The organism is Aeromicrobium massiliense JC14, from assembly GCF_000312105.1.
Classification (GTDB): Bacteria; Actinomycetota; Actinomycetes; order Propionibacteriales; family Nocardioidaceae; genus Aeromicrobium; species Aeromicrobium massiliense.
The window spans coordinates 146093-201622 of record NZ_HE978636.1; the positions used below are offsets into that span (position 1 = coordinate 146093).

General features: G+C 73.7%; 59 protein-coding genes (1 of these 59 running past the window's edge). 19 read left to right on the forward strand and 40 right to left on the reverse strand.

Annotated elements, in window-relative coordinates:
- Window positions 1-177: 177 nt before the first annotated feature.
- Window positions 178-816: a response regulator gene (locus HGAM_RS00715; protein ID WP_019143550.1), complete on the reverse strand. Its 639-nt coding sequence runs from the start codon at window positions 814-816 to the stop codon at window positions 178-180.
- Window positions 813-2060, reverse strand: coding sequence for an ATP-binding protein (locus HGAM_RS00720; protein WP_019143551.1), 1248 nt, complete (start codon window positions 2058-2060; stop codon window positions 813-815). Before HGAM_RS00720 ends, HGAM_RS00715 begins: the two co-directional genes overlap by 4 nt.
- 130 nt (window positions 2061-2190) lie before the next feature.
- Here HGAM_RS00720 and HGAM_RS00725 point away from each other — a divergent pair, with 130 nt between their 5' ends.
- Genes HGAM_RS00725 through HGAM_RS00735 form a run of 3 tightly spaced genes read left to right on the forward strand, consistent with a single transcriptional unit; the run spans window position 2191 to window position 4041 of the window.
- The gene (locus HGAM_RS00725) at window positions 2191-3483 is read left to right on the forward strand and encodes a PspC domain-containing protein (protein WP_019143552.1); all 1293 of its coding nucleotides are present in this window, start codon (window positions 2191-2193) and stop codon (window positions 3481-3483) included.
- A complete protein-coding gene (locus HGAM_RS20195) occupies window positions 3480-3848 on the forward strand; it encodes a hypothetical protein (protein ID WP_019143553.1) in 369 nt (122 codons plus the stop codon). The genes HGAM_RS00725 and HGAM_RS20195 overlap by 4 nt, the downstream gene beginning before the upstream one ends.
- A complete protein-coding gene (locus HGAM_RS00735) occupies window positions 3820-4041 on the forward strand; it encodes a PspC domain-containing protein (RefSeq protein WP_019143554.1) in 222 nt (73 codons plus the stop codon). The genes HGAM_RS20195 and HGAM_RS00735 overlap by 29 nt, the downstream gene beginning before the upstream one ends.
- Here the strand turns inward: HGAM_RS00735 and HGAM_RS17065 are convergent.
- Genes HGAM_RS17065 through HGAM_RS00750 form a run of 3 tightly spaced genes read right to left on the reverse strand, consistent with a single transcriptional unit; the run spans window position 3989 to window position 6965 of the window.
- Window positions 3989-5062: a glycerophosphodiester phosphodiesterase family protein gene (locus tag HGAM_RS17065; protein WP_019143555.1), complete on the reverse strand. Its 1074-nt coding sequence runs from the start codon at window positions 5060-5062 to the stop codon at window positions 3989-3991. The two genes, HGAM_RS00735 and HGAM_RS17065, sit on opposite strands and share 53 nt — an antisense overlap.
- Before the next feature lie 4 nt (window positions 5063-5066).
- Window positions 5067-6548: a gamma-glutamyltransferase gene (locus HGAM_RS00745; protein WP_019143556.1), complete on the reverse strand. Its 1482-nt coding sequence runs from the start codon at window positions 6546-6548 to the stop codon at window positions 5067-5069.
- Window positions 6549-6581: 33 nt separating this feature from the next.
- Window positions 6582-6965 carry a YchJ family protein gene (locus HGAM_RS00750; protein ID WP_019143557.1) on the reverse strand — a complete coding sequence of 128 codons (384 nt, stop codon included), beginning with the start codon at window positions 6963-6965 and terminating at the stop codon, window positions 6582-6584.
- A gap of 92 nt (window positions 6966-7057) precedes the next feature.
- Here HGAM_RS00750 and nhaA point away from each other — a divergent pair, with 92 nt between their 5' ends.
- Together nhaA and HGAM_RS00760 are read left to right on the forward strand one after the other, a co-directional pair.
- Complete coding sequence (nhaA, locus tag HGAM_RS00755; RefSeq protein ID WP_019143558.1) at window positions 7058-8335, forward strand: Na+/H+ antiporter NhaA; 1278 nt, start codon at window positions 7058-7060, stop codon at window positions 8333-8335.
- A gap of 19 nt (window positions 8336-8354) precedes the next feature.
- The gene (locus HGAM_RS00760; protein ID WP_019143559.1) at window positions 8355-8918 is read left to right on the forward strand and encodes a hypothetical protein; all 564 of its coding nucleotides are present in this window, start codon (window positions 8355-8357) and stop codon (window positions 8916-8918) included.
- Window positions 8919-8925: 7 nt separating this feature from the next.
- Here the strand turns inward: HGAM_RS00760 and guaA are convergent, their stop codons facing one another.
- The gene (guaA, locus tag HGAM_RS00765; protein WP_019143560.1) at window positions 8926-10491 is read right to left on the reverse strand and encodes a glutamine-hydrolyzing GMP synthase; all 1566 of its coding nucleotides are present in this window, start codon (window positions 10489-10491) and stop codon (window positions 8926-8928) included.
- A gap of 239 nt (window positions 10492-10730) precedes the next feature.
- Here guaA and HGAM_RS00770 point away from each other — a divergent pair, with 239 nt between their 5' ends.
- Window positions 10731-11825: a type IV toxin-antitoxin system AbiEi family antitoxin domain-containing protein gene (locus HGAM_RS00770; protein WP_172636409.1), complete on the forward strand. Its 1095-nt coding sequence runs from the start codon at window positions 10731-10733 to the stop codon at window positions 11823-11825.
- 87 nt (window positions 11826-11912) lie between these two features.
- Here HGAM_RS00770 and HGAM_RS00775 read toward each other — a convergent pair whose 3' ends face one another.
- Window positions 11913-13613 carry a GMC oxidoreductase gene (locus tag HGAM_RS00775; RefSeq protein ID WP_019143562.1) on the reverse strand — a complete coding sequence of 567 codons (1701 nt, stop codon included), beginning with the start codon at window positions 13611-13613 and terminating at the stop codon, window positions 11913-11915.
- Window positions 13614-13731: 118 nt separating this feature from the next.
- Between HGAM_RS00775 and HGAM_RS17070 the strand changes: the two genes are divergently transcribed.
- Both HGAM_RS17070 and HGAM_RS00785 read left to right on the forward strand, forming a co-directional pair.
- Window positions 13732-15768, forward strand: a complete 2037-nt coding sequence (locus HGAM_RS17070; RefSeq protein ID WP_019143563.1) for a SpoIIE family protein phosphatase — start codon at window positions 13732-13734, stop codon at window positions 15766-15768.
- A 34-nt stretch (window positions 15769-15802) separates the two neighbouring features.
- Window positions 15803-16219, forward strand: coding sequence for a VOC family protein (locus tag HGAM_RS00785; protein ID WP_019143564.1), 417 nt, complete (start codon window positions 15803-15805; stop codon window positions 16217-16219).
- 10 nt (window positions 16220-16229) lie between these two features.
- Here HGAM_RS00785 and HGAM_RS00790 read toward each other — a convergent pair whose 3' ends face one another.
- Genes HGAM_RS00790 through HGAM_RS00800 form a run of 3 tightly spaced genes read right to left on the reverse strand, consistent with a single transcriptional unit; the run spans window position 16230 to window position 19803 of the window.
- A complete protein-coding gene (locus HGAM_RS00790) occupies window positions 16230-18311 on the reverse strand; it encodes a xanthine dehydrogenase family protein molybdopterin-binding subunit (RefSeq protein ID WP_019143565.1) in 2082 nt (693 codons plus the stop codon).
- Window positions 18308-19291 (reverse strand): FAD binding domain-containing protein, encoded by a 984-nt coding sequence (locus HGAM_RS00795; RefSeq protein ID WP_019143566.1) that lies wholly within the window; start codon window positions 19289-19291, stop codon window positions 18308-18310. Before HGAM_RS00795 ends, HGAM_RS00790 begins: the two co-directional genes overlap by 4 nt.
- Window positions 19288-19803, reverse strand: coding sequence for a 2Fe-2S iron-sulfur cluster-binding protein (locus tag HGAM_RS00800; RefSeq protein ID WP_019143567.1), 516 nt, complete (start codon window positions 19801-19803; stop codon window positions 19288-19290). Before HGAM_RS00800 ends, HGAM_RS00795 begins: the two co-directional genes overlap by 4 nt.
- A gap of 176 nt (window positions 19804-19979) precedes the next feature.
- Here HGAM_RS00800 and HGAM_RS00805 point away from each other — a divergent pair, with 176 nt between their 5' ends.
- Window positions 19980-20423, forward strand: coding sequence for a GNAT family N-acetyltransferase (locus tag HGAM_RS00805; RefSeq protein WP_019143568.1), 444 nt, complete (start codon window positions 19980-19982; stop codon window positions 20421-20423).
- A gap of 31 nt (window positions 20424-20454) precedes the next feature.
- On the opposite strand, the gene HGAM_RS00810 is transcribed toward HGAM_RS00805, so the two are convergent.
- The 13 genes from HGAM_RS00810 to groES all read right to left on the reverse strand — a co-directional run bounded on the left by HGAM_RS00810 (window position 20455) and on the right by groES (window position 33173).
- Window positions 20455-21243: a carbon-nitrogen hydrolase family protein gene (locus HGAM_RS00810; protein ID WP_019143569.1), complete on the reverse strand. Its 789-nt coding sequence runs from the start codon at window positions 21241-21243 to the stop codon at window positions 20455-20457.
- 13 nt (window positions 21244-21256) lie between these two features.
- On the reverse strand, window positions 21257-21736 hold the full coding sequence (locus HGAM_RS00815; RefSeq protein ID WP_019143570.1) for a GNAT family N-acetyltransferase: 480 nt from the start codon (window positions 21734-21736) through the stop codon (window positions 21257-21259).
- 10 nt (window positions 21737-21746) lie between these two features.
- The gene (locus tag HGAM_RS00820; RefSeq protein ID WP_019143571.1) at window positions 21747-22853 is read right to left on the reverse strand and encodes a GuaB3 family IMP dehydrogenase-related protein; all 1107 of its coding nucleotides are present in this window, start codon (window positions 22851-22853) and stop codon (window positions 21747-21749) included.
- A gap of 9 nt (window positions 22854-22862) precedes the next feature.
- Window positions 22863-24371 (reverse strand): IMP dehydrogenase, encoded by a 1509-nt coding sequence (gene guaB, locus HGAM_RS00825; RefSeq protein WP_019143572.1) that lies wholly within the window; start codon window positions 24369-24371, stop codon window positions 22863-22865.
- Between the two features lie 31 nt (window positions 24372-24402).
- Window positions 24403-24915, reverse strand: coding sequence for a hypothetical protein (locus HGAM_RS00830; protein WP_019143573.1), 513 nt, complete (start codon window positions 24913-24915; stop codon window positions 24403-24405).
- Between the two features lie 66 nt (window positions 24916-24981).
- Complete coding sequence (locus HGAM_RS17075; protein WP_019143574.1) at window positions 24982-26184, reverse strand: MFS transporter; 1203 nt, start codon at window positions 26182-26184, stop codon at window positions 24982-24984.
- A gap of 91 nt (window positions 26185-26275) precedes the next feature.
- The gene (locus HGAM_RS17080) at window positions 26276-27265 is read right to left on the reverse strand and encodes an ABC transporter substrate-binding protein (RefSeq protein WP_019143575.1); all 990 of its coding nucleotides are present in this window, start codon (window positions 27263-27265) and stop codon (window positions 26276-26278) included.
- A gap of 59 nt (window positions 27266-27324) precedes the next feature.
- Window positions 27325-27966: a hypothetical protein gene (locus HGAM_RS17085; protein WP_019143576.1), complete on the reverse strand. Its 642-nt coding sequence runs from the start codon at window positions 27964-27966 to the stop codon at window positions 27325-27327.
- Between the two features lie 8 nt (window positions 27967-27974).
- Window positions 27975-28475: a SigE family RNA polymerase sigma factor gene (locus tag HGAM_RS00850; protein WP_172636426.1), complete on the reverse strand. Its 501-nt coding sequence runs from the start codon at window positions 28473-28475 to the stop codon at window positions 27975-27977.
- Window positions 28476-28605: 130 nt separating this feature from the next.
- Entirely contained in the window at window positions 28606-30138 is a 1533-nt protein-coding gene (locus tag HGAM_RS17090) for a 4Fe-4S binding protein (protein WP_019143578.1), read from the reverse strand.
- Between the two features lies 1 nt (window position 30139).
- The gene (locus HGAM_RS00860; protein WP_019143579.1) at window positions 30140-31054 is read right to left on the reverse strand and encodes an AurF N-oxygenase family protein; all 915 of its coding nucleotides are present in this window, start codon (window positions 31052-31054) and stop codon (window positions 30140-30142) included.
- 137 nt (window positions 31055-31191) lie between these two features.
- The gene (gene groL, locus HGAM_RS00865; RefSeq protein WP_019143580.1) at window positions 31192-32790 is read right to left on the reverse strand and encodes a chaperonin GroEL; all 1599 of its coding nucleotides are present in this window, start codon (window positions 32788-32790) and stop codon (window positions 31192-31194) included.
- Window positions 32791-32879: 89 nt separating this feature from the next.
- Window positions 32880-33173 (reverse strand): co-chaperone GroES, encoded by a 294-nt coding sequence (groES, locus tag HGAM_RS00870; protein WP_019143581.1) that lies wholly within the window; start codon window positions 33171-33173, stop codon window positions 32880-32882.
- Between the two features lie 175 nt (window positions 33174-33348).
- Between groES and HGAM_RS00875 the strand changes: the two genes are divergently transcribed.
- Window positions 33349-34503 carry a class I SAM-dependent methyltransferase gene (locus tag HGAM_RS00875; protein WP_019143582.1) on the forward strand — a complete coding sequence of 385 codons (1155 nt, stop codon included), beginning with the start codon at window positions 33349-33351 and terminating at the stop codon, window positions 34501-34503.
- A 116-nt stretch (window positions 34504-34619) separates the two neighbouring features.
- On the forward strand, window positions 34620-35291 hold the full coding sequence (locus HGAM_RS00880) for a hypothetical protein (protein ID WP_019143583.1): 672 nt from the start codon (window positions 34620-34622) through the stop codon (window positions 35289-35291).
- 105 nt (window positions 35292-35396) lie between these two features.
- On the opposite strand, the gene tsaD is transcribed toward HGAM_RS00880, so the two are convergent.
- The 12 genes from tsaD to glmS form a co-directional block, all read right to left on the reverse strand.
- The gene (tsaD, locus tag HGAM_RS00885) at window positions 35397-36443 is read right to left on the reverse strand and encodes a tRNA (adenosine(37)-N6)-threonylcarbamoyltransferase complex transferase subunit TsaD (RefSeq protein ID WP_019143584.1); all 1047 of its coding nucleotides are present in this window, start codon (window positions 36441-36443) and stop codon (window positions 35397-35399) included.
- A gap of 30 nt (window positions 36444-36473) precedes the next feature.
- The gene (locus HGAM_RS00890) at window positions 36474-37226 is read right to left on the reverse strand and encodes a lysophospholipid acyltransferase family protein (protein ID WP_019143585.1); all 753 of its coding nucleotides are present in this window, start codon (window positions 37224-37226) and stop codon (window positions 36474-36476) included.
- Window positions 37227-37264: 38 nt separating this feature from the next.
- Complete coding sequence (locus HGAM_RS00895) at window positions 37265-37717, reverse strand: DUF5709 domain-containing protein (RefSeq protein ID WP_019143586.1); 453 nt, start codon at window positions 37715-37717, stop codon at window positions 37265-37267.
- A 38-nt stretch (window positions 37718-37755) separates the two neighbouring features.
- Window positions 37756-38211 carry a DedA family protein gene (locus HGAM_RS00900; RefSeq protein ID WP_038951449.1) on the reverse strand — a complete coding sequence of 152 codons (456 nt, stop codon included), beginning with the start codon at window positions 38209-38211 and terminating at the stop codon, window positions 37756-37758.
- Between the two features lie 8 nt (window positions 38212-38219).
- Window positions 38220-38648 carry a ribosomal protein S18-alanine N-acetyltransferase gene (rimI, locus tag HGAM_RS17095; RefSeq protein ID WP_019143588.1) on the reverse strand — a complete coding sequence of 143 codons (429 nt, stop codon included), beginning with the start codon at window positions 38646-38648 and terminating at the stop codon, window positions 38220-38222.
- 7 nt (window positions 38649-38655) lie between these two features.
- Entirely contained in the window at window positions 38656-39285 is a 630-nt protein-coding gene (gene tsaB, locus HGAM_RS00910; RefSeq protein WP_019143589.1) for a tRNA (adenosine(37)-N6)-threonylcarbamoyltransferase complex dimerization subunit type 1 TsaB, read from the reverse strand.
- 61 nt (window positions 39286-39346) lie between these two features.
- The gene (tsaE, locus tag HGAM_RS19940) at window positions 39347-40312 is read right to left on the reverse strand and encodes a tRNA (adenosine(37)-N6)-threonylcarbamoyltransferase complex ATPase subunit type 1 TsaE (RefSeq protein WP_019143590.1); all 966 of its coding nucleotides are present in this window, start codon (window positions 40310-40312) and stop codon (window positions 39347-39349) included.
- Window positions 40309-41313 carry an alpha/beta fold hydrolase gene (locus tag HGAM_RS17105; RefSeq protein ID WP_019143591.1) on the reverse strand — a complete coding sequence of 335 codons (1005 nt, stop codon included), beginning with the start codon at window positions 41311-41313 and terminating at the stop codon, window positions 40309-40311. Before HGAM_RS17105 ends, tsaE begins: the two co-directional genes overlap by 4 nt.
- Complete coding sequence (gene alr / locus HGAM_RS00925; protein ID WP_019143592.1) at window positions 41310-42452, reverse strand: alanine racemase; 1143 nt, start codon at window positions 42450-42452, stop codon at window positions 41310-41312. The genes HGAM_RS17105 and alr overlap by 4 nt, the downstream gene beginning before the upstream one ends.
- Window positions 42446-43864, reverse strand: coding sequence for an NAD(P)H-hydrate epimerase (locus HGAM_RS00930; protein ID WP_019143593.1), 1419 nt, complete (start codon window positions 43862-43864; stop codon window positions 42446-42448). Before HGAM_RS00930 ends, alr begins: the two co-directional genes overlap by 7 nt.
- Window positions 43858-44217, reverse strand: coding sequence for a holo-ACP synthase (locus HGAM_RS00935; RefSeq protein ID WP_019143594.1), 360 nt, complete (start codon window positions 44215-44217; stop codon window positions 43858-43860). The genes HGAM_RS00930 and HGAM_RS00935 overlap by 7 nt, the downstream gene beginning before the upstream one ends.
- Window positions 44214-46058, reverse strand: coding sequence for a glutamine--fructose-6-phosphate transaminase (isomerizing) (gene glmS / locus HGAM_RS00940; RefSeq protein WP_020691507.1), 1845 nt, complete (start codon window positions 46056-46058; stop codon window positions 44214-44216). The genes HGAM_RS00935 and glmS overlap by 4 nt, the downstream gene beginning before the upstream one ends.
- A gap of 47 nt (window positions 46059-46105) precedes the next feature.
- On the opposite strand from glmS, the gene coaA reads away from it, so the two are divergent.
- Both coaA and HGAM_RS00950 read left to right on the forward strand, forming a co-directional pair.
- Window positions 46106-47056, forward strand: a complete 951-nt coding sequence (coaA, locus tag HGAM_RS00945; RefSeq protein WP_020691506.1) for a type I pantothenate kinase — start codon at window positions 46106-46108, stop codon at window positions 47054-47056.
- Window positions 47057-47089: 33 nt separating this feature from the next.
- On the forward strand, window positions 47090-47536 hold the full coding sequence (locus HGAM_RS00950; protein ID WP_019143597.1) for a hypothetical protein: 447 nt from the start codon (window positions 47090-47092) through the stop codon (window positions 47534-47536).
- Between the two features lie 12 nt (window positions 47537-47548).
- Here the strand turns inward: HGAM_RS00950 and HGAM_RS17110 are convergent, their stop codons facing one another.
- From HGAM_RS17110 to rplM, 5 genes are read right to left on the reverse strand one after another with little or no spacing between them, the layout of a single operon-like run.
- A complete protein-coding gene (locus HGAM_RS17110; RefSeq protein ID WP_218915223.1) occupies window positions 47549-48193 on the reverse strand; it encodes a maleylpyruvate isomerase family mycothiol-dependent enzyme in 645 nt (214 codons plus the stop codon).
- A 35-nt stretch (window positions 48194-48228) separates the two neighbouring features.
- Window positions 48229-49194 (reverse strand): GNAT family N-acetyltransferase, encoded by a 966-nt coding sequence (locus HGAM_RS17115; protein WP_019143599.1) that lies wholly within the window; start codon window positions 49192-49194, stop codon window positions 48229-48231.
- A 45-nt stretch (window positions 49195-49239) separates the two neighbouring features.
- On the reverse strand, window positions 49240-50586 hold the full coding sequence (gene glmM, locus HGAM_RS00965) for a phosphoglucosamine mutase (protein ID WP_019143600.1): 1347 nt from the start codon (window positions 50584-50586) through the stop codon (window positions 49240-49242).
- Window positions 50587-50593: 7 nt separating this feature from the next.
- Entirely contained in the window at window positions 50594-51082 is a 489-nt protein-coding gene (gene rpsI, locus HGAM_RS00970; RefSeq protein ID WP_019143601.1) for a 30S ribosomal protein S9, read from the reverse strand.
- 18 nt (window positions 51083-51100) lie between these two features.
- Entirely contained in the window at window positions 51101-51544 is a 444-nt protein-coding gene (rplM, locus tag HGAM_RS00975; protein WP_019143602.1) for a 50S ribosomal protein L13, read from the reverse strand.
- 231 nt (window positions 51545-51775) lie between these two features.
- Here rplM and HGAM_RS00980 point away from each other — a divergent pair, with 231 nt between their 5' ends.
- The 6 genes from HGAM_RS00980 to HGAM_RS17120 all read left to right on the forward strand — a co-directional run.
- Entirely contained in the window at window positions 51776-53071 is a 1296-nt protein-coding gene (locus HGAM_RS00980) for a citrate synthase (RefSeq protein WP_019143603.1), read from the forward strand.
- Window positions 53072-53157: 86 nt separating this feature from the next.
- Window positions 53158-53955: a tRNA pseudouridine(38-40) synthase TruA gene (gene truA / locus HGAM_RS00985; protein WP_019143604.1), complete on the forward strand. Its 798-nt coding sequence runs from the start codon at window positions 53158-53160 to the stop codon at window positions 53953-53955.
- Complete coding sequence (locus tag HGAM_RS00990; RefSeq protein ID WP_020691503.1) at window positions 53948-54445, forward strand: GNAT family N-acetyltransferase; 498 nt, start codon at window positions 53948-53950, stop codon at window positions 54443-54445. Before truA ends, HGAM_RS00990 begins: the two co-directional genes overlap by 8 nt.
- A gap of 1 nt (window position 54446) precedes the next feature.
- Complete coding sequence (locus HGAM_RS00995; RefSeq protein WP_019143606.1) at window positions 54447-54914, forward strand: NUDIX hydrolase; 468 nt, start codon at window positions 54447-54449, stop codon at window positions 54912-54914.
- A gap of 11 nt (window positions 54915-54925) precedes the next feature.
- A complete protein-coding gene (locus HGAM_RS01000; RefSeq protein WP_019143607.1) occupies window positions 54926-55267 on the forward strand; it encodes an MmcQ/YjbR family DNA-binding protein in 342 nt (113 codons plus the stop codon).
- A gap of 18 nt (window positions 55268-55285) precedes the next feature.
- Window positions 55286-55530, forward strand: partial view of an endo alpha-1,4 polygalactosaminidase gene (locus tag HGAM_RS17120; protein ID WP_019143608.1) — the start only. It continues 511 nt past the right edge of the window; only the first 245 of its 756 coding nucleotides appear in the window; the start codon lies at window positions 55286-55288; the stop codon falls past the right edge of the window.

Genomic DNA, 55530 nt, shown 5'->3' on the forward strand with positions numbered 1-55530 from the left:
CCGCAACACCACGAAGGTCGGGCTGGTCGACCAGGACCCGTCGCTGTACCGCCCGCGCTTCCTGCGCGTGCGCCTGCCCGTCCCCGCTCCCTGAGCTGCGACCCCCGCTCCCTGAGCCTGTCGAAGGGGCTCCGACAAGCTCAGCCAGCGGGGAGCGGCTCGGCCGGCGGACGGCGGCTAGATCAGGCGGCGCTCGTTGGCCCAGCGGGTGAGCTCGTGGCGGCTGGAGAGCTGCAGCTTGCGCAAGACGCTGGAGACGTGGGTCTCGACCGTCTTCACCGAGATGAACAGCTCCTTGGCCACCTCCTTGTAGGCGTAGCCGCGGGCGATGAGGCGCATCACCTCGCGCTCGCGCTCGGTGAGCCGGTCCAGGTCCTCGTCGACCTGGGCGACCTCGATGGTGCCGGCGAACGCGTCCAGCACGAACCCGGCCAGGCGGGGGCTGAACACCGCGTCGCCGGACGCCACCCGCCGGATGGCGTCGACGAGCTCGGGGCCGGAGATGTTCTTGGTGACGTAGCCGCGCGCCCCGGCGCGAATGATGCCGATGACGTCCTCGGCGGCGTCGCTCACCGACAGCGCGAGGAACTTGACCTCGAGATGACGGGGGTGGACGCGGCGGATGACCTCCAGGCCGCCGCCGCCGGGCATGTGGACGTCCAGCAGCACCACGTCGGGCAGGGTGCGGATGATCGCCTCGACCGCGGTGTCGACGTCCTCGGCCTCGGCCACCACCTCGACGTCGTGGTCCACCTCCGCCCGGACGCCGGTGCGGAACATCGCGTGGTCGTCGACGATCGCGACGCGCAGGCTCATGACGGGTTCCCTTCCTCGGACCGGTGCAGCGGCAGGCACAGCCGCACCTCGGTGCCCTCCCCGGGGGCGGAGCGGACGTCCGCGGTGCCTCCGTGACGTTCCATCCTCCCGCGGATCGAGCCGCGCAGGCCCATCCGGTCGGCCGCGACCGACGCGGGGTCGAACCCGACGCCGCGGTCGCGCACGAAGACCTCGGCCGCCTTGGCCGACACCTCGACGTAGACGTCGACGCGATCGACCTGAGCGTGCTTGGCGGCGTTCACCATGGCCTCACGGGCGGCGCGCACCAGCGCGGCCACGTCCGCGTCGGCGGGGGCGTCGCCGACGGCGATGACGTCGACCCGCACGTGGTGCGCGGTCTCGACCTCGGCGGCGGCCGCCCGGATGCCGGCGGCGAGCGAGACGCCGTGCTCGGCCTGCTCGCCGTACAGCCACGAGCGGAGCTCGCGCTCCTGCTGGCGGGCGAGCGTGGCGACGGCGGCCGGGTCGGACGCGTTCTTCTGCAGCAGGGCGAGCGTCTGCAGCACCGAGTCGTGCAGGTGGGCGGCGACGTCGGCCCGCTCCTGGGTGCGTACGCGCTCGCGCCGCTCGCTGGCCAGCTCCGACGAGAGTCGGGCGATCCAAGGGCCGAGCACCAGCCCGAGCCCGACGAGCGCGATGAGCGTGGCGGCGGCGACGTCGATGAGCGACCCCAGGCCGCCCTCGTTGAGCAGGAAGACCCCGGCGAGCACGACCAGCAGCAGGCCGACCGCGGTGCGCAGGATGGCGGCGGGGCCGCGGTCGCGCCACAGCGTCCGGTCCTGGGAGGACTCGTCGAGCTGGCGCCAGACCACGACGACGCCCACGCCGGCGAGCAGGATCGGGGCCAGGTAGCGCGGCTCCACGCCGCCGCGGAGGTGCCCGAGGATGATGAGCACGCCCAGGCCGACGGCGCACAGCGCGAGCGTCTGGACGACCTCTCGGACCGGGCGGCCGCGCGACCCGTCGGTGCGGGCGCCGCGGCGCGTGGCAGCGGCCAGCCCGGGCGACAGCTCGCGCTCGCGCACGGGCAGGAACCACCACAGCAGCAGGTAGGCCAGGACGCCGGCCCCGTTGAACCAGGTGGCGACGACGAACCCGGCGCGCACCCACACGACCGGCACGCCGAGGTGCTCGGCCAGCCCGGCCGCGACGCCGCCGAGCAGGCGTCCCTCGGCCGGCCGGAAGGCACGCCGGTGGGCGGTCGGGGTGTCGTGGATCGTCACGTCCCGAGCATCACACGCAGGCACCCGACGGCGCCACGGGGTGGGCCCCCGACGACCCCCGAGCATCCCCGGGACGGTTCCAGGGTCGTGCCCGATGTCCGGACGGCCTCGCCCGGCCAGGATGGTGACCATGACCGACACGACTCCCCCGCCGCAGCAGCCGGCGCCCGACACCGGCTTCGAGCCCGGGCGCCTGCGCACGATCGCCGACATGCGACGCAGCAGCGACGACCGCATGGTCGCCGGCGCCTGCGCCGGCGTCGCCCGCCACCTGGGCATCGACCCCGTCGTCGTCCGCGTGGCCGTCGCCGTGCTGACGATCGTCGGCGGCGCGGGACTCATCCTCTACGTCGCCGCCTGGATCTTCGTCCCGTCCGACGACGCCGAGCGCAGCGTGGCCGCGGACTGGTTCAACCTGGGCCGCAACGAGCTGCAGGTGCGGACGATCGCCCTGACCGTCGCCGCCGTCGTGGCCGCGTTGTCGGCGCTCGGCGACGCCGCCTGGGACGGCTGGGGCAACAACGGAGGCTGGCCGGTGCTGCCGGTCCTGGTGGTCGTGCTGGTGATCCTGGCTGTCCGGTCGCGGCGCCAGGACCGTCGCACCGCCGCAGGCTGGGCACCCCCTCCGGGCACCCCCGGCGCGGGCCCCGTGCCCCCCGGCACCCCGGGCACCGCCTACGGTCCTGCCGCCGCTCCGTTCGCCACCACGACCTACGGCCCCCAGCCGGGCGCACCGGCCGGCCACGTGCCACCGACGCCCGGCGCCCCGACCGCGGTGCAGCCGCCCGTCCCGCCGCGGCCGCCCCTGCCTCCCCGCGAGCGCCGGTCGAAGGCCCTGCCGGTCCTGACGCTGTCGATCGGCGCCATCGCGCTCGCCGTGGCGTACCTCGCCGGAGCCGACGCGTGGACGACCTACGTCGCCGTCGCCCTCGGCGTCGTCACCGTCGCCCTGCTGGTGGGCACGGTCGCCGGCCACGCCGGCCTCCTCGTGCCGCTCGGGCTGGTGCTCGGCCTGGTGCTCATCGCGGGGACGGTCGCCCCCGACGCACGCTGGGGCGCGCAGGAGCTCCGCCCGGTCCTGGCCTCGGGGGTCGACGCCGAGTACGAGCACGGCATGGGCGCGTTCGAGCTCGACCTGACCCAGGTGCGCGACCCGCAGGCGCTGCTCGGTCGCACCGTCAGCATCGACACCGGCTTCGGCGAGACCCGCGTCGTGGTGCCGGCGGGCCTGCCCGTCCGGGTCGAGTCGTCCGTTCAGGCCGGTCAGCTGGACGTCCTGCAGCGCTCGGCCGACGGCACGGAGGTCGACCTCGTGGTCGACACCCGCGAGCGAGCCGTCGCCCCGGTGGGCACGCCCGGCGGGCCCGTCCTGACCCTCGACGTCGAGCACGACCTCGGCCGCATCCTCGTGGAGACCCGATGAACATCCACCCGCCCCGCTGGGGCACCTTCACCGTCGCGCTGCTGCTGGCGCTCGTCCTGCTCGGCTGGGCGCGCTGGGAGCACGACCTGCTGGACTCCGACCAGGCCGGCCTGGCCGTCGCGATCACCCTGATCGTGCTCGGCATCGTCGGCATCGCGGCCACCGCCTGGCGCTCGTGGCCCGGCCGAGGCCCGGAGACGACCGGCCCGGTGACGGATGCCGATCGCCCCGGCGACGCGCTCGACGAGCCCGCGCCGCAGGACGTCACGGACGTCGAGCCCGGCGACGGCCACGAGCCCACCCGCACGTTCCCCACCACCCCCGAAGGAGACCGCGATGAGCAAGAAGCTCACCCGCAGCAGTGACGACAAGTGGCTCGCCGGCGTGTGCGGCGGCCTGGCCGAGTACACCGGCATCGACGCCAACCTGGTGCGCCTGGTCGTGGCGGTGACCACGGTGCTTGGCGCCGGGTCCGTCGCGATCGCCTACCTGGTGGCGTGGGCGATCATGCCCAAGCCGGCTCCGTCCACGTGGAGCGGCTACCCTCCCGCTGCGTAGTGCGCCAGGCCTGACGGGCCCGCACCGCGGTCGGCGTGAAGTCGGAGAAGACGCCGTCGACGCCCGCGTCGAAGAACCGCAGGTACTCGGCCACCGCGTCGCCGTGCGCCGCCTTGTCGCGGCCGAGCCGGTGGTCGCGCGGCAGGAAGTTGTTCTCGTCGCGCATCGTCCACACGTGCACGAGCAGGCCGGCGGCGTGGGCCCGGGCGACGAGCCCGGTCTCCTGCGTCAGGCGCTGCTTGGCGTCACGGGCCACCACCTGGGACTTGTTCGGTCCGATGCCGTCGGCGTAGTCGGCGATGCGGGCCAGCTCGCGGGCCGACTCCAGGTCGGCGTAGGTGCGCGGGTCGCCGGCCGCCACCAGGTCGTACGGGGCGCCCTGGCGGTCCATGAGCTGGATCAGCGGCAGCGGGGTGCGTCCGCGCAGACTGCGCAGGTTGGCCGTCTCCATCGACTGCACCACCACGTGGTGGCCCGGCACGTTGACGCCGCGACGCTCCAGGACCTCGACCAGCAGGTCGTCCAGGTCGAGCCCGAGCCGGGCGAAGTACGTCGGGTGCTTGGTCTCGACATAGACCCCGATCGGACGTCCGAGCGACGCGGTGGCCTGCTCGGCGACGTCCAGCACCTCGTCGAAGGTGAGGATCCGCTGCTGCCCGGCCAGCGACACGTTCTGCGGGCGCAGGTGCGGCAGCCGTTCACGGACGGTGAGCGTCTTGAGCTCGGCGAGCGTGAAGTCCTCGGTGAACCAGCCCGACATCGGCAGGCCGTCGACCCACTTCGTGGTTCGCCGCGCGGCGAACTCGGGGTGCGCGGCGACGTCCGTGGAGATGCTGATCTCGTTCTCGTGGCGCACCACCAGGTGTCCGTCGCGCGTGGCGACGACGTCGGGCTCGATGTAGTCGCAGCCCTCGGCGATCGCGAGCTCGTAGGACGGCCGGGTGTGCTCGAGCCGGAAGCCGGGGATGCCCCGGTGGGCGATGACCACGGGGGCCGCTCCCAGGGAGTCGCGGGTGCTCACGTCCCTAGTGAACACGCTCCACCACGCGGACGGCACCTTCTCGGCGCGGGTCGGCGGCGGCGTTCATCGACCCGTCACCGGCTCGTTGGGCGGCGATCACCCCGCCGAAGTACATCGACGCGAAGCCCTCGTGCTTGACGTCCTCCTCCGGACGCCCGGCCCGGTGGACGTGCACGCGCGGGTGGCCGATGGCCGCGGGCAGGTCCAGGCCGCCGTTGGCGAACCCGGCCAGCACCTGCACGATCGCGGTGGTGATGCGGTCCGCACCGGGTGAGCCGATGGCCAGGACGCCGCCATCGGCGTGCCGGCCGACCGTCGGGGCCATGTTCGACAGCAGCCGTGTGCCCGGCTCCAGGCCGTGCAGGCCGCGCGGGTTCAGCTCCTGCTCGCCCAGGCAGTTGTTCAGCCAGATGCCCGTGCCGCGGGCGACCATGCCCGACCCGTAGCCTGACGAGACGGTCAGCGAGCAGGCGCCACCCTGGTCGTCCACCGCCGAGAACTGGGCGGTGGATCCCGACTCCAGCAGCGCGGTGCCCGCGACGTCGACCTGCTCCAGGTAGGCCCGGGCGGCCTCGGCGAGGTCGGGCGCGTGCTCCAGCACGTCCAGCCGGTGGCCCAGCACGGCCCGCTGCACGCGGACGATGTGCGCGACGTCGTCCGGCGTCCAGGCGCCGTGCGGACGTCCGTCGAGCAGCGCGAGCATGGCCGCGACGCAGACGCCGCCGACCGACGGCGGCGGGTTGGTGGCCAGCACCCAGTCGCCGACGCGGGTGCGCAGCGCCTCGCGGACGACCGGACGGTAGGCGGCGAGGTCCTCGACGGTCAGCAGGCCGCCGCGCTCCATCACGTCCGCGCTGATCGCCCGACCGGTGTCGCCGGTGGTGAGCTCGTCGGGCCCGTTCGCGGCGACCCGCTCGAGCGCGTCGGCCAGGTCGGGCATGCGGATGTCGTCGGCCACGAGCCCGCCACCGGCGCCGGCCAGCAGGCCCGCGCTGGTCTCGTCCCAGCCGTAGACGTCGTGCTGGACGTGCTCGAGGTAGAAGCGCGACGCGGCGCCGAGCCGGAAGCCGCGCCGGGCGACGTCGACGGCGGGCGTGACCAGCTCGGCCCACGGCACGCGCCCCCAGCGGGCGTGCGCCTCGCCGAACGCGGCCAGCGCGCCGTGGGTGGCCACCGAGCCGGCCCCGACGGTGATGGTGACTCCGCCGCCGTAGTCGGTGGTGATGTCCCACGTGCCGGAGCCGCGCCGGTCGGTGCCGCGGCCGGGCATGTCCATCCAGCCGTCGACGGTGACGGCCGGCGAGCCGTCGGGCGGCTGGACGGTCAGGAACGCGCCGGCGCTCGGCGAGACGAGACCGACCTCGTTGACCATGGCGACGAGGGCGGCGGCGATGGCGGCGTCGACGGACGAGCCGCCGGCGCGGGCGACCTGCTCGCCGGCGTCGGCCGCGGCCGCGTTGGGGGCGCCGAGCGCGAGGACGGGCATGGGGTCATTCGACCACGCGCGCGGCCCCTCGGCTCAGGACACCTGACCGTCGAGGTAGAACCAGCGGCCGCCGCGGCGCTCGAACCGGCTCACCTCGTGCATCGTGCCCGGACCGTCCGGCGCCGCGAAGGACGCGGTGAACTCGACCATGCCGGTGTCGTCGTCCGGCCCACCCGTGGCGGCGTGGACGACCAGGCCGGTCCAGCGCAGGGCCGGGTCAGGAGCGGCGTCGGCCGGACGCGTGCGCGGGTGCCAGGTCGCGAGCAGGTGGTCCTCGTGGCCCAGCGCGAACGCCGAGTAGCGCGAGCGCATGAGCTCCTCGGGCGTCGCGGCCAGGCGCGTCCGGGCGTGCAGCGGCCCGCAGCAGTCGCCGTACGCGCGGCCGGAGCCGCAGGGGCAAGGGTCGTCGGGAGGCACCCGTGCAGGCTAGCGGCGGCTCGATAGGGTGGACCCCGGTGAGCCGGGAAGTCTGGTCGGCATCTCGTCGCCGACCCCTGAAGGAGCCACCCGTGGCCCGCACCCCCCAGATCTTCTCCCCCGGCACCTGGCCCGAGGCCCGTCGCATCGCCGACGTCCTGCGCACCGAGACCGTCGGCGGGTTCCTGCTGATCGGCGCCGGCCTGCTCGGCCTGGTCTGCGCGAACGTCCTCGGCGACGCGTACGAGTCCCTGCGCGACACCGTCGTCGGACCGCACGCCCTGCACCTCGACCTCACCCTCGGCACCTGGGCGGCGGACGGCCTGCTGGCGGTGTTCTTCTTCGTCGCCGGGCTGGAGCTCAAGCGCGAGTTCGTCGCCGGCGACCTGCGCGACCCGGGCCGGGCCGTGCTGCCGGTCGTGGCCGCGGTCGGTGGCATGGTCGTGCCGGCGCTCGTGTTCGTGGCGCTCAACTGGGGCGGCGCGACGGAGGGCTGGGCGATCCCCACGGCGACCGACATCGCGTTCGCGCTCGCCGTCCTCGCGGTCGTGGGCAGCCACCTGCCGACCGCGCTGCGCACCTTCCTGCTCACGCTGGCCGTCGTGGACGACCTGCTGGCCATCTGCGTCATCGCCGTCTTCTACACGTCCGAGCTGCACCTGCAGTGGCTGGCGCTGGCGCTCGTGCCGCTCGCGATCTACGGCGTGCTCGTGCAGCGTCGCGTGCACAACCTGTGGCTGCTGCTGCCGCTCGGCGCCCTCACCTGGGCGCTCGTGCACGCGTCCGGCGTCCACGCCACCGTCGCCGGCGTGCTGCTCGCGTTCACCGTGCCGGTGCTGCGCCGCGACGGCGGCGACGGGCCCGGCATGGCCGAGCACCTCGAGCACCTCGCGCGTCCGTTCTCGTCCGGCTTCGCCGTGCCGGTGTTCGCGTTCTTCGCCGCCGGCGTGGCCGTCGGGTCGCCGTCGGACGCGCTCGACGCGCTCAGCACCCCGGTCGCGCTCGGCGTCATGCTCGGCCTGCTCGTCGGCAAGACGATCGGCATCACCCTCACCACGTGGCTGCTGGCGACGTTCACCCGCGCGAAGCTCGGCGACGGCCTGGCCTGGATCGACGTCGTGGGCCTGGCGATGCTCGGCGGCATCGGCTTCACCGTGTCGCTGCTCATCGGCGAGCTCGCCTACGGGCCGGGGACGCTGCTGGGCGAGGAGGCCAAGCTCGGCGTGCTGGCCGGCACCCTGCTGTCGGTCATCGGGGCGACGCTGCTGCTGCGCGTCCGCGACAAGCACTACGCCCGGATCGCCGCCGAGGAGGCCCGCGACGACGACGCCGACGGCATCCCGGACGTCTACCAGCGCGGCGACGACTGACGCTGCCAGACTGGCGCACGTGAAGACGTCGCGCCGCCGGGTCCTGGACCGTCTGCAGATCGCGCTCGAGGACGGCCACGTCGTCCGGATCGAGCGCGACGACCTCGACGACGGCGACCTGTACGGGCTGGTCGTCGGCCTGTCCTCGCGGTGGGTCGCGGTCGAGCAGCTGGCCGACCGCATCTACCCCGACGGGGTGGCGCTCGTCCGCACCAAGCACGTCACCCAGGTGCGCAAGGACCGCGACACCGACTACGTGCTGCGGGCGCTGTCCGCGATGGGCCACGCGCCCCGTCGGATCGACCTGCGCGCCGAGACCCGCACCCGCGACGCGCTCGAGCAGGCGTCCCACCTGGCCCCCATCGTGGGCTTCTACGACGAGCACGACGACTCGGCCATGTGGGTCGGGCACCTCGGCGAGCTCGGCGCCACGGACTTCACGCTGCACTTCGTCAGCACCGACGGGCGGTGGGACGAGCGGACGGACCGCTTCCCGTACTCGACCGTCACGCTCGTGGAGTCCGGGACTCGCTACCTGGACGGCATCGCCCGGTTCGCGGCCCCGGCGCCCGAGGGCGCCTAGGCCGCGCTCACTCCCACTCGATGGTTCCCGGCGGCTTGCTGGTCACGTCGAGCACGACGCGGTTGACCTCGTCGACCTCGTTGGTGATGCGGGTGGAGATCCGCTCCAGCACCTCGTAGGGCAGGCGGCTCCAGTCGGCCGTCATCGCGTCCTCGCTGGAGACCGGGCGCAGCACGACCGGGTGGCCGTAGGTGCGGCCGTCGCCCTGGACGCCGACCGAGCGGACGTCCGCGAGCAGCACGACCGGGAACTGCCAGATCTCGCCGTCGAGGCCGGCCTTCGTGGTCTCCTCGCGGACGATCGCGTCGGCCTCGCGCAGGATGCGCAGCCGCTCGGCGTCCACGGCGCCGACGATGCGGATGGCCAGGCCCGGGCCCGGGAACGGGTGCCGGCCGACGATCGCCTCGGGGATGCCGAGCTGGCGGCCGACCTCGCGCACCTCGTCCTTGAACAGGGTGCGCAGCGGCTCGATGAGGCTGAACTGCAGGTCGTCCGGCAGGCCGCCGACGTTGTGGTGGCTCTTGATGTTGGCCGCGCCCTCGCCGCCGCCGGACTCCACGACGTCCGGGTAGAGCGTGCCCTGGACCAGGAACTTCACCGGCGCGCCGGGGGTGGCGAGCACCTCGCGCTCCGCCTGCTCGAACACGCGGATGAACTCGCGGCCGATGATCTTGCGCTTCTGCTCGGGGTCGCTGACGCCCTCCAGGAAGCCGAGGAACTGGTCGGCGGCATCGACGACCTTGAGGTCGACGCCGGTGGCCGCGACGTAGTCCTGCTCGACCTGCTCGGCCTCGCCCTTGCGCAGCAGGCCGTGGTCGACGAAGACGGCGGTCAGCTGGTCGCCGATCGCCCGCTGCACGAGCGCGGTCGAGACGGCCGAGTCGACGCCGCCGGACAGGGCCGAGATGACCCGGGCGTCGCCGACCTGCTCGCGGATGCGCTCGACCTGCTCCTCGACGATGTTGGCGCTCGTCCAGGTCTGGCGGCAGCCGGCGATGTCGACCAGGAAGTGCTCGAGGATCTTCTGGCCGTGCTCGGAGTGCATGACCTCGGGATGCCACTGGACGCCGGCGATCTTGCGGCCGAGGTGCTCGAACGCGGCGACCGTGGCGCGCGGCGAGCGGGCGTTGACGGTGAAGCCCTCGGGCGCGGCGACGACCTCGTCACCGTGCGACATCCACGACGTCAGCGCGGTGGGCACGGCACCGAGCAGGACGCCGGGCTCGATGACCTCGACCGGCGTGCGGCCGAACTCGCGCTGGCCGCTGTGCGCGACCGTGCCGCCGAGCGCCTGGGCCATGGCCTGGAAGCCGTAGCAGATGCCGAACGCGGGGACGGTGCCGTCGACCAGGCGCGCGTCCAGCTGCGGGGCGCCCGGCTCGTAGACCGACGACGGGCCGCCGGACAGGATGATCGCCGCGGGCTTCCGGGCGAGCATCTCGTCGGCCGACATGGTGTGCGGGACGATCTCGGAGTACACGTTCGCCTCGCGCACGCGGCGCGCGATCAGCTGGGCGTACTGGGCACCGAAGTCGACGACGAGGACGAGGTCGTGGTCTGTCTGCGCGGTCACCGGGGCAGTCTATCGGGGCCGAACTTCTCCGACGGCGGCCGTAACCGCGCCGCGAGCCCGGTCGTTGGACGAAGTGATCTGACAACCTCTCCCTCCCGTTGGATCAGGCACCCGGCCCCGTCCGGATGCCCTGCAGAGCCCGGTCCGAGACCTCCCTCCCGGCCGGGCTCTGCTGCGCGGTGGGGGGGGTCCTGTGGACCTGTCGGTTTCCCTGGGCCCCAGGGAAACCGACAAACCCCGTGGAAGTTTCCAGGGGATCTGCAGGTTTCCCCGGGTTCTGCTGTTTCCATCCCCAGCACAGGACGTCATCCGGCCGCTCCACAGCTCCGCGGCGGGGCACAAACGGCTCCGGTCGCTCCCGCCAGAGTCACGGCATGGACGATCTGTTCGACCTGCTGGGGCACCAGGGCTACGTCCTGCGTCGCGAGGCGCTCGCGCTCGGATGGCACGACCGCTCGCTGCGACAGGCGGTCCGTGCAGGGCAGCTGGTCCGCGCCCGGCACGGGACGTACGTCGGCGCGCCGAGGTGGCGCGCGGCCTCGCCAGCCGACCGTCTCGCGATGCTCTCGGTGGCCACGCTCGCCCGACTAGGTCCTGGCTACGTGCTCAGCCACGCCTCGGCGGCCGCCGTGCACGGTCTCGACCTGTTCGGCACCGACCTCACGACGGTGCACGTGACGTCCACCGGGCAACCGCACGGACGCGTCGAGGCCGGTGTGGTCCACCACGAGGGAGTCCTCGACGAGGCGGACATCGTCGTCGTTCGCGGGGTCCCGGTGGTCAGAGCCCCGCGTGCCGTCGTCGAGACGGCCTGCGCGGCGACGGTCGAGGGGACAGTCGTGACTGCCTCAGCAGCGCTGCGCCGGGGGCTGACGGACGATGCCCTGCTGAGCGCGGTCGAACGGCTCGCGCGACACAAGGGCATCCGAGGAGCGCGGCTCGGTCTCAGCCTGGCCGACGCGGGCTGCCACAGTGCGGGCGAGGCCCGGAGCCTGTACCTCTGCTGGCGTCATCGGCTGCCGCGCCCGCAGTGCCAGCACGAGGTCCGGGACTCTCGTGGCCTGGCGGGGATCGTGGACATGGCGTGGCTCGACTGGCATCACGTCGGCGAGTTCGACGGGCTGGTGAAGTACGGCCGTCGTGCCCCGTGGTCGTCGGACCCGGTGACGACGCTCGTCGCCGAGAAGTCCCGGGAGGACCGGATCCGCGAGACCGGGCTGGGAATGACGCGATGGACGTGGCACGACCTCGAGCCCACTCGCGCCGGCGCGACGGCCGAACGCATCCGGCTGGCGCTCGAACGATCTCGCGCCTGGTACTCGACGCCGGCCTAGATCCCGGACATCCCTCCAGAACCCGGCGATGCATCCCACGGGTTTGTCGGTTTCCCTGGGGCCCCAGGGAAACCGACAACGAAACCCCTACGTGACGTCGACGATGGGGAGGCGGAGGGCGGCGGGGGCGTCGACGGGGACGACGGGGTTCTTGGGCGCCACGGGCTCGACGCGGCGGTAGGCCGAGCCGAGCGGGGGGCGGGTGTCGGGCTCGCCGCGGTTCGGCCACATCGCCAACGCCCGCTCGGCCTGGGCGGTGATCGTCAGCGACGGGTTGACGCCCAGGTTGGCGGTGACCGTCGAGCCGTCCACGACGTGCAGGCCCGGGTGGCCGTAGAGCCGCTGGTACGGGTCGACGACGCCGGTCTCGGGCGAGTCGCCGATCGTGCAGCCGCCCATGAAGTGCGCCGTCATCGGGACGTCGAACGGCTCGCCGATCGTGCCGCCGGCGGTGCCACCCATGTGGTGCGCCATGCGCTGCACCGCCTCGTGGCCCTCGGCGATGAACGACGGGTTGGGCGCCCCGTGGCCCTGCTTGGACGTCAGCCGGCGCCGGCCGAGCAGACCCCGCTTCGTGTAGGTCGTGATCGAGTTGTCGTGCGTCTGCATGACCAGCGCGATGATCGTGCGCTCACTCCAGTGCTTGAAGTCGTACAGCCGGCGGATGTTGCGACGCTGGCTCCACAGCTCGCGCAGCCACACCCGCCAGCGCGCCACCGGGCCGCTGCCGTCGGTCAGCACGGTCTGCAGCAGCGACATCGCGTTCGAGCCGCGGCCGTACCGCACCGGCTCCACGTGGGTGTGCTCGTCGGGATGGATGGACGACGTGATCGCGACGCCCTCGGTGTAGTCGACGTCGGCCTCGTGCGCGATCGCGCCGAGCAGCGCCTCGGAGTTGGTGCGCGTCAGCATGCCCAGCCGCGGCGAGACGTGGGGCAGGCGGCCGTCGTCCTTCATCCGGTGCAGCAGGCGCTGGGTGCCCAGGCTGGACGCGGCCAGGACGACCTGCTCGGCGGTGATCCGCTGCTCGCCGGCCCACGGACGTCCGGTGCGCCTGGTGACGATCTCGTAGCCGCCGCCGGGCAGCGGGGTCACCGACGTCACCTTGGTCATCGCGTGCACCTGCGCACCGGCCTGCTCGGCCAGGAACAGGTAGTTCTTCACCAGCGTGTTCTTGGCGTTGTGCCGGCAGCCGGTCATGCACTCGCCGCAGTGCAGGCAGGCGTTGCGCTGCGGGCCCACCCCGCCGAAGTACGGGTCGTCCACGGACGCGCCGGGGTCGCCGAACGTCACGCCGACCGGGGCGAAGTGGAAGCTGTCGGCGACCCCCATGTCCTTCGCGACCTTCTGCATGACGACGTCGGCCGGGGACGTGCGCGGGTACACCGAGACGCCGAGCATCCGCTTGGCCTGGTCGTAGTAGGGAGCCAGCTCCTCGCGCCAGTCGGTGATGTGGCCCCACGCCGGGTCGCGGTAGAACGCCTCGAGCGGCTCGTAGAGCGTGTTGGCGTAGACGAGCGAACCGCCGCCGACGCCCGCACCGGACAGGATGAGGACGTCGCGGAGCCGGTCGATGCGCTGGATGCCGAAGCAGCCGACGGCCGGCGCCCACAGGAAGTCGCGCAGGCTCCACGAGCTCTTGGCGAAGTCCTCGTCGCGGAACCGGCGGCCGGCCTCGAGCACCGCGACCGAGTACCCCTTCTCGACCAGGCGCAGCGCCGCGACGCTGCCACCGAACCCTGAACCGATGACGACCACGTCGTGGTCGAAGCTGTGCGTGCCGCTCATGCGCCCATCATGACATCGACGGTGTCACATGGCATGGGTGACCGGCAGGTGGCCGTGCGACAGAATGGCACTGCGCGGGCCCCTGCCCGTCCTTTCTCCCCTGGGAAGCAGGTGGCAGGTGGTCGACGACAGTGCGGTGGTGGGCTCCCCCGCGGACGTCCGTCGCCGGGTCGACCAGCTCGCCGTGGAGTCCGCCGGCATCGGCACCTTCGACTGGGAGCTGGCCACCGGACGGCTCACCTGGGACGCCACGCTGCGCGAGATCTTCGGCTTCGGCGACGTCGCCGAGGCGACCATGGACGCCTTCTACGCCTTCGTCCACCCCGAGGACCGCGACCGCCTGGCCCGCGCGGTCGACGCGGCCGTCGAGTCCCTCGCGCCGTTCGAGGCCGAGTACCGCGTCGACGCGCCCGGCCGGGGCGTCCGCTGGATCTCGGCCCGCGGCCAGGTCGCGGTCGGCCCCGACGGTCGCCCCGCGCACTTCCTCGGCGCGGCGCTGGACTTCACCGAGCGCCAGCAGGAGCGGGCCCAGCTGAGCCGGATGCTCGAGACGCTGCCGACCGCGTTCTTCTCGCTCGACGACGACTGGCGGTTCACGTACGTCAACCTCGAGGCCGAACGGGTGCTGGGCCGGTGCCGCGAGGAGCTGCTCGGTGCCGTGGTGTGGGACCTGTTCCCCGCCGCCGTCGACTCGCCGTTCGAGCAGCACTACCGCCGCGCGGTCGAGACCGGCGAGCCGGTGAGCTTCGACGCGTACTACCCCGCTCCCCTGGACGCCTGGTACGACGTCCGCGCCAGCCCGTCGCCCGGCTCGCTCGCCGTCTACTTCCTGGACGTCACGACGCGCCGCCGGGCGGAGGCGGACGTGCTGGAGGCCGCCCGCCGCGCCGAGCTGCTCGCCGACGTCACCGCCGCCCTCAACGGCACGCTGGACGGCGAGGAGTCGGTGGCGCTGCTCGCGCGGCTGACCGTCCCGGTGCTGGCCGACTGGTCGTTGGTCACGGTCGTCGACGACGTGCCGTCCGACCGGCCGGGCTGGCGACGCCACCTGCGCGACGTGGGCACGTGGCACCACGACCCGGCGGCGCGCGAGGTGCTGCAGCGCTACGCCACGACCCGCATCCCGGCGCTGGACGACCGCTCCCCGCTGGCCCAGGCCTACCTGCTCGAGCAGCGCCAGCTGATCCCCGTCGGCGCCACCGAGCACGTGCAGCGCCACCTCGCGCCGGGCGAGGCGCACGAGCTGGTCGGGGCGCTGGGCGCCGAGTCGATGGCGGTCCTGCCGCTCGTGGCCCGTGAGCGCGTCGTCGGCATGCTGACCCTGGCCAACGGCCCGGGACGCGAGCCGCTGCAGGGCTCGGCGCTGCAGATCGCCGAGGAGATCGCCGCGCACGCCGCCGTGGCGCTGGAGAACTCCCGGCTGTACCGCGAGCAGCGCGGACTCGCCGAGGAGCTGCAGCGCTCGCTGCTCACCGCCCCACCGCCGTTGCCAGGGCTCGACGTGGCCGTCCGCTACGTGCCCGCGGCCCGCGTCGCCCAGGTCGGCGGCGACTGGTACGACGGCTTCCGCCAGGACGAGGAGACGCTCACCCTGGTCATCGGCGACGTGGTGGGCCACGACATCGCCGCCGCCGCGGCGATGGGCAAGGTCCGCACGCTCGTCCGTGCGATGGGCGCGGACGGCGTCGACGGGCCGGCCGACGTGCTGCGCCGCACCGACCGGGTCATGCAGAAGCTCGGCCTCACCACGACCGCGACGGTCGTCGTGGCCCGGCTCGAGGACGGCCCGGACGGCGACCTGCTGCTGCGCTGGTCGAACGCCGGCCACCCGCCGCCGCTCGTGGTGACCTCCGACGGGCAGGTCGACGTGCTGGGCGAGGCGCACCCGGACGTCCTGCTGGGCATCGACGCCGACGCCCGGCGCACGGAGCGCACGACGCCGGTCCCGCCCGGCAGCACGCTCGTCATGTACACCGACGGGCTCGTGGAGCGCCGCGGCCAGGACATCGACGAGGGCATCGCGCTGCTCGGCCACGTGCTGGGCGAGCACCAGCACCTCTCGGTCGACGCGCTGGCGAACGTCCTGCTGACCGAGCTGCTGCCGAGCGCGAACGACGACGACGTCGCGCTCATGGTCGTCCGCCACAGCGGCTGAGCGGCCTGTCACCGGCTCCCGCCATGCTGCGGGGATGCAGATCCTCTTCGTCGCCGGCTTCAGCGTCATCACGTCCGAGCCCGCGGCCGACCGCACCCTCTTCACCGAGGCCCTCGGCCTCCCGCTGACGCCGGCCGCGGAGGACTCGGCCTACGTGTACTCCCAGGAGGTCCCGGGCGCCAAGCACCTCGGCGTGTGGCCCCTGGCCGACGCGGCCCGGTCGTGCTTCGGGTCGCCGACGTGGCCGGACTCGCATCCGGTGCCGCAGGCCACGCTCGAGCTGGAGGTCGACGACGTCTCCGCCGCGGCGGCCGAGCTCGAGGCCGCCGGGCACCGTCTCGTCCACGGCGCGCGGGTCGAGCCGTGGGGTCAGGAGGTGGCCCGGCTCCAGGCGGCCGACGGCCTGCTCGTCGGGCTGACCTCGACCCCGTGGCTGCGCGAGGACGGCTGACGACGACCCGTCAGCCGGGCAGGCGGTCGAGCAGCTTGTCGGGCTGGATCGGCAGGCTGCGCACCCGCACGCCGGTCGCGTGCCACACCGCGTTGGCGACCGCCGCGGCCGCACCGACGATGCCGATCTCACCGATGCCCTTCGCCTTGAGCGGGCCGAGCTCGCCGTCGTCCTCGGGCAGCCACTCGATCGTCACGTCGCCGACGTCTGCGTTGGCCGCCACGTGGTACGTGGCCAGGTCGTGGTTGGCCCAGCCGCCGAAGCGCTCGTCGAGCAGGCCCTCCTCGTGCAGCGCCATCGACAGGCCCATGGTCATGCCGCCGAGGAGCTGCGACCGGGCGGTGCGCGGGTTCAGGATGCGTCCCGCGGCGAAGACGCCCACCGAGCGCGGCACGACGACCTCGCCGGTGCGGACGTCCACGCGGGCCTCGACCATCTGCGCGCCGTAGGCGAACCGGGCCAGCTGGGCCCGGCCCTGCAGGTCCTCGCTGGTGTCGACGACGACCTCGAGGCCGTCGTCGGGGACGCGCTCGGTCGCCATCCGCGAGCGCAGGGCACGGCAGGCCTTCGCCACCGCCCAGCCCCACGACGCCGAGCCGGACGAGCCGCCGGCCACCGCGCCGTGCGGCAGGTCGCTGTCGGCGATGTGCACGTGGACCCGCTCGGGCTCGACCTTCAGCTCCTCGGCGGCCACCTGCAGCATCACGGTGCGGGCGCCGGTGCCGATGTCGGTGGCGTTGACCCCCACCCGGAACGTGCCGTCGGGCCGCGCCGTGACCCGGGCGCCGGAGGGAGCGGCCATGGCCGGGTACGAGCTGGACGCCACGCCGGTGCCGACCAGCCAGTGGCCGTCACGGCGCACGCCCGGGCGCGGGTCGCGTCCGGCCCAGCCGAACAGCTCGGCGGCGCGGTCGTGGCACTCCATCAGCTGGCGGCTCGAGTAGGGCGCCCCGGTCTCGGGGTCGACCTCGGGCTCGTTGCGGCGGCGCAGCTCGACCGGGTCGACGCCCGCGGCGTGCGCGAGCTCGTCCAGCGCGGACTCGATCGCGTACGCGCCGGGGCACTCCCCCGGCGCCCGCATCCAGCTCGGGGTGTGGACGTCCAGCTGGGTGACCCGGTGCGTGGTCAGCGCCGTGCGCGAGCCGTACATGTGCCGCACGTACTCCGCGGTCTGCTCGGTGAACTCCTTCAGCCGGGACGTCTGCGAGAACGCCTCGTGCGAGATCGCCTCCAGCCGGCCGTCGGCGTCCGCGCCGAGCCGGACCCGCGAGATCGTCGGCGTGCGGTAGCCGGCCAGGCCGAACATCATCTGCCGCGTCCAGGCCAGGGCGACCGGCCGGCCGACCGCCTTCGCGGCCAGCGCGGCGAGCACGGGGTTGGCCTTCGGCTCGCCCTTGGACCCGAAGCCGCCGCCGACGTGCTCGGCCGTCACGCGCACCTGCGGCTCGTCGAGGCCGAACAGGGTGGCCATGGTCTGCGCCGTCGGGGTGGTGCCCTGCGTCGAGTCGACCATGCGGAGCGCGCCGTCCTCCCACCACGCGACGGTGGCGTGCGGCTCCATCGGGTTGTTGAACAGCGCCGGGGTCTCGTACACGGCCTCCACGACGTGCGCCGACGACGCGAGCCCTTCCTCGACGTCGCCGCGGGCGCTGTCGGTGTCGGCCCCGGCGTTGGCCTGCTCGGGCGCGTACAGCCCGGGGTGGTCGATGGTCAGACCGACGTCGTGCGGCTCGGTCTCGTACCGGACGTCGAGGGTCGCGGCCGTCTCGCGGGCGACCTCGAGGGTCTCGGCCACGACGAGCGCGACGACCTGGCCGCGGTAGGCCACCCGGTCGTCCTGCAGCACCTGCAGCTCGTCGTCGCCGGCGTCCTGCAGCCGCGGGGCGTTGCGCCAGGTGAGCACCTCGACGACGCCGGGGACGGCCAGCGCCGACTCGGCGTCCACCGACACCACGCGTCCGCGTGGCACGGTCGCGCGCACCGCCCACGCGTGCAGGGCGTCGTCGGGACGCTTCTCGACGGCGTAGCGGGCGACGCCGGTGACCTTGTCGCGTCCGTCGACCCGGACGTGGTCGTGGCCCAGCACGCTCATGCCTGTCCTCCCGCCAGCTCGTGCAGCGTGGCGACCGACAGCCGCCGGGCGAGCTCCACCTTGAACGCGTTCTGGTCCGTGGGCCGCGCGGCGGCGAGCTCGGCCCGCACGGCGTCGTCGAAGACCGAGCCGGACGCCGTCCGGCCGCGGATCGCGTCCTCGGCGACGGTCGCCCGCCACGGCTTGTGGGCCACCGAGCCGAGCACGAGCCGGACGTCGTCGACGACCCCGTCCTCGACGGTCAGGGCTGCGGCCACGGTCACGAGCCCGAAGGCGAACGAGCGGCGGTCGCGCGCCTTGCGGTAGGTCGACCGCTCGGCCAGCGGGGTCAGCGGCACCTCGACCGCGGTGACCAGCGCGCCGGGCGGCAGCTTGGTGTCGCGGTGCGGCTCGTCGCCGGGCAGCCGGTGGAAGTCGGCCGCGGGAATCGCCAGCTCACCGTCGGCGGTGCGTACGTGGACGACCGCGTCCAGCGCCACCAGCGCGACCGACATGTCGCCGGGGTGGGTGGCGATGCAGTGCTCGGAGTGACCGAGCACGGCCAGGTCGCGCGAGAGGCCCTCGACCGCGGGGCACCCGGTGCCGGGCTCGCGCTTGTTGCACGGCTTGGTCGGGTCCATGAAGTAGACGCACCGGGTGCGCTGCAGCAGGTTGCCGCCGGTGCTGGCCCGGTTGCGCAGCTGGCCGGACGCCGCCGCGAGCAGCGCCCGCGACAGCGCGGGGAGCCGCTCCCGGACGACCGGGTGGGCGGCCAGGTCGCTGTTGCGCACCCCGGCCCCGAGCCACAGCGAGCCGTCGCGCTCCACGACCTCGGTCGAGCCCAGGCGGTCGACGTCCACGACCCGCTCGGGCCGCGCGACGCCCAGCCGCATGAGGTCGACCAGGTTCGTGCCGCCGGCCAACGCGGACGTCCCCGGCTCGGCCAGGAGCGCGAGCGCCTCGTCAGCGGACTCGGGCCGGACGTAGTCGAAGGCCCTCATCGCGCCGCCTCCTGCACCGCGGTGACGATGTGCGCGTAGGCACCGCAGCGGCACAGGTTGCCGCTCATGCGCTCGCGCACCTCCTCGGCCGAGGGCTCCACCTCGCCGGTCAGGTCCTCGGTGACGTGGCTCGGCCAGCCCTGCGCCAGCTCGTCCAGCGCCCCGACGGCCGAGCAGATCTGCCCGGGCGTGCAGTAGCCGCACTGGAACGCGTCGTGGTCGAGGAAGGCCTGCTGCACGGGGTGCAGGTCGTCGCCGTCGGCGAGACCCTCCACCGTCGTGACCTCACGGCCGTCGAGGGTGACGGCCAGGGTCAGGCAGGCGTTGGTGCGGCGGCCGTCCACGAGCACCGTGCAGGCGCCGCACTGGCCGTGGTCGCACCCCTTCTTGGTGCCGGTCAGCCGCAGCCGCTCGCGCAGCAGGTCGAGCAGGGACGTGCGGTTGTCGACGGTCAGCGCGTGCGGGGTGCCGTTCACGGTGACGTCGAACGTCGAGGCGGGAGGCTGGGTCACCCTCGCGACGCTACGGGCGAGGTCGGGCGCCCGCACGACGAGACGGCGCGCTGGCGCGCGGGTCGGGCACGCTACCTTCGGGGCCACCGAGCACCCGGGAGAGCCATGGGATCCATCACCACCGACCACGCCGCCGCGACCGCGCACCCCACCGCCGGTCGCCAGGCGGTGGCCTCGTGAGCGCGGTCCGGGTCCGTGCGGCCCGGTCGGACGACGAGCAGGCGTGGCGCGCGCTCTACGCCGGCTATGCCGCCTTCTACGAGCAGGACGGGGTCGACCTCGCTCGGGTGTGGGAGTGGATCACCGACCCCGCGCACGAGGTCGAGGCGCTCGTGGCCGAGCGGGACGGCGAGCTGGTCGGACTGGCCCACGTGCGCGCCTTCGCGCGTCCGCTCGACGGCTCGATCGGCGGGTGGCTGGACGACCTGTTCGTCCACCCGGAGGCTCGCGGCACCGGCGTGGTCGACGCCCTGCTGGACGGGGTCCGGTCCCTGGCCGATCGGCGAGGCTGGTCGGTCGTGCGGTGGATCACCGCCGACGACAACCACCGCGCGCAGGCCGTCTACGACCGGGTGGCGTCCCGGACCGCGTGGGTCACCTACGACATGACGGTCCGCTGAGCCGCTGACACCGGGAGCCGGACCGGACGACTCAGCCCGCGGCGAGCCGCACCACGTCGCCGAGGTCGCGGACGTCCGCGAGCATGGGGTGCGCCGCTCGAGTCGACTCGACGACTCGTCGGTCGAGCTCGGCCACGACCACCGCCTCCGACCCGGCGGGCGCGGAGACGATCGTGCGTCCCTCGGGGTCGTGCACCGCGGCGCCGCCGTTGAACTCGGCGTCGCCGCAGCGGCCGACCAGGCCGGCGGTGAGCACGTACATGCCGTTGTCGAGGGCGCGGGAGCGGTAGTAGAGGTCGCGGCGGTGCTCGCTTCCGGCGAAGAACGCCATCGCGTTGACGTACAGCAGCGCCCCGGCCTGGGCGGCGGCGCGGGCGTGCTCGGGGAACGAGCCGTCGTAGCAGACGCTCAGCCCGACCGGCCAGCCGTCGACGTCCAGGGCGACGCCGTGGTCGCCGGGGACGAAGTGCGGCTGCTCACCCTCGACCAGGTGCTGCTTGTCGTAGACCCGGCGCACTCCTCCGCCGAACGACAGCAGGCTGAGCCGCCGCCCCTCCGGCGTCGGCACGGCCGCGCCCGCGAGCACCAGCAGCCCGGCGGCCGTGGCGGCGTCGTCGAGCGGCACCAGCGCGGAATCGTCCGGCTCGACGATGGGCGGCGGCATGACGTAGCCGGTCAGGAACAGCTCGGGCAGCACGAGCAGCCGGGCGTCGTCGGCCGCGGCCTGCTCGACGGCCCGCACGGCGGACGCGACGTTGGTCGCCACGTCGCCGGGCACCGAGACGAGCTGGGCCGCCGCGACGCGGAGCCGCTCGCTCACTCGGTCCGCTCGCTCACAGCCGCTTCTCGAAGCACAGCGAGTAGGTGACGTCCTGGTAGGGCCAGTAGACGTCGATGGGCGTGTAGCCGTGCCGCTCGTAGAACCGGAGCGCGGCGACCTGCCGGTCACCGGTGTGGATGACCACGCGCGGCGCGCCGGTGGCCCGCGCCGCCTGCTCGACGTCGTCCAGGAGCGCGTCGGCGATGCCGGCGCCACGGTGCCCCTCGCGGACGAACATCCGCTTGAGCTCCAGCTCGCCGTCCATCGGGCCGTCCATGCGGCGCAGGCAGACGTGGCCGACCGGCTCGTCGCCCAGGTAGGCCACGACGGTGTGCACGATGCTCGCCGGGTCCATGCCCTCCGAGCCCGACCGGTTGGCCGAGGCCGGGTGGTCGGCGTAGAGCGCGTTGCCGAACGCGTACTGCTCCGCGCGGAGCAGCACCGCGTCGGGGTGCTCGTAGTCGACGTGCTCCAGGCGCACGGGCTCGCTCATGGTCGGCCGCTCAGGCGACGACGACCTCGACCCGCTGGAACTCCTTGAGCTCCGTGTAGCCGGTCGTGGCCATGGCCCGGCGCAGCGCGCCCATGAGGTTCATCGTGCCGTCGGGCACGGACGAGGGACCGAACAGCACCGACTCCAGCGGGCCGACGGTGCCGATCTCGACCCGCTCACCGCGCGGCAGGTCCGAGTGCCAGGCCTCGGCGCCCCAGTGGAAGCCGCGGCCGGGCGCCTCGGTGGCGCGGGCGAACGGCGAGCCGATCATGACCGCGTCGGCACCGCAGGCGATCGCCTTGGCGATGTCGCCGCTGCGGCCGATCGAGCCGTCGGCGATGACGTGCACGTAGCGGCCGCCGGACTCGTCGAGGTAGTCGCGACGGGCCGCGGCGACGTCGGCCAGCGCGGTGGCCATGGGCACCGCGACGCCCAGCACCGAGCGGGTGGTGTGCGCCGCGCCGCCGCCGAAGCCGACGAGCACGCCCGCGGCACCGGTGCGCATGAGGTGCAGCGCTGCCTGGTGCGTGGCGCAGCCGCCGACGATGACCGGGACGTCCAGCTCGTAGATGAACTGCTTGAGGTTCAGCGGCTCGCTGCGGCCCGAGACGTGCTCGGCCGAGACCGTGGTGCCGCGGATGACGAACAGGTCGACACCGGCGGCGACGACGACGTCGGCGAACTCCTTGGTGCGCTGCGGCGACAGCGCGCCGGCGACGGTGACACCGGCCTCGCGCACCTCGCGCAGCCGCTCGGTGATGAGCTCGGGCTTGATCGGCTCGGTGTAGATCTCCTGCAGCCGGCGCGTGGCGGTGACCGGGTCGGCCGCGGCGATCTCCTCGAGCAGCTTCTCGGGGTTCTCGTAGCGGGTCCACAGGCCCTCGAGGTCGAGCACGCCCAGGCCGCCGTGGCGGCCCAGCTCGATCGCCGTGGCCGGGCTCATGACCGAGTCCATCGGCGCGGCCAGCACCGGCAGCTCGAAGCGGTAGGCGTCGATCTGCCAGGCCGTCGACACGTCCTGCGGGTCGCGGGTGCGGCGGCTCGGGACGATCGCGATGTCGTCCAGGGAGTACGCGTGGCGGCTGCGCTTGGCGGCGCCGATCTCGATGTCAGCCATGCTGCGACCCTATCGGCTGTAGTTGGGAGCCTCGACGGTCATCTGGATGTCGTGCGGGTGGCTCTCCTTGAGACCGGCCGCCGTGATCCGGACGAACCGGCCGCGCTCCTTGAGCTCGGGCAGCGTGCGCGAGCCGACGTAGAACATCGACTGGTGCAGGCCGCCGACGAGCTGGTGGGCCACCGCGCTGAGCGGGCCGCGGTAGGCGACCTGGCCCTCGATGCCCTCGGGGACGATCTTGTCGTCGCTGACGACGTCGGCCTGGAAGTAGCGGTCCTTGGAGTAGGACTTCTTGCCGCGCGAGCTCATCGCGGCGATGGAGCCCATGCCGCGGTAGCTCTTGAACTGCTTGCCGTTGACGAAGATCAGCTCGCCGGGGCTCTCCTCGCAGCCGGCCAGCAATGAGCCGACCATGACCGTGTCGGCGCCCGCGACCAGGGCCTTGGCGATGTCGCCGGAGTGCTGCAGGCCGCCGTCGGCGATGACCGGGACGCCCGCGGGCTCGCAGGCCAGCGACGCCTCGTAGACGGCCGAGACCTGCGGGACGCCGACGCCGGCGACCACGCGGGTGGTGCAGATGGAGCCGGGTCCGACGCCGACCTTGACCGCGTCGACGCCCGCGTCCACGAGCGCCTGGGCGCCGGCGCGGGTGGCGACGTTGCCGCCGATGATCTGGACGCCGTCGAAGGCGGAGTCGGCCTTGAGCTTGCGGATCATGTCGAGCAGGAGCGCGGCGTGGCCGTGCGCGGTGTCGACGACGAGCACGTCGACACCGGCCTCGCGCAGCGCGTTGGCCCGCTCGTAGGAGTCGCCGAAGTAGCCGACGGCGGCACCGACGAGCAGACGGCCCTGGGCGTCCTTGCTGGCGTTGGGGTACTGCTCGGACTTCACGAAGTCCTTGACCGTGATGAGGCCGGCGAGGCGGCCCTCCTCGTCGACGATCGGCAGGCGCTCGCGCTTGTGCTGGCGCAGCAGCGCCGAGGCGTCCTCGCGGCTGATGCCGACCGGGCCGGTGATGAGCGGCATCGGCGTCATGATCTCGCCGACGGTGCGGGTGGCCCACTCGGCGACCGGGACGAAGCGCAGGTCGCGGTTGGTGATGATGCCGAGCAGGTGGTCCTCGGCGTCCACGACGGGCAGGCCGGAGACCCGGTACTCGCCGCAGCGCTGGTCGAGCTGCTCGAGCGTGGCGTCCGGGCCGATGGTGACGGGGTTCGGCACCATGCCGGTCTGCGTGCGCTTGACGAGCTCGACCTGGTACGCCTGGTCCTCGATCGAGAGGTTGCGGTGCAGCACGCCCATGCCGCCCTCGCGGGCCATGGCGATGGCCATGCGCGCCTCGGTGACGGTGTCCATGGCGGCGGACAGCAGCGGCACGCGCAGGCTGATCTCGCGCGTCAGGCGCGCCGTGGTGTCGACCTCGCTCGGGATCACGTCCGTCTCGCCCGGCAGCAGCAGGACGTCGTCGTAGGTGAGCCCGAGGCTCTGGAACTTCTCCGGGATGCCAGCCTCGCTCATGGACCAAGTCTACGGGCCCGCCCGAGGGCCCTCACCGGGGTCGGGACGTGGCCTCGGGCACGCTCTCGCGGCGGGTCGTCGTGCGCGCGAACGCCGGCGTCAGCAACGGACGCCACCACGCGAGCAGCCGGGTCCCGCGCCACGCCCCCACCACGGCCAGGACACCGGCCGCCACGACCACGACGCCGACCGCACCGACCATCGCGTCGATCCACACGAGGTCGTCGAGGCGGATCGTCCGCGTCGACACGACCACCTCGAGCGTCGCGTACGCCAGCAGCGTCCCGACGACCTGCAGGTCGAAGGCTCGCGCCACACGCGCCCGGACCCGGACGTCGCGTCGCACGAGCAGCGTCAGCACCAGGGGCACCACCACGGGCAGCGTCAGCAGCGGAGCGAGGTGGGCGACGGCCACGAGCACCAGCCTGCCCCCGCGCAGCGGCTCCCCCACCGGGTCGGCCGAGCGGCGCCGCGCCAGGACGGCGAGGACGAGCAGGACCAGCACCAGGCCCCCCATCACGACCTGCACGTCGACCTCCACCATGCGCCCGCCTCCTCTGCTCACGTCCGCGGCATCGTCGCACGCGAGGCCCCGAGACGCGGCAGGACGTCAGGCGGCGGGGCGCTCGCCGGACGCCCGCACCACCACGACGCAGACGGCGGTCGCGAGCACGGTCGCGCCCACGGCGGCGGCGACCGCGGGCCAGCCGCCGTCGCTCCAGGCCAGGCCGACGACGGCGCCCAGGACGCTCGAGCCGGCGTAGTAGGACGTCACGTAGGCGCCGCTCGCGCGCCCGCCCAGCGTCCCGGCCACGAGCGGCATCCAGCCGCTGGCCACGGCGTGGGCGGCGAAGAACCCGGCGGTCAGCAGGACCAGCCCGGCGACGACCGGGGCCAGGTGGTCGGGCAGCGTGAGGGCGAGGCCGCCCGCCATGACGACGAGCGACAGCGCCATCGTCCGCGGACGGCCGAACCGGTCGGCCGCCGCGCCGGCCAGGGCCGACGAGACCGTGCCGGCCAGGTAGGCCAGGAACACCAGCCCGACGACCGCGCTCGGCAGCTCGAACGGTTGCTCGACCAGCCGGTAGGTCAGGTAGTTGTAGACGGCCACGAAGCCGCCCATGAGCAGGAACGGCACCGCCACGAGCGCCAGCACCTGCGGCCGCAGCCAGGCGCGGACGCCCGGGTGGGGACGCGGCCCGGTCTCGTCCTCGCCGTGGACGCTGGGTGGCAGCAGCACGACGAACGCGATCGTGGCGGCGAGCGCGCAGACGCCGAGCGCGGCGTCCGCCACCCGCCACGAGCCGAGGTCGGCGACGGCGGCGGTGACGAGCCGTCCGCCGACCCCGCCGAGCGAGTTGCCGGCCACGTAGAGCCCCATGGCCCGACCGAGGCCGTCCGGGTGCACCTCGGCGCCGACGTGACCCATCGCGACGCCGACGACGCCGGCCAGCAGCAGGCCCAGCAGGACGCGCAAGGCCAGCAGCCCGCCGAAGGTCGGCATGGTCGTGCTCAGCAGCTGCACCACGACCGCGGCGAGCATGGTCGCGCGCATGACCCGGGCCCGGCCGAGGCGGGCAGCCACCGACGTCGCGACGACGACGGCGACGGCCAGCGCGCCCGTGGCGGCGGAGACGGTGAGCGCGGCCGCCGCGGGCGAGACGTCGAACGCCTCGCCGATGCGCGGGAGCAGCGGCTGGGTGCTGTAGAGCATCCCGAACGCCGCGACGCCGGCCATGAGCATGGCCACGTTGAGCCGGCGGTAGCCCGGGGTCCCGGGACGGTGTCCGGGATGCGGGGCGGCGGGGCTCACCGGGCGAGCCTACGAACGTCCGCCCGGACGAACGACACCGCACCGGGCCGCCGGGTGGCGGCACCGGTGCGGTGCGACGGGGTCGTGCGGGTCAGGCGAACTTCTGCAGGCCCTGGGCGAGACGCTCGAAGATGTCCGCGTACGCGTCGTAGCTCGGCGGCGCGACGGACGTCCACGGGACGTACGCCTGGTTCTTGGCCGCGTTGAGCGTCTGGAAGACCGGCTGGTCCCTGAACAGCTGCAGGCCGGCGTCGCCGACGCGGTCGTCGTAGAGGAAGACGTCGGCCGGGTACTTGTCGGCCTGCTCCCAGCTGAGCGGCTCGAAGTAGCCCTGCTCGTCGGGGTCGGGCTGGACGATCGGCAGGCCGAGCTCGTCCTTCCAGTACTTGAGGTCGGCGTTCGCCTCGGGGCTGGAGACGTAGTAGATGTCGGCCGACGGCGAGCCGGCGACGATCTGCTTCTTCTCGCTCGTCATCGTCGCGCCGAGCTCCTTGAGCTTGTCGGCCTGGGCCGCGAACTCGTCGTGCGCCTCGGTGACGTCGTCGTCCTTCAGGTCGGCGCCGAGCGCCTTCGCGGCCTCCTCGGTCGCGTCGAGCAGCTGGGGCAGGGTCTTGCCGTCGAAGCTGACCGCCAGGATCGGGGTGCCGAGCTTCTCGACCTTCTGCTTGGCGGCGTCGTTGACGTACCAGAGGTCCGGCTCGAGGTAGGTGCTGGTGACGAGCAGGTCGGGCTTGAGCCCGGCCAGCTTCTCCAGGTCGAGGTCGCCGTACTCGCCGCCGCCGGTGACGTCGGTGAGGCCCTCGGTGTCCAGGCCCTCGGCCTGCGGGTCGGGGCTGCCGTCGGGGAGGGTCGCGGGACCGAAGTAGCCGACGATCTTGTCCTCGTCGACGCCCAGGTCGCTGAGCGCCGCGCCCATCGAGCTCTGCACGACGATGCGCTCGGGCGCCTTGTCGAGCGAGATCTTCGTGCCGAGGTCGTCGGTGTAGTTCCAGGAGCCGGACGAGTCGTCGGAGTCGGAGCCGCAGGCCCCGAGGACGAGCATCGCGGCGACGGCGGCCGCGACGGGACGGATGATCTTCATGGGCACAGCGTAAGGCATGCCTAACCTAAAGCATCCGCCCGTCCCGGCCGCCGGGACGATCAGCCGACGCCGGGCTCGGCGCCGTCCCCCACGTGGACGCTGCCGAGGAAGGCCAGCATCGCGTCCTCGTCCCAGCCGGCGTCGTCGGGGAACTGGATCCGCACGACGCCCTCGCGCTCGCCGGGCAGCGTGGGGGTGGCCATCGTCGTGTAGCCGTCGCTCTCGACGACCCGGAACGTGCGGCCGTCGCGCTCGACCTCGCGCCCCTCCAGCGGGTTCGCGTCGAGCATCACCACCAGCTTGCCGCGGAAGTCGTCCGGGTCGTCGCTCGTCGTGCCGTCCTCCGGGACGATCGTGACCGCGGTCGGGGTGCGGCCGCCGACGGTCCAGCCGCGCGGCGTCAGGCCGAACGAGTAGGGCTCGGCGTCGAGGGTGGCGGCGACGAGCGCCACCTGCGCGTCCACCGGGCTGCTGGCGACGGTGTCGCTGGGCAGCCGCTGCGTGGCCGGGCGGTCCAGGGCGACGCCGACGGCGGCGACGCCCACCAGGGCGAGCACCCCGAGGCCGGCCGCCTGGCGGCGGCGCGAGCGTCGCAGGAGCGCCGTCCGGGCGCGCCGCAGGTCGGGGGCGGGGTCGACGGGACGCCCGTCGGGGCGGCCGTCGCCAGCGGCGTGGTCGAGCGTGGTCCGCAGGTCGAGCACGGGTCCTCCTAGAGCGTGGTGGGGTCGGGGGTGAGCGCGGCACGCAGGTGCGCCAGCGCCTTGGCGGTCTGCGACTTGACCGTCCCGGTCGAGCAGTCCAGGACGCGCGCCGTCTCGGCGACGTCCAGGTCGAGCCAGTGCCTCAGGACGACGACCGCCCGCTGGCGCGGCGCGAGGTCACGCAGCGCGGCATGGACCGCGTCGCGGTCCTCCGGCGCGAGACCGGTCGCCGCCGGCCGGTCGGGCAGCCCCTCCGCCGTCCGCTCCCACCGCCGGTGGGCCCGGCGGGTCTCGTCGACGAAGACGTGCGTCAGCGTCGCGCGGGCGTAGCCCAGCCGGTTGTCCGCCCGCCGGACCCGCGGCCAGGCCAGGTACAGGCGCGTCAGCGTGGTCTGCACGAGGTCCTCGGCCGAGGACGCGTCCCCGGCGGTCAGCAGCGTGGCCATCCGGACGAGGTCGGGGCGGTGGTCGTGGGTGAAGCCGACGAACTCGGCGTCACGGTCGGTCATGCGCACGGGCGACCTCCTTTCACCCCTCTGACGGGTGCGGCCACCGGATCGGTTGCCCCGGCCGGGAGACATCCTGGCGCCGGACGCGCCGAGGGGCCCTCCGCCACGCGGAGGGCCCCTCGGGCGGACGTCAGGCGAGCAGCGCCAGCCGGCGGCGCCCGCCGGGCTGGACGCGGGAGCGCAGCGACCGCTCGAACGTGCGGACGTCCGCGGACGGCTCGGGCAGCAGCCCGGCGCGCGCGTCGGCGAGCAGGGTCGCCACCGTCTCCTGGGCGCAGGACCGGTTGGCGCCGATTCCCCCGCGCGCGCCACGCTTGGCCCAGCCGACGACGTAGGCGCCCGGGACGGGCTCGCCCGTGACCGGGTCGACGACCCGGCCGCCGTCGTGCGGCACCACGCCGGACGCCTCGTCGAACGGCAGGCCCGGCACCGGCACCCCCCGGCGTCCGGTGGAGCGGACGAGCAGCGACGCGGGCAGCGACACCGGCTCGGCGGCCCCGCTCGGCGAGACGACCCGGACGGCCTCGACCGCGTGGTGTCCCTCGACGCCGTCCACCGCGCGGTCGAAGGCGAGCACGAGCCGGCGTCCGGACGGCGGCTCGGCGGCCCAGTCCAGGTCGGCGACGGGAAGCTCACGCAGCTGGGCGGCCACGGTGCCGCGCGGCGCGGCCTCGACCTCGGCCTGCACGGCGTCGTCGGCCGCGACCACCACCTCGATGCCCGCCGGCATCCGCAGCAGCTCGGGACGGGTGAACGCGGCCGTGGCCGGTCCGCGCCGTCCCAGCACGACGACCTCGCGGACGTCGGCCGCCGCCAGCGCCCGGCGGACGCCGTCCGGCGCCTGCGTGCCCTCGAGCAGCGCGGGTCCCCCGAGCAGCACCCGCGCCACGTCGAGCGCGACGTTCCCCGTGCCCACGACGACCGCGCGGCCGTCGCGCGGCACCACCGCGGTGACGTCGACCTCGGGGTCGCCGTTGTACCAGCCGACGACCTCGGGCGCCCCGTGCACGCCGTCCAGGTGCTCCCCCGGCACGCCGAGCAGGCGCTCGGCCGGCGCCCCCGTGCCGTAGACGACCGCGTCGTGGTGGCGCAGTAGCTCCTGGTGGTCGACGTCGCGTCCGACCTCGACGCCCTGGTGCAGCCGCAGCCGCGGGTGGCGCCAGGTCCAGGCGAACAGGTCGGCGAGCCGCTTGGTGTCGAGGTGGTCGGGCGCGACGCCGGTGCGCACGAGCCCGCCGGGCTGGGCGGCTCGGTCGAGCACCGTGACGCGGGCGTCGGTCGTGGTCAGCAGCGTCCGGGCCGTGTAGCCCGCGGCCGGGCCGGTGCCGACGACCGCGATGCTCAGCGGACGCTCGGTGGCCGGGGCCACCTCGTCGAGGTGCAGGAGCGTCGCGGCCGGCTGCGGCACCCGGTCCTCGTAGTGCTCGGCGTTGAGCCGGGCGAAGACCTGCTCGTCGGCCCGCAGCACGTCGACGGGCTTGACCGCGGAGACCGGGCAGGCGTCGGCGCAGGCCCCGCAGTCGATGCAGGCCTTCGGGTCGACGTAGAGCATCTCGGTGGTGCCGAAGCCGGGCTCGCCGGGCGTCGGGTGGATGCAGTCGACCGGGCAGACCGAGACGCAGGAGGCGTCGGCGCAGCAGCCGGCGGTGATCGCGTAGGCCATGTCAGAGCATGTGGACGGCGCGGTAGTGGCGCATCGCGGGACGGGTGAGCAGGCCGGCGTCGGACAGGAAGTCCATGAGGTGCACGCAGCTCATCCGCATGAGGTTGTGGTGGTGCGTGTTGGCGCGGGCCTGGGCCAGCGCCTCCTCGCGGCCGAGCCCGGCGGCCTCGTAGACGCCCGGGTTCACCATGCTGGAGACGATGAACCGGGCCGAGCCGGCGATGACCTCGGCGGCGACCTGGCGGCGGACGCGGCCGGACTCGCGCAGGTGCTCGCGGATCTCGTGGCGGGCGAACTTCATGTGCCGCGCCTCCTCGACCACGTGGATCTTGGACGTGGTGCGGACGACCGGCAGGACGTCCTCGCCGCGCATCCAGTCGCGCTGCATGACGTCGAGGATCTCCTCGGCGACCAGGATGCAGCCGTAGGCGATCTCGCCGGTGGCGACGGTCTTGAGCCCGCGGGCGAGCTCGACGACGTAGCGCGGCGGGCTGTAGTGCGGGACGTCCATGAGCGTGCACGCACGGGCGAACATGAGCGAGTGGCGGCACTCGTCGGCGATCTCGGTGAGCGCGAACTGGAACTCGCTGTCCGCGTACCGCGCGCGGTACTGGTCACGCAGGATCAGCTGCTGCAGCATCATCTCGAACCAGATGCCCGTGCTCATGATGGAGCCGACCTCGTGCCGGGTCAGGGTGACGCGCTGCTCGTGGCTCATGCGCTCCCACAGCGGCGTGCCGTACAGCGTGCTCCACTGCGGGTTGAGCCCGTGCAGCGCGGGGTCGAGCGGGGCGTCCCAGTCGACCTCGGTCTGCGGGTCGTAGGAGATCGTGCGCGAGGAGTCGAGCAAGCGACTCATCTCGGCCTCGGTGTCGCGGTCCAGCGTCGTGCGGAACTGCTCGGCGGTCAGCGTCATCCCACGCCCTCCGTTTCATGTAACATTACCGATGTAACATGTGCAGTGTCACCGTACGTCGGGGATGGGTCGAGGCGCAAGCGGAACGACGACGGCCCGCCCCCTCGCGGGGACGGGCCGTCGTGACGCGCAGCAGGTCAGTGGTTGTGACCGGCGTGCTCGTCCTCCTCGGCGGGCTTGTCGACGACCAGGGTCTCGGTCGTCAGCAGCATGGCCGTGATGGACGCGGCGTTGGCGAGCGCCGAGCGGGTGACCTTGACCGGGTCCAGGACGCCCTGGGCGACCAGGTCGCCGTACTCGCCGGTGGCGGCGTTGTAGCCGTCGCCGGTCTCGCGGACCTTGGACACCACGACCTCGCCGGAGACGCCGCCGTTGCGGGCGATCCACTCCAGCGGGGCGTCGGCGCCGACGCGGACGATGCGCACGCCCACGGCCTCGTCGCCGGTCAGGCCCAGGTCGCCCTCGAGCACCGAGACGGCCTGGACGAGGGCGGAGCCGCCGCCGGCGACGATGCCCTCCTCGATGGCCGCGCGGGTCGCCGAGACGGCGTCCTCGATGCGGTGCTTCTTCTCCTTGACCTCGACCTCGGTGGCCGCGCCGACCTGGATGACGCAGACGCCACCGGCCAGCTTCGCGAGGCGCTCCTGGAGCTTCTCGCGGTCCCACTCGGAGTCGGTCGAGGCGATCTCGGCCTTGATCTGCTCGACGCGGCCGGCGACCTCGTCGGCCGCACCGGCGCCGTCGACGATCGTCGTGGCGTCCTTGGTGACGACCACACGGCGCGCGGTGCCGAGCACCTCGAGGCCGACCTGGTCGAGCTTGAGGCCCAGCTCGGGGCTGACGACCTCGGCACCGGTCAGGATCGCGATGTCCTGCAGGATCGCCTTGCGGCGGTCGCCGAAGGCCGGGGCCTTGACCGCGACCGACTGGAACGTGCCGCGGATCTTGTTCACGACCAGCGTCGACAGGGCCTCGCCCTCGACGTCCTCGGCGATGATGAACAGCGTCTTGCCGGCCTGGACGACCTTCTCCAGCAGGGGCAGCAGCTCCTGGACCGACGAGATCTTGCCCTGGTTCACGAGGATGTAGGGGTCGTCGATGACGGCCTCCATGCGCTCGGTGTCCGTGACCATGTACGGCGACAGGTAGCCCTTGTCGAACTGCATGCCCTCGGTGAACTCGAGCTCGGTGCCCATCGTGTTGGACTCCTCGACGGTGATGACACCGTCCTTGCCCACCTTGTCGAACGCCTCGGCGATGAGCGCACCGATGTGGCCGTCGCGCGAGGAGATGGTGGCGACGCTCGTCATGTCGGCGACGTCGTCGACCGGCTTGGCGACCGACAGCAGCTGCTCGGAGACGGCCTTGACCGCCGCCTCGATGCCGCGCTTGAGACCGACCGGGTTGGCGCCGGCGGCCACGGCGCGCAGGCCGGCGTGGATCATCGCCTGGGCCAGCACGGTCGCGGTGGTGGTGCCGTCACCGGCGACGTCGTTGGTCTTGGTGGCGACCTCCTTGGCGAGCTGCGCGCCGAGGTTCTCGAACGGGTCGTCGAGCTCGACCTCACGGGCGACGGTCACGCCGTCGTTCGTGATGGTGGGGGCGCCCCACTTCTTGTCGAGCACGACGTAACGGCCCTTGGGACCGAGCGTGACCTTGACGGTGTCGGCGAGCTTGTCGACGCCGCGCTCGAGCGAGCGGCGGGCCGCCTCGTCGAACTCCAGGATCTTGGGCATGGACTGCTTCCTTCTGGCTGAGGGGTGGTGAACCACGCGACCCCGGCCGGACGCGCGCACGAGGGCGCGTCCGAGCCGGGGCTACGGGATCAGGAGACGACGGCGAGGATGTCGCGCGCGGAGAGGATGAGGAACTCCTCGCCGCCGTACTTGACCTCGGTTCCGCCGTACTTGCTGAAGATGACCTTGTCACCGACCTGGACGTCGACGGGGATGCGCTCGTCGCCGTCCTCGTTGAACCGGCCCGGGCCGACGGCGACGATCTCGCCCTCCTGCGGCTTCTCCTTGGCGGTGTCGGGGATGACGAGACCGGACGCGGTGGTCTGCTCGGCCTCGAGCGCCTTCACGACGACTCGGTCCTCGAGCGGCTTGATGCTGACCATGGGGTCGACCTTCCCTTTCAGGAATGAACTTGACGGACAGGTGCGTGAGCGCCGTCGCGGGGGCCGCGCACGCGGTTAGCAGTCTCGCGGGGCGAGTGCCAAGCCCGAACATAGCATGACCTGGCACTCGCCCCAAGGGAGTGCTAACCGTGGTCCGACCCGCGAGAATCGGCGCATGGACCTGCCCACGTTCGAGCGCCTGCTGACCCCCGAGGGACAGGACCTGCTGGCCGAGGTGCACGCCCGCGCCGGCGTCGAGAGCGACCTCGCGCTCGGCACCCGGCTGCGCCGCTCGCACCCGGTCGAGCTCGTCGCCGCGGCCGTCACCCAGAACCACCTGCGCGGCCTGGCCCGGCGCAAGCTCGGCGACGACGCCGCCCGCATGTACTTCACCCATGACGCGCTCGAGCAGGCCACACGGGCGTCCGTGGCCGACCACCGCGCGCGCCGGCTGGCCGCGTCCGGCATCGACGCGGTGACCGACCTGGGGTGCGGCATCGGCGGCGACCTGGTGGCGTTCGCCCGCGCCGGGCTGCGCGTCCGCGGCGTCGAGCTCGACCCCGTGCGGGCGGCGATCGCGCGGGCCAACCTCGAGGCCCTCGGCCTCGACGGCACCGTCGACGTCGCCGACGCCACGCAGGTGGACGTCCCCGACGACGAGGCGGTCTTCCTCGACCCGGCCCGGCGCGACGGGCGCGGGCGCGTCTTCGACCCCGAGCGCATGACGCCGCCCTGGCACGTCGTGACCGCCCGGCTGCGGGGGCTCGCCGTGGTCAAGACGATGCCCGGGATCGGGCACGACGTGGTGCCCGACGGCGTCGAGGCCGAGTGGGTCAGCGACGGCGGCTCGCTCGTCGAGGCGTGCCTGTGGGGCGTCCCGCTGGCCGCCGTCGAGCGCCGCGCGACGGCACTGCCGGCCGGGGCCGAGCTGGTGGCTCGCGACGAGGCTCCCGTCGTCGGCCCGGTCGGCGGCTTCCTGCACGAGCCCGACGACGCGGTGATCCGCGCGGGACTCGTCGCCGAGCTCGCCGCGGACCTCGGCGGGCACCTGGTCGACCCGCACATCGCCTACGTGACGACCGACGCCCAGGTCACCACTCCCCTGGCCGCGTCGTTCCGCGTCGTCCGGGAGCTGCCCTTCCGCGAGAAGCCGCTCAAGGCCGCGCTGCAGGACCTCGACGTCGGCACGCTCACGATCAAGAAGCGCGGCGTCGACGTCGTCCCCGAGCAGCTCGTGAAGCGGCTCAAGCTGAAGGGACGCGTCACCGCCACCGTCGTCATGACCCGGGTCGACGGCGAGGGCACCGCGCTCCTGGTCGAGCGCCTCTGACCCGTCCCCTCACCCGAGCCCCGCGCTGCCGAGATGTGGGGAGAAAAGAACCGCGTCCGGACGGATCGTGGTTCATTTCTCCCCACATCTCGCCGGAGGACGGCAGGGTGAGGCCCATGAGCGACCTCCAGCGCTTCGTGCGCGGCCTCGTCGTCGGCTGCTTCGCGTTCGCCGCCCTGCTGGGCGTCGTCGTTCTCGTGGTGGGCCGGTCGATCGGCGAGACCGAGCTCCGCGTCCTGGCCACGACGACCACCGTCGGGGTCGAGAGCGTCGCCGTCCTGGCCTACCTTGCCGCGGCCCGGGTCGGCCACCCACTGCCCGCCGCGGCCGGCGGAGCCGTCTCGCTCGTGGCCACCGGCCTCGTGCTGTGGCTCGTCTGGGGCGGCGAGCCGACCGGCGACGCGGTCTGGAACGTGCTGTGGACCGCCGTCGCGGTCGCCGTGGCCCTCGCGCAGGTCTGTCTGCTGCTGTCGGCCACCGGCGGGCACGTCCGCGACGAGGCGCTCATGCTGGCGACGTTCGCGGCGACGGCCGTCCTGACCGGGCTGCTCGTCGGACCGCTGTGGGCGGCCGAGGGCGCCGGGACGTTCGACGGCTACGGGCGCGTGCTGGGCGTCGTGGCGATCCTCGACGTGCTGGGCACCGTCGTGGTGGCCGCGACCCGCCGCCGTCCGGCCGTCGACGCCGTCCGGACGTCCCTCTCGGCCGAGTCGCGCCGCCGGCTCGAGGACGTGGCGCGCACCCGCGGCGTCACGCCGGACCAGCTCGTCGACGACCTGCTCCGCTGACCCGAGCCCCGCGCTGCCGAGATGTGGGAAGAAAAGAACCACGTCCGGGCGGATCGTGGTTCTTCTCTCCCCACATCTCGCCGGAGGGACGGCGGGGTGAGGGGCCTAGGCGGCGAGGACCTGGCTGACCGGCATGCTCGAGTCGACGGCCAGGTCGAGCCGCGACGGCTCCAGACCACGGCGGACGACCTCGCTGCCGAGCGCCGCGATCATCGCGCCGTTGTCGGTGCACAGCACCGGCGGCGGGACCCGCAGCTCGACGCCGGCCTTCTTGGCCCGCTCCTCGGCGTACTCGCGCAGCCGCCGGTTCGCGGCCACGCCGCCGCCCAGCACGAGCCGCTTCACGCCGTGCTCGACGCACGCGTCGATCGTCTTGGCGGTCAGCACGTCGCACACGGCGTCCTGGAACGAGGCCGCGACGTCGGCGACGGCGAACGAGCGACCCATCCGCTCCTCGTGCTGGACGTGCCGCACGACGGCGCTCTTGAGCCCGGAGAACGAGAAGTCGAAGCGGTGCTTCTCCATGTCGCGGCCGGTGGTCAGGCCGCGCGGGAAGGAGATCGCCTTCGGGTCGCCCTCGCGGGCGGCGCGGTCGATGTGCGGCCCGCCCGGGTACGGCAGGCCGAGCACGCGGGCCACCTTGTCGAACGCCTCGCCGGCCGCGTCATCGATCGTCTCGCCGAGCAGCTGGACGTCGGTGACGATGTCGTCGACGAGCAGCAGCGACGTGTGCCCGCCGCTCACCAGCAGGGCCGCGGTGCGCTCGTCGTAGCGGCCGTGCTCGAGCTGGTCGACCGCGACGTGGCCGACCAGGTGGTTCACGCCGTAGAGCGGCTTGTCGTAGGCCAGCGCGAGCGCCTTGGCTGCGGCCACGCCGACCAGCAGCGCACCGGTGAGCCCGGGGCCGCAGGTGACGGCGATCGCGTCGACGTCCTTCACGTGCACGCCGGAGTCGCAATAGGCCTGCTCGAGCGTCGGCACCATCGCCTCCAGGTGCGCCCGGCTGGCGACCTCCGGGACGACGCCGCCAAAGCGGACGTGCTCCTCCATGCTCGAGGAGACCGCGTTGGCCAGCAGCTCCGTGCCGCGCACGATGCCGACGCCGGTCTCGTCGCAGGAGGACTCGATGCCGAGGACGAGGGGTTCGCTCACCCGTGCATCATCCCATCCGGGCCCAGACGCTCAGGACGCGGACTTGCGGGCGGCGCGGGCCGCCCGCTCCTCCTCGTCGAGCCGGGCCGCCTCGTCGGGGGTCGGCGCCAGCCCGCCGTAGCGGGCCGGCGCCCACCACTGGCCTTCGGGCGCGATCGGGTACTCGGTGATCGCCTTGTCCAGCAGCGCGGTCATCGCCTCGCGCAGGCGCTGGGTCTCGGTGACCGGGTCCTCGCCCGTGACGTCCAGCGGCGCGCCCACGTGCAGCGCGATCGTCTTGCCGCGGCCCCAGATGTCGCTGGGGTGACCCTTGGTCTTGAGCAGCTGGGTGCCCCACGTGACCATCGGGATCAGCGGGACGCCCGCCTCGGCGGCCATGCGCACGGCGCCGGTCTTGAGCTCCTTGATCTCGAAGGACCGGCTGATCGTGGCCTCGGGGAAGATGCCGACGATCTCGCCGGACCGCGCCCGCTCGACCGCCTCGCGGTAGGACGCCTCGCCGTTCTCGCGGTCGACGCTGATGTGGTGCAGCGATCGCATGATCGGCCCCGACACCCGGTGGTCGAACGCCTCCTTCTTGGCCATGAACCGCACCAGCCGCTTGCTGGGGTGGGCGGCCAGGCCGTCGAAGACGAAGTCGACGTACCCGATGTGGTTGGCGGCCAGGATCGCGCCGCCCTCACGCGGGACGTGCTCGGTGCCGGACGTCTGGAACCTCATCCCCAGCACCTTGAACAGGGTCTTGGCCGTCACGATGACCGGCGGGTAGGTGAGGTCGCGCATGGGCCGAGCGTAGTGCACACGTGTGCACTACCTCCGGGTCAGATCGAGTCGGGGTCCTCGTTCTCGTCGATGACGTGCATCGCGGCCTCCTCGGCGCCCGCGGCACCGGCGTCGATGCCGACGTCGTCGCCGACGAGGTCCTTCTCCTCGTCCAGGCCGATGCCGCCGTCGGGGTCCACCAGACGTCCGGCGCGCGCGCCACCGACCTCGCCGTCGTCGAGGTCCTCGGTCTCGGTCTCCGCGTACGGGTCGGGCTCGGGCTCCTCCTGGCGCAGGCGCTGGTCGAGCGACTCGCCCTGCAGCTGCTCGTCGGCGGTCGTGCCGAAGCCCTCGCCGGCGGACCACTTCTCCGGCGCCGTGTAGCCCTCGTCCAGCACGTCGTCGACCCCGCGGTCGTTGAGCGTGTCGTACGGCTGCATCTGGTCCTGCGCCTCGGACTTCTCGTACGTGATCTGGTCGTCGGTGTTCTCGGGGGGAGGGATCTCGCTCATGCCCTCCACCTTGGCACGCCCACCGCGAGGCGCAATCGCTACCGGCGGCGTCCCGAGCGTCCGGACAGGACGACCAGGGCCGCGATCACCACGGCTGTGACCATCACCACCGCGAGCGAGCCCGGACGCCCCTCGCTGAGCTCGACGACGGCGTAGAACGCGGCGAAGCCGACGGTGCTCCAGACCGTCGCCCAGATCGCCGCGCCGGGCACGAGACCGAGCAGGTAGCGGGGCACGGGCATGCGGGCCAGGCCGGCCGCGGCGTTGACGGCCGACTGTGCGCCGACGGTCAGGAAGCTCAGCGCGACCACCGGCGGCCCCCACTGGTGCACCCGCTCGACGGCCCGCTGGGCGCGCTCGCCCGGCTGCCAGCGCTTGACCACGCCGGCCGCGACGAGGCGGCCGAGCGCGTAGGTGGCCCCCGCCCGCAGCAGCACGATGGCGAACAGGGTCAACCAGGCCCACAGGAACGGCCAGCTGCGGATCTCGTCCATCACCGAGCTCACAGGACGCGCTCCATGACCAGGGCGTCGGCGCCGGACGGGTAGTACCGGCGCCGGGTGGCGATCGTGGTGAACCCGGCCCGCTCGTAGAGCGTCCGCGCGGGGACGTTGGTGTCGGCCACCTCGAGCAGCATCCGCTCGGCGCCCTCGCCGCGCGCGGCGTCCAGGAGGGCGTCGAGCAGGCCGCGGCCGAGTCCCTGGCCCTGCCGCTGCGGACGGGTCGCGATGCGGTGCAGGTCGGCGACGTCGGCGACCACCCCGACCGTCCCGTAGGCGTCCACGCCGTCGTCGTCGTGCACGAGGACGACGCGCGTGTCGGCGGTCAGCTCGCCGGCGACGAGGCTGGCGCTCCACGCCTCCGCGCCGAAGCAGGCCTGCTCGAGCGCGACGACCGCGTCCAGGTCGTCGGCGGTGGCCGGACGGATCACGGGCGGCTCATGCCCGCTTGGCAGTGACCTGCGGCGTCGCGTCCGGACGGCGCAGGTAGAGCGGCTCGAGCGGCAGCTCCTGGGCCTCGCCGCGGGCCACGAGCCCGGCGAGCGCGGCCGCGGAGGGATCCTCGGCCCCCGGCACGTGCGCCAGGACGTCGGCGTACAGCCGTCCGCCGCGGCCGTGGACGGGCAGGCTCGGGAAGCGGGCGGCCAGGTCGGCCGGCTTGCTGACGTCCGGGCCCTCCACGCGGCGGCCGTCGACGTAGCGGGCCCAGTAGACCTCCTTGCGGCGCGCGTCCGTGGCGACGAGCAGCTCGCCGTCGCCCGCCTCGGCGGCGAGGACGTCCAGGGTGCACACGCCGTGCGGGGTCAGGCCGAGCGAGCCGGAGAGCGTCAGCGCCGTGACCACGCCGACCCGCAGGCCGGTGAACGGGCCGGGCCCGACACCGACGGCGACGTCGGTGAGGTCGTCCATCGTGGCGCCGGCCTGCGCGAGCGCGTCGCGGATCGCGGGGGCGAGCAGCTCGCCGTGGGCCATCGCGCCCTCGCCGCGCGCCTCTCCGACCACGCGCTCGCCGTCGTGGACGGCCACGGTGATGGCGGGGGTCGCGGTGTCGAGGGCCAGGATCAGCACGCCCCGAGCCTACCGACCGCCTCCGGAGCCCTCGCCCTCGCGCTGAGCGTGGAGGTGCCGGTCAGGCCAGGAGGGTGGAGCGCAGCGGGACGCCGACCCAGCGGGGGCCGTGCGGGCGCACCGTCACGACGCGGGTGTCGTCGCCGCCGTCGTGCTCGACCGCCGTGCCGAGCGGGTCGTCCTCGCGCGGCAGCCGGCGCTCCAGCCGCACCTCGAGCCAACTGTCGGCCAGGTGCTCGGCCATGCCCTCGCCCCATTCCACCACCGTGACGGCCTCCTCGACGCTGGTGTCGAGGTCGAGGTCGTCCAGCTCGAGCGCCCCCTCGAGCCGGTAGGCGTCGACGTGGACGAGCGCGGGCCCGCCGACCAGCGACGGGTGGTGCCGGGCGATGACGAACGTCGGCGACGTGATCGGCCCGCGGACGCCGAGCGCCTCGCCGAGGCCCTGCGTGAACGTCGTCTTGCCCGCCCCGAGCCCACCCGTCATGACGAGCACGTCGCCGGCCTGCAGCAGCCCGGCGAGGGTGCCGGCGAACCGCTGGGTCGACTCGGCGTCGGGCAGCTCGCGCGAGAGCCACAGCGTCTTGCCCAGGACGAGCAGCGGGCCCTCCTGGCCGACCGTCTCGTAGCGCCGCTGGCGCCAGAAGCGGACGGTCGCGGGCAGCTCCTCGCGCACGTGGATCCACACGCCGTCCTTGCCCCGCTCCTCGGCGGTGTCCTCGGCGACGCCGACGAGCGCGGACGCGATGCCGCGGGCCTGCACGTCGGGGTCGACGCTGACCCGGCGCAGGCCGAGCAGGCCCGGACGCGTCTCGTCGTAGAGCAGCGCCCCCACCGGACGTCCGCGGCGCAGCGCGAGCAGCCCGCCGGACGTCTCGATGGACGCGCGCACGGACTCCGCCGTCTCGTCGGTCGCGCTGGAGGGCGGGTCGAGGACGGGCCGGGCGCCGAACGAGCGGCGGATGACGTCCGCCATCGCCTCCGCGTGCTCGGGCCGGGCCTCCACGACGTCGAGCGCTCCGGTCACCGGCGTCCCTCCTCGATGACGTGGTCGACGACGGTCTCGATGGCCTCGGTCACCCGCTCGTGCTCCTCGAACATGATCATGTGGCCCGCCCCGTCGACGAGCTCGAGTCGTGCGCCGGGGATCTCCTCGGCGAGCCGCCGCGCGTGCCGCGGCGGGGTCAGCAGGTCCTCGGTGCCGCACACGACGACCGTCTCGGCGGTGCCCAGCGCGGGCAGCGCGTCGTACAGGTCGAGCTCGCCGAAGGCCGGGTAGAAGTCGAGCATCACGTGGGTGCGCGCGCGGCCGATCATCTGGTCGGCCATGTCGGCGTACTTCTCGTCCGCCTGCGGCCCGACGGCCCAGCGCCGCGTCACCGAGTAGCTGTTGAAGCGGCGCGCCCAGTCGACCGCGGGTGTCGTCGCGCGCAGCAGCGGACGCAGCTGGCGCAGCACCGGGCTGGTGCGCAGCAGGTCGCCCGCGCTCGTGCCGACGAGCACGACGCCCTTGACCCGTTCCTTCACCAGCACCGGGTCGTCGGCGGCGAGCTGCATGATCGTCATGCCGCCCATCGAGTGGCCCACGAGCACGAGCGGGCCGGTGGGCGCCACGGCCTCGATCACCCGGGCCAGGTCGTCGGCCAGGTCGGGCAGGGTCGAGCGGGACGCCTTCGCGCGTCCGGACGCCCCGTGCGAGCGCAGGTCGACGAGCACGATCCGGGCCCGGCCGCGCAGCGCGAGCCGCTGGTAGTGCCAGGTGTCCAGGTCGCAGGTCCAGCCGTGCACCATCACCACGGTCGGCACCTCGGCGCCGGCGTCGTCGGCCTCGTCGACCTCGACGTGCAGGCGGACGCCGTCGCGGGCGGTGACCCAGCGCGTCTCGCCGTGCACGGAGCCGAACGGCACGTCCTCGACGAGCCGGAGGTGACGCCGGGCGCTCATCCGCTCGCTGAACAGCGTCGCCGCGGCCCCGGCCGCGACGAACGCGACCCCGCTGCCGATGAGCGCCCGGGTGCGGCCCCTCATGCGTGCGCTCCGCGGTACGTGCGGACGATGCGGCCGCCGAGGCGGGTCACGACCTCGTAGGAGATCGTGCCGGCGTTCCGCGCCCAGTCGTCGGCCGTGGGCTCGCCGTCGTCGCCAGGGCCCCACAGGACGATCGAGTCGCCGCGCCGGGCCGGCCCGTCGCCGAGGTCGACGACCAGCTGGTCCATGCACACCTTGCCGACCAGCGGGACGCGGACGCCGCGGTGCAGCAGGGTCGCCCGGTTGCTCACCGAGCGCATGATGCCCTCGGCGTAGCCGATCGGCACCAGCCCGAGCGTGGTCTCCTGCTCCGCGGTCCACGTCCAGCCGTACGAGACGGACGTGCCCGCCGGCACTCGCTTGACCTGGGCCAGCCGGGCGCGCAGCGTCATGGCCGGGCGCAGCGGGACGTCGTGCCGCAGCGCCGGGTCGGGCGAGTAGCCGTAGGACGCGATGCCGGCCCGCACGAGGTCGAGGTGGACGCTCGGCCGGGTCAGGATCGCGCCGGAGTTGGCCAGGTGGCGCAGCCCGGGCTCGAGGCCGGCGGACTCCATCTGGGCCACGGCCTCGGTGAACGCCCGCTCCTGGGCGGCGTTGGCCGGGTGCTCGGGCTCCTCGGAGGCCGCCAGGTGGGACCAGACGCCGGTCACCTGGACGCGTCCGGCGTCCTGCGCGGACCGGGCCGTCTCGAGCAGCCGGAACCACTCCTCGCCGTGGGCACCGTTGCGCGAGAGCCCGGTGTCGACCTTGAGCTGGACGCGGGGCCGCAGCCCGACGGCGGTGCCGGCGGTGACGATCTCGTCCAGCTGCGCCACGGAGCTCGCCGTGACCTCGATCCGGGCCGACACGGCGGCCGCGAAGTCGCCGCCGGGCGCGCTGAGCCAGCACAGCACGCGTCCGGTGTCGCCGCGGTGGCGCAGCGCGAGCGCCTCCTCGATCGTGGCGACGCCCAGCCAGGTCGCCCCGGCCTGGCGTGCGGCGGGCGCGACCGCCTCCACGCCGTGGCCGTAGGCGTCGGCCTTGACGACGGCCATGAGGGCGGCACCGGGCGCGGCGGCGGCGAGCGCCTCCAGGTTCGCGCGGTACGCCGCGAGGTCGACGACGGCCTCGGCCTGCGGGAGCGGGTGGTCGTTCACCATCGCTGGACCTCCTCGAGGGTGCCGCCGAGCAGGTCGGCGACGACGGACGGCAGGGCGGCGGCGACCGCGGACGCGGTGACCGGCCCGCCGGGGTTGGCGCGGACGGCCGCGGCCCCGTGCAGGAAGGCGGCGAGCGACCCGGCGTCGTGCGGGTCGAGACCGGATGCGACCAGCGAGCCGGCCAGCCCGGCCAGCACGTCACCCGCGCCGGCGGTGCCCAGCCACGGGGTGCCGCTGAGGTTGACCCGGGTCGGACGCCCGGGGGTGGCCACGAGCGTCCGCTTGCCCTTGAGCAGCACCGTGGCCCGCCACCGCTCGGCGGCCCCGACGGCGTGGCGCAGCGGAGCGGCCTCGACGCCGTCGCGGTCGGTGTCGAGCAGGGCGGCGAGCTCGCCGGCGTGCGGCGTCAGCAGCGCCGGTCGCCCGACCGGCGCGGGCACGTGGGCCAGCGCGTCGGCGTCGGCGACGAGCGCGGGATCGTGCTCGTCGGCCAGCGCGTCCGCGACCCGTCGTGCGGCCTCGTCGCCACCGCCCGGCCCGACCACCCAGGCCTGGACGTGCCCGGCGCCCGCGACGACCTCGGGCGCCCGGTCGACGACGCGGGCGGCGAGGTCCGGCTCGCCGACGAACCGCACCATGCCGGCCGGGCCCGCCTGCGCCCCGGCGACGGCCAGGTGGGCGGCCCCGGCGTACCGGGCCGAACCGGCGGCGACGCCGACGACGCCGCGCGTGTACTTGTGGGTGACGGGGGCCCGGAACAGCGCGTCCCCGAGCAACGCTCCGTCAGTGACGTCGAGCGCCTCGACGGCGGGCTCGCCCAGGTACGGGCCGAGGCCGATGTCGACGAGTCGCAGCTCCCCCGCGGCGTCCGCGGCCGGCCCGGCCAGCAGCGCGACCTTGAGCGTGCCGAAGGTGACGGTGACATCGGCCCGCACGTGGGGGCCGGGCGCCTCGCCGCTGTCGACCTCGACGCCGGACGGCACGTCGACGGCGTACGTGCGCGGGCGCGCGGCGTCGATCCAGGCCGCCCACTCCGCGGCCCGCCCGCGCAGGCCGCCCCGGGCGCCGATGCCGAGCAGGCCGTCCACGACGAACCGGTGGCCGCCGGGCGCGTCGACGACCTCGGCACCGGCCGCGCGGGCCGCGGCGAGCCCGCCCTCGTGCACCCGGGCCGGGTCGAGCAGGCACAGGTCGACCCGCAGGCCGCGCTCGCGCAGGTGGGCGGCGGCGTGCAGGGCGTCGCCGCCGTTGTTGCCGGGGCCGACGAGCACCAGGACGAGGGCGCCGGCCGGGACGTCGTGCATCGCGTCGGCGAGGCCGCGCGCGGCCCGGGCCATCAGCACGTCGCCGTGGGCGGCCGTCGCCCGCTCCTCGGCGGCGCGGACGTTGGCGACGTCGTGCGCGGTCAGCACTCGGCCACCACGAACGCGGTGGCGACGCCGCCGTCGTGCGCCAGCGACAGGTGCAGGGCGCTCAGGCCGAGCTCCTCCACGCGGGCGGCGGTCGGGCCGGACGTGGTCAGCCGTGGGGCGCCGGCGTCGTCGCTGACCACCTGCACGTCCTGCCAGGACAGTCCCGCGGGGGCACGGAGCGCCTTCACGAGGGCCTCCTTCGCCGCGAAGCGGGCCGCGAGCGACTCCACCGGGAGTCCGGCGGAGCGCTCGTCGGGGGTGAACAGGCGCGCCTCGAGCGTCGGCGTGCGCTCCAGCGAGGCGGCGAACCGGGGCACGTCCACGACGTCCACGCCGATGCCCCACACGGTCATTCGACCGTGACCGACTTGGCCAGGTTGCGCGGCTGGTCGACGTCGTAGCCGAGCTGGACGGCCAGCTCGCAGGCGAAGATCTGCAGCGGGACGGTGGCGACCAGCGGCTGCAGCAGGGTCGGCACCTTGGGCAGCCGGATCAGCGTGTCGGCGTAGCGCTCGACGTCGGTGTCGCCGTCCTCGGCCAGCACGATCGTGCGGGCGCCGCGGGCGCGGATCTCCTGGATGTTGCTGATGACCTTGTCGCGCAGCTGGTCGCGGCCGTGCGGCGGCACGACGACGAAGACCGGCAGGCCCTCCTCGACGAGCGCGATCGGGCCGTGCTTGAGCTCGCCGGCCGCGAAGCCCTCGGCGTGCACGTAGGCCAGCTCCTTGAGCTTGAGCGCGCCCTCGAGCGCCACCGGGTAGCCCACGTGGCGGCCCAGGAACAGGAACGAGCGCTTGCCCACCAGGTCGGCGGCCAGGTCGCGGACCTGCTGGCCCTCGTCGAGCATCCGCTGGATGCCCGCGGGCAGCTTCTCGAGCTCGGCGATGATCTGCGAGATCTCGTCGCCGAACTTCACGCCGCGCACCTGGGCCAGGTACAGGCCGAGCAGGTAGCAGGCCACGACCTGGGACAGGAAGCCCTTGGTGGACGCGACCGCGACCTCCGGGCCGGCGTGCGTGTAGATGACGGCGTCGGACTCGCGCGGGATCGTCGAGCCGTTGGTGTTGCAGACGCTCAGCACCCGGGCGCGCTGCTGACGGGCGTAGCGGATCGCCATGAGCGTGTCCATCGTCTCGCCGGACTGGCTGATCGCCACGACCAGCGTCGAGCGGTCGATGATCGGGTCGCGGTAGCGGAACTCGCTGGCCAGCTCGACCTCGCAGGGGATGCGGGTCCAGTGCTCGATCGCGTACTTGGCCACGAGGCCGGCGTACGACGCCGTGCCGCAGGCGATGATGATGATCTTGTCGATCTCGCGCAGCTCGTCGTCGGACAGGCGCACCTCGTCCAGCTGCAGCCGGCCGTCGGTGGTGTGCCGCCCGAGCAGGGTGTCGGCGACAGCCTGCGGCTGCTCGGCGATCTCCTTGAGCATGTACCAGTCGAAGCCGCCCTTCTCGGCCGCCGAGACGTCCCAGTCGACGTGGTACGCCTTCGTCTGCGCCGGCGAGCCGTCGAAGCCAGTGACCTCGAAGCCGTCCTTGGTGATCGAGACGACCTGGTCCTGGCCGAGCTCGACCGCCTCGCGCGTGTGGTCGATGAACGCCGCGACGTCCGAGCCGAGGAACATCTCGCCCTCGCCCACGCCGACGACCAGCGGGGAGTTGCGCCGGGCGCCGACGACGACGTCGGGCTGCTGGGCGTCGGTGATGACGAGCGTGAACGCGCCCTCGAGCCGGCGGCAGACCGCGCGGACCGCCTCGGGCAGGTCGGGGGTCACCTTGAGCTCGTCGTGCAGCAGGTGCGCGACGGTCTCGGTGTCGGTCTCGGAGACCAGCTCGTGGCCGGCCGCCTCGAGCTCGGCGCGCAGCTCGGCGAAGTTCTCGATGATGCCGTTGTGGACGACGGCGACGCGGCCCTCGCTGTCCAGGTGCGGGTGCGCGTTGGCGTCGTTCGGGGCGCCGTGCGTCGCCCATCGCGTGTGCCCGATGCCGGTCGTCGCGGCTGGGAGCGGGCTCTCGGCCAGCACCGCGTCCAGGTTGGCCAGCTTGCCGGCCTTCTTGGCCGAGGCGATGCGCCCCTCGTGCGCCACCGCGACTCCCGTGGAGTCGTATCCCCGGTACTCGAGCCGACGCAGACCGGCCATGACGACGTCCACGGCCTGGCGGTGACCGACGTATCCCACGATTCCACACATGCCCACCAGGGTACCGAGTGCATCCCGTCTCGACCCACACGGACAGAATGGTCGCCATGAGTCGCGAGGAGTCCCCCTACGTCGAGCTCGAGCGGGCGGCCTGGGCCGAGCTCGCGGGCGACCGTCCGCAGCCGCTCAGCGCGGACGAGATCGAGCGCGTCCGGGGGCTGGGCGACGAGCTGGACCTGGAGGAGGTGCGGCAGGTCTACCTGCCGGTCACCGAGCTCATCGGCATCCGCGTGCGCGCCGCCGCGGCGCTGCACCGGGCGACGCAGCGCTTCCTGGGTCAGCCGCAGCCGCGGCGCACCCCGTACGTCATCGGCATCGCCGGCTCGGTGGCCGTCGGCAAGAGCACCACGGCCCGGCTGCTCCGCGAGCTGCTGCGCCACGGCCCCGAGGAGCCGAAGGTCGAGCTCGTCACCACGGACGGCTTCCTGCACCCCAACGCCGAGCTCGAGCGCCGCGGCCTGCTGCAGCGCAAGGGCTTCCCGGAGTCCTACGACCAGCGCGCGCTGCTGCGGTTCGTCATGGCGGTCAAGTCCGGCGCCCCGCACGTGACGGCGCCGGTCTACGACCACCTCACCTACGACCGCACCGACGAGGTCGTGGAGATCGAGTCGCCCGACATCGTCATCGTCGAGGGGCTCAACGTCCTGGCGCCCGCCCGCACGCGCGGCGACGGCACCCCCGGCCTGGCGATCAGCGACTTCTTCGACTTCTCGGTGTACGTGGACGCCTCGGTGTCCGACATCCAGCGCTGGTACGTGGAGCGGTTCCTGACGCTGCGCAAGACGGCGTTCGCCGACCCGGCCTCCTACTTCCACCGCTACGCGGACTTCACCGAGGAGCAGGCGCTCAGCCGGGCGAACGAGCTGTGGGACACCATCAACGGCCCCAACCTGCGCGAGAACATCGCCACGACGCGGGGCCGCGCCACCCTCGTGCTGCGCAAGGACCAGAACCACGCCGTGAAGTGGGTCCGCTTCCGCAAGATGTGACCCGCGAGGCCGCGCCGCCCCTAGGGTCGCGCCATGCCCCGTGACGACCGTCCACGACCCGTCCCCTGGATGACGCACGCCCTGGCCGCCGTCGTCGTGCCGGTCTGGATGCTTCAGGGCCCACTGCGCGAGCACGGGCTCACCGAGGGGGTCCAGGACCACGGACCACGGCTCGTGGGACCGGCCCTGTTCCTGCTCGGCGCCGCTCTCGCGGTCGCGCTCGCGATGCTGGAGGTCTGGGCCCTGCGCCTGTTGCGTTCGCGCTGGGCCGCGCGGGCCGGGGCCGTGGTCGCGACGTCGGCGGTGGCTTGGGTGGGCAGCCTGCCCGTGACGTTCCGGCTCGCCGACTCGTCCCCCGTGGATCGCGGCGAGCTCCACGCGGCGCTGACGAGCATCGCGGTCCTGCTGGCCGGGCACCTGCTGGCGGTGCTCCTGGTCGACCGGTTCGTCGCCCGCGAGCACGCGGGCGTGCGCGGGTAGCGCCAGCGCACGTCAGCGGGCGCCGACCCGCCCCTCCAGCACCGGCACGCCCTCGCCGGTGAGCCGGCCCACGGCCGAGCCACGCCCGGCCATGGCCATGACCAGGTCCAGGGTGCTTCCCTCGACGACCGGACCGTCGCCGAGCTCCAGGTCGCCGTCCGTCGCGCACACACGCAGGCCCTTGACGGCCGAGCGCGAGCTCACCGCGAAGTCGCGGGCGGCGAAGCCCCGCGCGACGACGTCCACGGCACGCGGGTCGGGCTGCGTGGGGATGCCCAGCGGCTCACGGACGTCCGTCGCGTGCACGACGACCTCCCCCAGCCACGCCCAGAGGTCCTTCGTCGGTGCGACGCGCAGGTCCGCGACCGACCGGAACCGCTCGAGCGTCGCCTCGGGCGTGGGCCCACGGTTCTCCTCGAGCCGCCGCCGGTTGTGCACGGCGGGGCGGAAGCCGGCGGCGACGATGCTGCGCAGCCACGCGCCGCGGCCCGTCGTCGCGGCCGCGCTCAGGTGCGCGACGACGTCCTCCACGGACCATCCGTCGCACAGGCTCGCGTGGGACCACTGGTCGTCGTCGAGCCCGTCCAGGTCGGCCACGAGCCGTGCTCGCTCGGCGTGGATCATCGCCCACTGCTGGTCCGGCGTCGGGTGATGCAACGGGGCTCCTCGGGATCGACGCGCGGGGCCGGCGGCTAGAGCCGCCGCAGGACCTCCTCGCACCAGGCAGTCTGCACGAAGCCGAGCTTCTCGTTCACCCGGATCATGTGCGCGTTGCTGGCCGCGTTGTAGGTGGTGATGCGCCGGCGGCCCTCGAGCAGGTCGGCCGCCGCCTCCATGGTCCGGACCTTCAGCGCCAGCCCCAGGCCGTGGCCGCGGTGCTCGGGCAGCACGAGCGTGTCCCACTGGAAGACCTCGTCGTCAGCCGGGAACACCAGCTGCGTGTGGCCGGCGAGCCGGCCGGTCTCGCGGTGCCGCGCGACGGTCACCTGGGCCTCGCGGTCCTGCTGCTCCCACTGCTCCTCGTCGTGGCGGACGCGCGTCGCGTCCCAGAACTCGCCCTCCAGCCCGGCCTCGCCCGACGGCACCTGCTGCATCATCTGGTGGCGCAGGGACGCGTACTCGTCGACCAGGTCCGGCGGGCAGGGGCCGCGCCACGTGCGCAGCTCGTAGCCGCGGTCGAGCACCAGGTCGGGCACAGTGGCGGGCAGCGGCAGCTCGCGAATGGCGTCCAGCAGGTCCGCCTCGAAGCCGTGCCGCCGGGCGAACCGGCGGGCGGGCTCGCCGTCCTCGCCGACGCCCCACGTGATCTCGGCCAGGAGCCGGGTGCGGCCACGCTCGCGCACCAGGTCGACGAGGGCGTCCAGCACGGCGCTGCCGTGCCCCTCGCGGCGACGCGGCGGACTGGTGACCAGCTCGACGTAGGCGAACTCGCGGTTGTCGCGCAGCGGCAGCTCGGCGCAGGCGGCGGACACGGCGATGCCGTCGGCGTCGCGGCCGAGCAGGGCGATCGCGTCGCGGTACGCGTCCGGCGTCAGGTTCACCCGCTGCTCGGCGTACGAGTACGGCTGGTCGAAGGGACGGTCGTGCCCGCTGCGGTACACGGCGTACCACTCGTCGTAGGCCGGGGTCGCGGGGTCGACCCGCTCGATCGTCGTCACCGTCGCAGGGTAAGCGCGCCCGGGGTCCGCCCCCGGGCGGCAAGGTCACAGCGACAGCTGGGACTTCACGACCGACGCGAGGTGCTCGGCGACCTCGGTCGCCTCCTCGTGCGTCGGCGCCTCGACCATCACGCGCACCAGCGGCTCGGTGCCGGACTGGCGCAGCAGCACGCGTCCGGTGCCGTCGAGCCGTGCGGTGGCGGCGGCCACCTCGCCCTGCAGGACCGGGTCGGTCGCGGCGCGGGCCTTGTCGACGCCGGCGACGTTCACCAGCACCTGGGGCAGACGGGTCATGACGCCGGCCAGCTCGGCGAGCGTCTGGCCGGACTCGACCATGCGGGCGGCCACCTGCACCGCGGTCAGCACCCCGTCGCCGGTGGTGGCGTAGCGGCTCATGATGACGTGGCCGGACTGCTCGCCGCCGATGGTGAACCCGCCGGCGCGCATCGCCTCCAGGACGTAGCGGTCGCCGACCGCGGTCTGGACGACGGTGAGGCCCGCCGCCTGCAGCGCCTGGACGAAGCCCAGGTTGCTCATGACGGTGGCCACGACGGTGTCGTCGTGCAGCGTGCCGGCGTCGTGCGCGGCGAGCGCGAGGATCGCCAGGATCTGGTCGCCGTCGACGACCCGGCCCTCGGCGTCCACCGCCAGGCAGCGGTCGGCGTCGCCGTCGAAGGCGAAGCCCGCGTCGGCGCCGTGCTCGACGACGGCCTTCTGCAGGTGCTCCAGGTGGGTGGAGCCGGCGTCACGGTTGATGTTCAGGCCGTCGGGCTCGGCGTGGATGGCCACGACGTCGGCACCGAGCTCGGCGAACACGTCCGGACCGACCTCGTGGGCGGCGCCGTGGGCGCAGTCGAGCACGACCTTGAGCCCGTCGAGCCGCGCGGGGCTGGAGTCGGCCAGGTGCTTGGCGTAGGTGCGCACGCCGGCCGTGCTGTCGCCGACGCGGCCGACGCCCTCGCCGGTCGGGCGGTCCCACGGCTCCTGCAGGCGGGCCTCGATGGCCAGCTCGATCTCGTCGTCGAGCTTGAGCCCGCCGCGGGCCAGGAACTTGATGCCGTTGTCGGGCATCGGGTTGTGGCTCGCCGAGATCATGACGCCCATGTCGGCGTCGAGCTCGGCGGTCAGGAACGCCGCACCGGGCGTCGGTACGACCCCGAGCCGGTGCACGTCGACCCCCGCAGACGCCAAGCCCGCGACCACCGCGGCCTCGAGGAACTCCCCCGAGGCTCGGGTGTCGCGGGCGACGACGGCCGTCGGACGCTGGTCGGCGAAGGCACCGACCTCGCCCAGCACGTGGGCGGCGGCGACGGACAGGTCGAGGGCGAGCTCTGCGGTCAGGTCGCGGTTCGCGAGCCCGCGAACCCCGTCCGTGCCGAAGATACGGCCCATCGACCGATCAGCGCTTGCTGTACTGGGGCGCCTTGCGGGCCTTCTTGAGACCAGCCTTCTTGCGCTCCTTGACGCGCGCGTCGCGCGTCAGCAGGCCGGCCTTCTTCAGCGTGGCGCGGTTCGCCTCGAGGTCGACGGCGTTGAGCGCACGGGCCACGCCGAGACGCAGCGCGCCGGCCTGGCCGGTCATGCCACCACCGGTGACACGGGCGATGACGTCGAACTGGCCGTCCAGGCCGGTCTCGACGAACGCCTCCTTGGCGATCTGCTGGTGCAGCTTGTTGGGGAGGTACTCCTCCAGCGGCTTGCCGTTGACCGTCCAGGTGCCGGAGCCCGGGACGATGCGGACGCGCGCGATGGCCTGCTTGCGGCGGCCGGTCGCACCGGCGGGCGCGATGGTCGAGGTACGGCCCGACTCGGTCGCCGCGCCGGCGCTCTCGGAGGTGTACGCGACGCCCTCGGCGGTCGGCGTGAAGTCTTCGGTGGTCTCAGCCACGATGATGTGCCTTTTCTCTTACTGGGAGATCGACGAGATCTCGAACGGCTGGGGCTGCTGAGCGGCGTGCGGGTGCTCCGGACCGGCGTACACCTTCAGCTTGCTCATCTGGGCGCGGCTGAGGCGGTTCTTGGGGAGCATGCCCCAGACCGCCTTCTCGATCGCCTTGCGGGCGTCCTTCTCGAGCAGGTCGCCGATGGCGATCGACTTGAGTCCACCCGGGTAGCCGCTGTGGCGGTAGGCGAGCTTGTCGGTGCGCTTGTTGCCCGACAGGGCCACCTTCTCGGCGTTGACGATGATGACGAAGTCGCCACCGTCCACGTGGGGCGCGAAGGTCGCCTTGTGCTTGCCACGCAGGAGCGTCGCGGCCTGGACGGCCAGACGGCCGAGGACGACGTCCTCGGCATCGATCACGTGCCACTGACGGGAGATGTCAGCGGGCTTCGGGCTGTACGTACGCACGGCGGGACCTTCTCGCTGTTCAGGGTTGCATTCGGTAAGTCGTTCCGGTGCCGAGCGCGTTGGATCAACGCAAAGGCACAACGACGTCCTAGAATAACGGGCTGCTGCACGGAAGGTCAAAACGGCCCCCGTCCACGCCCCCAGAACGCGGTCGACACGCGGCCGCACTAGGTTAGGGACCGTGCCCGCGCCACCCGCGAGGCCCTGATTCCCCGTCACAGGAGACCCATCGTGACCGAGCAGAACACGCTGACCGTCCGCGACAACCGCACGGGCGAGGAGTACGAGATCCCCATCACCGACGGGACGGTCCGTGCGACCGACCTCGGCCAGATCGGCCGCGCCGAGGGCACCCCCGGCCTGGCGGTCTACGATCCCGGCTTCACCAACACCGCGTCCACCCGCAGCGCCGTCACCTACATCGACGGCGACAAGGGCATCCTGGAGTACCGCGGCTACCCGATCGAGCAGCTGGCCGAGAAGTCGACGTACCTCGAGGTCGCCTACCTGCTCATCCACGGCGAGCTGCCCACCAAGGAGCAGCACGAGCAGTGGGTGCACGACATCACGTTCCACACGTTCGTGCACGAGAACCTCAAGAGCTTCATGCAGGGCTTCCGCTACGACGCGCACCCGATGAGCATGCTGATGAGCTCGGTGAGCGCGCTGTCGTCGTTCTACCCCGAGGCCAGCCGCATCAAGGACCCCGAGGTCCGCCACGAGCAGATCGTCCGGCTCATCGCCAAGATGCCGACCCTCGGCGCCTGGTCGTTCCGCCACGCGCAGGGCAAGCCGTACGTCTACCCCGACAACGACCTGTCGTACCCCGAGAACTTCCTCTCGATGCTGTTCAAGATGAGCGAGCAGAAGTACGACCCGGACCCGCGCCTGGCGAAGGCCCTGGACGTGCTGTTCATCCTGCACGCCGACCACGAGCAGAACTGCTCGACCAACGCGGTGCGCTCGGTCGGCTCCAGCCAGGTCGACCCCTACTCGTCCGTGACCGCCGGCATCGCCGCCCTCTACGGCCCGCTGCACGGTGGCGCCAACGAGGCCGTCCTGCGGATGCTCAAGCGCATCGGCAAGAAGGAGAACATCCCGGCGTTCATCGAGGGTGTCAAGAACGGCGACGAGAAGCTCATGGGCTTCGGTCACCGCGTCTACAAGAACTACGACCCGCGCGCCACGATCATCAAGAAGGCCTGCGACGACGTGTTCGAGGTCACCGGCGTGAACCCGCTGCTGGAGATCGCCCAGGAGCTGGAGCGCATCGCGCTGGAGGACGACTACTTCGTCAGCCGCAAGCTGTACCCGAACGTCGACTTCTACTCGGGCCTCATCTACGAGGCGCTGCAGTTCCCGCCGGAGATGTTCACGGTCCTGTTCGCCATCCCGCGCACGTCCGGCTGGCTGGCCCAGTGGCTGGAGCTGGTGGACGACAAGGAGCAGAAGATCGCCCGCCCGAAGCAGATCTACACCGGCGACCGTCAGCTGACGTACGTGCCGCAGTCCGAGCGCTGGGCCTGACCCCGCGCCCCGAGGGCCCCGCGACCACCACGGTCGTGGGGCCCTCGTGCGTCCGGGCCGCCGCACCCCTGGGCTAGCGTTCGGCTGTGCGACTCCGCCTCGACCTGTCCTACGACGGCACCGACTTCCACGGCTGGGCCCAGCAGCCCGGCCTGCGGACGGTGCAGGGCGTCGTCCAGGAGGCGATGGCGCTCGTGCTGCGCCTGCCCGAGGAGCCGCAGCTCGTCTGCGCCGGGCGCACCGACACCGGCGTCCACGCGCGCGGCCAGGTCGTGCACGTCGACCTCGACACCGATCCCGAGGTGCTGGGCCGACGGCTGCGCCGGGTGCTGCCCGGCGACGTGCAGGTGCGCGACTGCCGTCCGGCCCCCGAGGGGTTCGACGCGCGGTTCTCGGCCCTCGAGCGGCGCTACGTCTACCGGATCTGCGACCGTCCCGCCGGTCCCGACCCGCTCCTGCGCTCGCACGTCGTGGGCTGGCGCCGCCCGCTCGACGTCGACGCGATGACCGCGGCCGCGGCCGAGCTGCTCGGCGAGCACGACTTCGCCGCCTTCTGCAAGAAGCGTGAGGGGGCCACGACCATCCGCACCCTGCTCGAGCTCCGCCCCGTGCGCGTCGGCGACGTCGTGGAGACGACGGTGCGGGCCGACGCGTTCTGCCACTCGATGGTCCGCGCGCTCATGGGCGCGCTCGTCGTCGCCGGGGAGGGCCGCCAGGAGGCCGGCTGGGCCGGCACGGTGCTGGCCGGCCGCGAGCGCGACCCGCGGGTGCGGGTGATGCCCGCGCACGGGCTCACCCTCGAGGAGGTCGTCTACCCCGGCGACGACGGGCTTGCCGTCCGCGCCCACCAGGCCCGGCGGCGGCGCGACGAGGACGGTGACTGACGTGCTGACCCTGGTCGACCTGCCCGTCGCGGCGCTGCTCAGCCTGGCCGACGGCGACGTCGACGGGGCCGCTCAGGCCGTGGGCCTGCGCGTGCCCGCCGAGCTGCTCGGCGAGTTCGTGCCGTGGGGGATCTTCGCCGAGCGACGTGCGCTGCCCGGGGCCGAGGGCTGGACGATCCAGCTCGCGGTCGAGGACGGGGTGGTCGTCGGCCACGGCGGGTTCCACGAGCCGCCGGACGACGAGGGCGTCGTGGAGCTGGGGTACACGGTCGTGCCGAGGGCCCGCGGGCGCGGCGTCGCGACGGCCGTCGTCGGGCTCCTGCTCGAGCGGGCCCGAGCGGCCGAGCAGGTGCGCACGGTCCGCGGCTGCACCGCGCCGGCCAACCTCGCGTCCCAGGCCGTGCTGCGTCACCACGGGTTCGTGCTGGTCGGCGACGCGATGGACGAGGTCGACGGGCTCGAGCTCGTCCACGAGCTGCGGGTCGGCTGACGTGGCCGTGCTGAGCGCCGGGCTGGTGCTGTACCGGCGGACGTCCGCCGGCGACGTCGAGCTGCTCATCGCCCACATGGGCGGGCCGTTCTGGGCCCGCAAGGACGAGGGCGCCTGGTCGTTCCCCAAGGGCGTCGTCGAGCCCGGCGAGAAGCCCCTGGACGCCGCCCGGCGCGAGCTAACCGAGGAGCTGGGCGTGCCCGCTCCCCCGGGCCCCTTCGTCCCGCTCGGCGAGGTGCGCCAGTCGGGCAAGACGGTCGTCGCGTGGGCGGTCGAGGCCGACCTGGACCCGGCCGACGTCGTGCCGGGCACCTTCGAGCTGGAGTGGCCGCCGCGCTCCGGCCGCACCGAGGCGTTCCCCGAGGTCGACCGCGTCGCCTGGGTGGGCCCGGACGACGCCGTCCGGCTGCTCGTCAAGGCCCAACGCGGCTTCGTCCCCCGGCTGCTGGACGTCGTCCGGCTCGGCTGAGACGCTGGGCCATGGCCACCTGGGACGACGTCGTGCGGACGGCTCTCGCCCTGCCCGGCGTCACCGAGTCCACGTCCTGGGGCACGCCGTCGCTCAAGGTCGGCACCAAGATGGTCGCGCGGCTGCGCTCGGAGGCCGAGGGCGCCGCGGTGCTCACCTGCACGCTCGAGGACAAGGCCGCGCTCGTGCAGGGCGACGACCCGGCGTTCTTCACCCTGCCCCACTACGACCGCTCGGCCTACGTGCTGGTCGACCTGGCGCTGGTCGACGACGCCGAGCTGGCCGAGCTCGTCGAGCAGGCCTGGCGGCTCAAGGCGCCGGCTCGGCTGCGCCGCGAGCACGACGGCGGCTGACCCGTGGGACGATGAGCCGTGCACTCGATCGTCGCGGCCCTCGTCCTCACCCTCGGGGTCTCCGGCTTCCCCGGTGCCGGCTCGGTGGCCGACTACCAGCTCGGCGGCGGCTACCGCCCCACGTCGGAGGTCGACATCGTCGTGCGCGACCGCACCGACCGGCCCGAGAAGGGCACCTACTCGGTCTGCTACGTCAACGCGTTCCAGACCCAGCCCGGCAGCCTGCGCTGGTGGCGCACGAAGCACCCCGAGCTGCTGCTGCG

Excerpts from the sequence above, each read along its gene's own strand:
- HGAM_RS00830 (WP_019143573.1), bottom strand. The coding sequence starts at position 24,915 with ATGGTGGAGGTCGACGTGCAGGTCGTGATGGGGGGCCTGGTGCTGGTC.
- HGAM_RS00745 (WP_019143556.1), bottom strand. The coding sequence starts at position 6,548 with ATGCCCGTCCTCGCGCTCGGCGCCCCCAACGCGGCCGCGGCCGACGCC.
- HGAM_RS00860 (WP_019143579.1), bottom strand. The coding sequence starts at position 31,054 with ATGACGCTGACCGCCGAGCAGTTCCGCACGACGCTGGACCGCGACACC.
- HGAM_RS00785 (WP_019143564.1), top strand. The coding sequence starts at position 15,803 with ATGCAGATCCTCTTCGTCGCCGGCTTCAGCGTCATCACGTCCGAGCCC.
- HGAM_RS17090 (WP_019143578.1), bottom strand. The coding sequence starts at position 30,138 with ATGGCCTACGCGATCACCGCCGGCTGCTGCGCCGACGCCTCCTGCGTC.
- HGAM_RS17105 (WP_019143591.1), bottom strand. The coding sequence starts at position 41,313 with ATGAGGGGCCGCACCCGGGCGCTCATCGGCAGCGGGGTCGCGTTCGTC.
- HGAM_RS00795 (WP_019143566.1), bottom strand. The coding sequence starts at position 19,291 with ATGAGGGCCTTCGACTACGTCCGGCCCGAGTCCGCTGACGAGGCGCTC.
- HGAM_RS00880 (WP_019143583.1), top strand. The coding sequence starts at position 34,620 with ATGAGCGACCTCCAGCGCTTCGTGCGCGGCCTCGTCGTCGGCTGCTTC.
- HGAM_RS00815 (WP_019143570.1), bottom strand. The coding sequence starts at position 21,736 with ATGAGCGAGCCCGTGCGCCTGGAGCACGTCGACTACGAGCACCCCGAC.
- HGAM_RS17080 (WP_019143575.1), bottom strand. The coding sequence starts at position 27,265 with ATGAAGATCATCCGTCCCGTCGCGGCCGCCGTCGCCGCGATGCTCGTC.
- HGAM_RS00895 (WP_019143586.1), bottom strand. The coding sequence starts at position 37,717 with ATGAGCGAGATCCCTCCCCCCGAGAACACCGACGACCAGATCACGTAC.
- HGAM_RS20195 (WP_019143553.1), top strand. The coding sequence starts at position 3,480 with ATGAACATCCACCCGCCCCGCTGGGGCACCTTCACCGTCGCGCTGCTG.
- HGAM_RS00890 (WP_019143585.1), bottom strand. The coding sequence starts at position 37,226 with ATGCGCGACCTCACCTACCCGCCGGTCATCGTGACGGCCAAGACCCTG.
- HGAM_RS00850 (WP_172636426.1), bottom strand. The coding sequence starts at position 28,475 with ATGACCGACCGTGACGCCGAGTTCGTCGGCTTCACCCACGACCACCGC.
- HGAM_RS00950 (WP_019143597.1), top strand. The coding sequence starts at position 47,090 with ATGCCCCGTGACGACCGTCCACGACCCGTCCCCTGGATGACGCACGCC.
- HGAM_RS00820 (WP_019143571.1), bottom strand. The coding sequence starts at position 22,853 with ATGGCTGACATCGAGATCGGCGCCGCCAAGCGCAGCCGCCACGCGTAC.
- glmS (WP_020691507.1), bottom strand. The coding sequence starts at position 46,058 with ATGTGTGGAATCGTGGGATACGTCGGTCACCGCCAGGCCGTGGACGTC.
- HGAM_RS00725 (WP_019143552.1), top strand. The coding sequence starts at position 2,191 with ATGACCGACACGACTCCCCCGCCGCAGCAGCCGGCGCCCGACACCGGC.
- HGAM_RS00715 (WP_019143550.1), bottom strand. The coding sequence starts at position 816 with ATGAGCCTGCGCGTCGCGATCGTCGACGACCACGCGATGTTCCGCACC.
- HGAM_RS01000 (WP_019143607.1), top strand. The coding sequence starts at position 54,926 with ATGGCCACCTGGGACGACGTCGTGCGGACGGCTCTCGCCCTGCCCGGC.
- alr (WP_019143592.1), bottom strand. The coding sequence starts at position 42,452 with ATGGTGAACGACCACCCGCTCCCGCAGGCCGAGGCCGTCGTCGACCTC.
- coaA (WP_020691506.1), top strand. The coding sequence starts at position 46,106 with ATGGTCGCCATGAGTCGCGAGGAGTCCCCCTACGTCGAGCTCGAGCGG.
- HGAM_RS00900 (WP_038951449.1), bottom strand. The coding sequence starts at position 38,211 with ATGGACGAGATCCGCAGCTGGCCGTTCCTGTGGGCCTGGTTGACCCTG.
- HGAM_RS00790 (WP_019143565.1), bottom strand. The coding sequence starts at position 18,311 with ATGAGCGTGCTGGGCCACGACCACGTCCGGGTCGACGGACGCGACAAG.
- HGAM_RS00875 (WP_019143582.1), top strand. The coding sequence starts at position 33,349 with ATGGACCTGCCCACGTTCGAGCGCCTGCTGACCCCCGAGGGACAGGAC.
- glmM (WP_019143600.1), bottom strand. The coding sequence starts at position 50,586 with ATGGGCCGTATCTTCGGCACGGACGGGGTTCGCGGGCTCGCGAACCGC.
- guaB (WP_019143572.1), bottom strand. The coding sequence starts at position 24,371 with ATGAGCGAGGCTGGCATCCCGGAGAAGTTCCAGAGCCTCGGGCTCACC.
- groL (WP_019143580.1), bottom strand. The coding sequence starts at position 32,790 with ATGCCCAAGATCCTGGAGTTCGACGAGGCGGCCCGCCGCTCGCTCGAG.
- HGAM_RS00775 (WP_019143562.1), bottom strand. The coding sequence starts at position 13,613 with ATGAGCGGCACGCACAGCTTCGACCACGACGTGGTCGTCATCGGTTCA.
- HGAM_RS00935 (WP_019143594.1), bottom strand. The coding sequence starts at position 44,217 with ATGACCGTGTGGGGCATCGGCGTGGACGTCGTGGACGTGCCCCGGTTC.
- HGAM_RS00735 (WP_019143554.1), top strand. The coding sequence starts at position 3,820 with ATGAGCAAGAAGCTCACCCGCAGCAGTGACGACAAGTGGCTCGCCGGC.
- groES (WP_019143581.1), bottom strand. The coding sequence starts at position 33,173 with ATGGTCAGCATCAAGCCGCTCGAGGACCGAGTCGTCGTGAAGGCGCTC.